50 protein-coding genes, 1 tRNA gene, 2 pseudogenes and 1 riboswitch are annotated in these 49,378 nt (G+C 64.8%); of the genes and pseudogenes, 12 read left to right on the forward strand and 41 right to left on the reverse strand.

Annotated features, from left to right (window positions below; translation table 11 throughout):
• The 27 genes and pseudogenes from ACFC3J_RS09250 to ACFC3J_RS09380 form a co-directional block, all read right to left on the reverse strand.
• A pseudogene (locus ACFC3J_RS09250) lies at positions 1-413 on the reverse strand (aminomethyl-transferring glycine dehydrogenase subunit GcvPB); the annotation flags it as partial.
• On the reverse strand, positions 410-1,768 hold the full coding sequence (gene gcvPA / locus ACFC3J_RS09255) for an aminomethyl-transferring glycine dehydrogenase subunit GcvPA (RefSeq protein ID WP_375195886.1): 1,359 nt from the start codon (positions 1,766-1,768) through the stop codon (positions 410-412). The gene gcvPA and the pseudogene ACFC3J_RS09250, both read right to left, overlap by 4 nt.
• A 53-nt stretch (positions 1,769-1,821) precedes the next feature.
• Complete coding sequence (gcvH, locus tag ACFC3J_RS09260) at positions 1,822-2,193, reverse strand: glycine cleavage system protein GcvH (RefSeq protein WP_192665830.1); 372 nt, start codon at positions 2,191-2,193, stop codon at positions 1,822-1,824.
• A gap of 32 nt (positions 2,194-2,225) precedes the next feature.
• The gene (gene gcvT / locus ACFC3J_RS09265; protein WP_375195887.1) at positions 2,226-3,377 is read right to left on the reverse strand and encodes a glycine cleavage system aminomethyltransferase GcvT; all 1,152 of its coding nucleotides are present in this window, start codon (positions 3,375-3,377) and stop codon (positions 2,226-2,228) included.
• Positions 3,378-3,552: 175 nt separating this feature from the next.
• A riboswitch (glycine riboswitch) is annotated at positions 3,553-3,652 on the reverse strand.
• Positions 3,653-3,720: 68 nt separating this feature from the next.
• The gene (locus ACFC3J_RS09270; protein WP_375195888.1) at positions 3,721-4,011 is read right to left on the reverse strand and encodes a hypothetical protein; all 291 of its coding nucleotides are present in this window, start codon (positions 4,009-4,011) and stop codon (positions 3,721-3,723) included.
• Complete coding sequence (locus ACFC3J_RS09275) at positions 4,011-5,168, reverse strand: deoxyguanosinetriphosphate triphosphohydrolase (protein ID WP_375195889.1); 1,158 nt, start codon at positions 5,166-5,168, stop codon at positions 4,011-4,013. The genes ACFC3J_RS09270 and ACFC3J_RS09275 overlap by 1 nt, the downstream gene beginning before the upstream one ends.
• Before the next feature lie 10 nt (positions 5,169-5,178).
• Positions 5,179-6,945, reverse strand: a complete 1,767-nt coding sequence (locus ACFC3J_RS09280) for a tetratricopeptide repeat protein (protein WP_375195930.1) — start codon at positions 6,943-6,945, stop codon at positions 5,179-5,181.
• Positions 6,946-7,068: 123 nt separating this feature from the next.
• Positions 7,069-8,526, reverse strand: coding sequence for a cell division protein FtsZ (gene ftsZ, locus ACFC3J_RS09285; RefSeq protein WP_375195890.1), 1,458 nt, complete (start codon positions 8,524-8,526; stop codon positions 7,069-7,071).
• A 110-nt stretch (positions 8,527-8,636) separates the two neighbouring features.
• A complete protein-coding gene (gene ftsA, locus ACFC3J_RS09290) occupies positions 8,637-9,923 on the reverse strand; it encodes a cell division protein FtsA (RefSeq protein ID WP_375195891.1) in 1,287 nt (428 codons plus the stop codon).
• A gap of 3 nt (positions 9,924-9,926) precedes the next feature.
• Complete coding sequence (locus ACFC3J_RS09295; protein ID WP_375195892.1) at positions 9,927-10,865, reverse strand: cell division protein FtsQ/DivIB; 939 nt, start codon at positions 10,863-10,865, stop codon at positions 9,927-9,929.
• Positions 10,858-11,799 carry a D-alanine--D-alanine ligase gene (locus tag ACFC3J_RS09300; RefSeq protein ID WP_375195893.1) on the reverse strand — a complete coding sequence of 314 codons (942 nt, stop codon included), beginning with the start codon at positions 11,797-11,799 and terminating at the stop codon, positions 10,858-10,860. The genes ACFC3J_RS09295 and ACFC3J_RS09300 overlap by 8 nt, the downstream gene beginning before the upstream one ends.
• Positions 11,796-12,737 (reverse strand): UDP-N-acetylmuramate dehydrogenase, encoded by a 942-nt coding sequence (gene murB, locus ACFC3J_RS09305; RefSeq protein WP_375195894.1) that lies wholly within the window; start codon positions 12,735-12,737, stop codon positions 11,796-11,798. Before murB ends, ACFC3J_RS09300 begins: the two co-directional genes overlap by 4 nt.
• The gene (locus tag ACFC3J_RS09310; RefSeq protein WP_375195895.1) at positions 12,734-12,931 is read right to left on the reverse strand and encodes a hypothetical protein; all 198 of its coding nucleotides are present in this window, start codon (positions 12,929-12,931) and stop codon (positions 12,734-12,736) included. Before ACFC3J_RS09310 ends, murB begins: the two co-directional genes overlap by 4 nt.
• Positions 12,931-14,352 (reverse strand): UDP-N-acetylmuramate--L-alanine ligase, encoded by a 1,422-nt coding sequence (gene murC, locus ACFC3J_RS09315; protein ID WP_375195896.1) that lies wholly within the window; start codon positions 14,350-14,352, stop codon positions 12,931-12,933. Before murC ends, ACFC3J_RS09310 begins: the two co-directional genes overlap by 1 nt.
• The gene (gene murG / locus ACFC3J_RS09320) at positions 14,349-15,515 is read right to left on the reverse strand and encodes an undecaprenyldiphospho-muramoylpentapeptide beta-N-acetylglucosaminyltransferase (RefSeq protein WP_375195897.1); all 1,167 of its coding nucleotides are present in this window, start codon (positions 15,513-15,515) and stop codon (positions 14,349-14,351) included. Before murG ends, murC begins: the two co-directional genes overlap by 4 nt.
• Positions 15,512-16,714, reverse strand: coding sequence for an FtsW/RodA/SpoVE family cell cycle protein (locus ACFC3J_RS09325; protein WP_375195898.1), 1,203 nt, complete (start codon positions 16,712-16,714; stop codon positions 15,512-15,514). The genes murG and ACFC3J_RS09325 overlap by 4 nt, the downstream gene beginning before the upstream one ends.
• A gap of 24 nt (positions 16,715-16,738) precedes the next feature.
• A complete protein-coding gene (gene murD, locus ACFC3J_RS09330) occupies positions 16,739-18,040 on the reverse strand; it encodes a UDP-N-acetylmuramoyl-L-alanine--D-glutamate ligase (RefSeq protein ID WP_375195899.1) in 1,302 nt (433 codons plus the stop codon).
• A gap of 2 nt (positions 18,041-18,042) precedes the next feature.
• Positions 18,043-19,116 carry a phospho-N-acetylmuramoyl-pentapeptide-transferase gene (gene mraY, locus ACFC3J_RS09335; RefSeq protein ID WP_375195900.1) on the reverse strand — a complete coding sequence of 358 codons (1,074 nt, stop codon included), beginning with the start codon at positions 19,114-19,116 and terminating at the stop codon, positions 18,043-18,045.
• On the reverse strand, positions 19,116-20,504 hold the full coding sequence (gene murF / locus ACFC3J_RS09340) for a UDP-N-acetylmuramoyl-tripeptide--D-alanyl-D-alanine ligase (protein WP_375195901.1): 1,389 nt from the start codon (positions 20,502-20,504) through the stop codon (positions 19,116-19,118). Before murF ends, mraY begins: the two co-directional genes overlap by 1 nt.
• Positions 20,501-21,958, reverse strand: a complete 1,458-nt coding sequence (locus tag ACFC3J_RS09345) for a UDP-N-acetylmuramoyl-L-alanyl-D-glutamate--2,6-diaminopimelate ligase (RefSeq protein ID WP_375195902.1) — start codon at positions 21,956-21,958, stop codon at positions 20,501-20,503. Before ACFC3J_RS09345 ends, murF begins: the two co-directional genes overlap by 4 nt.
• A complete protein-coding gene (locus tag ACFC3J_RS09350) occupies positions 21,958-23,658 on the reverse strand; it encodes a peptidoglycan D,D-transpeptidase FtsI family protein (RefSeq protein WP_375195903.1) in 1,701 nt (566 codons plus the stop codon). Before ACFC3J_RS09350 ends, ACFC3J_RS09345 begins: the two co-directional genes overlap by 1 nt.
• Positions 23,659-24,309, reverse strand: a complete 651-nt coding sequence (locus ACFC3J_RS09355) for a colicin transporter (RefSeq protein WP_375195904.1) — start codon at positions 24,307-24,309, stop codon at positions 23,659-23,661. It abuts the gene before it with no gap.
• Positions 24,306-25,268 (reverse strand): 16S rRNA (cytosine(1402)-N(4))-methyltransferase RsmH, encoded by a 963-nt coding sequence (gene rsmH / locus ACFC3J_RS09360; RefSeq protein ID WP_375195905.1) that lies wholly within the window; start codon positions 25,266-25,268, stop codon positions 24,306-24,308. Before rsmH ends, ACFC3J_RS09355 begins: the two co-directional genes overlap by 4 nt.
• A complete protein-coding gene (locus ACFC3J_RS09365; protein ID WP_375195906.1) occupies positions 25,265-25,762 on the reverse strand; it encodes a division/cell wall cluster transcriptional repressor MraZ in 498 nt (165 codons plus the stop codon). Before ACFC3J_RS09365 ends, rsmH begins: the two co-directional genes overlap by 4 nt.
• Before the next feature lie 186 nt (positions 25,763-25,948).
• Entirely contained in the window at positions 25,949-27,196 is a 1,248-nt protein-coding gene (locus ACFC3J_RS09370; protein ID WP_375195907.1) for a hypothetical protein, read from the reverse strand.
• A 15-nt stretch (positions 27,197-27,211) separates the two neighbouring features.
• Positions 27,212-27,517, reverse strand: a complete 306-nt coding sequence (locus tag ACFC3J_RS09375; protein ID WP_375195908.1) for a hypothetical protein — start codon at positions 27,515-27,517, stop codon at positions 27,212-27,214.
• A 42-nt stretch (positions 27,518-27,559) separates the two neighbouring features.
• The gene (locus tag ACFC3J_RS09380) at positions 27,560-28,555 is read right to left on the reverse strand and encodes a cysteine synthase A (protein WP_375195931.1); all 996 of its coding nucleotides are present in this window, start codon (positions 28,553-28,555) and stop codon (positions 27,560-27,562) included.
• Positions 28,556-28,742: 187 nt separating this feature from the next.
• Here ACFC3J_RS09380 and ACFC3J_RS09385 point away from each other — a divergent pair, with 187 nt between their 5' ends.
• The gene (locus ACFC3J_RS09385) at positions 28,743-29,672 is read left to right on the forward strand and encodes a cell wall hydrolase (protein ID WP_375195909.1); all 930 of its coding nucleotides are present in this window, start codon (positions 28,743-28,745) and stop codon (positions 29,670-29,672) included.
• 403 nt (positions 29,673-30,075) lie between these two features.
• Entirely contained in the window at positions 30,076-30,204 is a 129-nt protein-coding gene (locus ACFC3J_RS09390; protein WP_375195932.1) for an entericidin A/B family lipoprotein, read from the forward strand.
• 48 nt (positions 30,205-30,252) lie between these two features.
• On the opposite strand, the gene tatC is transcribed toward ACFC3J_RS09390, so the two are convergent.
• The 9 genes from tatC to ACFC3J_RS09435 all read right to left on the reverse strand — a co-directional run bounded on the left by tatC (position 30,253) and on the right by ACFC3J_RS09435 (position 37,374).
• A complete protein-coding gene (gene tatC / locus ACFC3J_RS09395; protein ID WP_375195910.1) occupies positions 30,253-31,038 on the reverse strand; it encodes a twin-arginine translocase subunit TatC in 786 nt (261 codons plus the stop codon).
• A complete protein-coding gene (gene tatB, locus ACFC3J_RS09400) occupies positions 31,035-31,457 on the reverse strand; it encodes a Sec-independent protein translocase protein TatB (RefSeq protein WP_375195911.1) in 423 nt (140 codons plus the stop codon). The genes tatC and tatB overlap by 4 nt, the downstream gene beginning before the upstream one ends.
• Before the next feature lie 29 nt (positions 31,458-31,486).
• Positions 31,487-31,732, reverse strand: coding sequence for a twin-arginine translocase TatA/TatE family subunit (locus tag ACFC3J_RS09405; RefSeq protein ID WP_375195912.1), 246 nt, complete (start codon positions 31,730-31,732; stop codon positions 31,487-31,489).
• A 29-nt stretch (positions 31,733-31,761) separates the two neighbouring features.
• Positions 31,762-32,355: an SMC-Scp complex subunit ScpB gene (scpB, locus tag ACFC3J_RS09410; protein WP_375195913.1), complete on the reverse strand. Its 594-nt coding sequence runs from the start codon at positions 32,353-32,355 to the stop codon at positions 31,762-31,764.
• Positions 32,352-33,134: a segregation and condensation protein A gene (locus tag ACFC3J_RS09415; RefSeq protein ID WP_375195914.1), complete on the reverse strand. Its 783-nt coding sequence runs from the start codon at positions 33,132-33,134 to the stop codon at positions 32,352-32,354. Before ACFC3J_RS09415 ends, scpB begins: the two co-directional genes overlap by 4 nt.
• A 2-nt stretch (positions 33,135-33,136) precedes the next feature.
• A complete protein-coding gene (gene nagZ / locus ACFC3J_RS09420) occupies positions 33,137-34,150 on the reverse strand; it encodes a beta-N-acetylhexosaminidase (protein WP_375195915.1) in 1,014 nt (337 codons plus the stop codon).
• 51 nt (positions 34,151-34,201) lie between these two features.
• Positions 34,202-34,918, reverse strand: a complete 717-nt coding sequence (locus ACFC3J_RS09425) for an SPOR domain-containing protein (protein WP_375195916.1) — start codon at positions 34,916-34,918, stop codon at positions 34,202-34,204.
• A 19-nt stretch (positions 34,919-34,937) separates the two neighbouring features.
• Positions 34,938-36,665, reverse strand: a complete 1,728-nt coding sequence (gene argS, locus ACFC3J_RS09430; RefSeq protein WP_375195917.1) for an arginine--tRNA ligase — start codon at positions 36,663-36,665, stop codon at positions 34,938-34,940.
• A gap of 100 nt (positions 36,666-36,765) precedes the next feature.
• Positions 36,766-37,374 carry a hypothetical protein gene (locus ACFC3J_RS09435; protein WP_375195933.1) on the reverse strand — a complete coding sequence of 203 codons (609 nt, stop codon included), beginning with the start codon at positions 37,372-37,374 and terminating at the stop codon, positions 36,766-36,768.
• A gap of 155 nt (positions 37,375-37,529) precedes the next feature.
• Here ACFC3J_RS09435 and ispH point away from each other — a divergent pair, with 155 nt between their 5' ends.
• From ispH to rnhA, 3 genes are read left to right on the forward strand one after another with little or no spacing between them, the layout of a single operon-like run.
• Entirely contained in the window at positions 37,530-38,477 is a 948-nt protein-coding gene (ispH, locus tag ACFC3J_RS09440) for a 4-hydroxy-3-methylbut-2-enyl diphosphate reductase (RefSeq protein WP_375195918.1), read from the forward strand.
• Between the two features lie 5 nt (positions 38,478-38,482).
• Entirely contained in the window at positions 38,483-39,475 is a 993-nt protein-coding gene (gene thrB, locus ACFC3J_RS09445) for a homoserine kinase (protein WP_375195919.1), read from the forward strand.
• Entirely contained in the window at positions 39,472-39,918 is a 447-nt protein-coding gene (rnhA, locus tag ACFC3J_RS09450) for a ribonuclease HI (RefSeq protein WP_375195920.1), read from the forward strand. Before thrB ends, rnhA begins: the two co-directional genes overlap by 4 nt.
• Positions 39,919-40,026: 108 nt before the next feature.
• On the opposite strand, the gene def is transcribed toward rnhA, so the two are convergent.
• On the reverse strand, positions 40,027-40,557 hold the full coding sequence (gene def / locus ACFC3J_RS09455) for a peptide deformylase (protein WP_375195921.1): 531 nt from the start codon (positions 40,555-40,557) through the stop codon (positions 40,027-40,029).
• A gap of 48 nt (positions 40,558-40,605) precedes the next feature.
• Positions 40,606-41,202 (reverse strand): recombination mediator RecR, encoded by a 597-nt coding sequence (recR, locus tag ACFC3J_RS09460; protein ID WP_375195922.1) that lies wholly within the window; start codon positions 41,200-41,202, stop codon positions 40,606-40,608.
• 54 nt (positions 41,203-41,256) lie between these two features.
• Here recR and fmt point away from each other — a divergent pair, with 54 nt between their 5' ends.
• Both fmt and truA read left to right on the forward strand, forming a co-directional pair.
• A complete protein-coding gene (fmt, locus tag ACFC3J_RS09465) occupies positions 41,257-42,162 on the forward strand; it encodes a methionyl-tRNA formyltransferase (protein ID WP_375195923.1) in 906 nt (301 codons plus the stop codon).
• A gap of 5 nt (positions 42,163-42,167) precedes the next feature.
• Positions 42,168-42,914: a tRNA pseudouridine(38-40) synthase TruA gene (gene truA / locus ACFC3J_RS09470; RefSeq protein WP_375195924.1), complete on the forward strand. Its 747-nt coding sequence runs from the start codon at positions 42,168-42,170 to the stop codon at positions 42,912-42,914.
• A gap of 6 nt (positions 42,915-42,920) precedes the next feature.
• Here truA and ACFC3J_RS09475 read toward each other — a convergent pair whose 3' ends face one another.
• Positions 42,921-43,640 carry a queuosine precursor transporter gene (locus ACFC3J_RS09475; RefSeq protein WP_375195925.1) on the reverse strand — a complete coding sequence of 240 codons (720 nt, stop codon included), beginning with the start codon at positions 43,638-43,640 and terminating at the stop codon, positions 42,921-42,923.
• A gap of 96 nt (positions 43,641-43,736) precedes the next feature.
• Between ACFC3J_RS09475 and ACFC3J_RS09480 the strand changes: the two genes are divergently transcribed.
• Positions 43,737-43,813 (forward strand) — tRNA-Arg (locus ACFC3J_RS09480).
• A gap of 196 nt (positions 43,814-44,009) precedes the next feature.
• Here ACFC3J_RS09480 and ACFC3J_RS09485 read toward each other — a convergent pair.
• Complete coding sequence (locus ACFC3J_RS09485) at positions 44,010-45,518, reverse strand: DUF4209 domain-containing protein (protein WP_375195926.1); 1,509 nt, start codon at positions 45,516-45,518, stop codon at positions 44,010-44,012.
• 156 nt (positions 45,519-45,674) lie between these two features.
• Between ACFC3J_RS09485 and ACFC3J_RS09490 the strand changes: the two genes are divergently transcribed.
• The 3 genes and pseudogenes from ACFC3J_RS09490 to wrbA form a co-directional block, all read left to right on the forward strand.
• Positions 45,675-45,965 carry an ArsR/SmtB family transcription factor gene (locus ACFC3J_RS09490; protein WP_375195927.1) on the forward strand — a complete coding sequence of 97 codons (291 nt, stop codon included), beginning with the start codon at positions 45,675-45,677 and terminating at the stop codon, positions 45,963-45,965.
• 361 nt (positions 45,966-46,326) lie between these two features.
• Entirely contained in the window at positions 46,327-46,740 is a 414-nt protein-coding gene (locus tag ACFC3J_RS09495; protein ID WP_375195934.1) for a hypothetical protein, read from the forward strand.
• A pseudogene (wrbA, locus tag ACFC3J_RS09500) lies at positions 46,622-46,975 on the forward strand (NAD(P)H:quinone oxidoreductase); the annotation flags it as partial. The gene ACFC3J_RS09495 and the pseudogene wrbA, both read left to right, overlap by 119 nt.
• A gap of 34 nt (positions 46,976-47,009) precedes the next feature.
• Here the strand turns inward: wrbA and ACFC3J_RS09505 are convergent.
• Positions 47,010-48,638 carry a TonB-dependent receptor gene (locus ACFC3J_RS09505; protein WP_375195928.1) on the reverse strand — a complete coding sequence of 543 codons (1,629 nt, stop codon included), beginning with the start codon at positions 48,636-48,638 and terminating at the stop codon, positions 47,010-47,012.
• A gap of 237 nt (positions 48,639-48,875) precedes the next feature.
• On the opposite strand from ACFC3J_RS09505, the gene ACFC3J_RS09510 reads away from it, so the two are divergent.
• On the forward strand, positions 48,876-49,378 hold a 503-nt coding region (locus ACFC3J_RS09510; protein ID WP_375195929.1), incomplete at its 3' end, for a transposase.

A 49,378-nucleotide genomic window follows, 5' to 3' on the forward strand; every position in this document is an offset into this window, starting at 1 on the left:
AGCGCGCCCTGCACCGTCGACTGCGGCTGAAGCGGATGGAGGTCAGCGAAACCCGGCATCCGCGCGACCTTCTCATTGAGGCGCGGATTATGCTTCATCGTGCAGGAGCCGAGCGGAAACAGGCCAAGGTCGATGGCATAGTTCTGACGGCTGAGGCGCGTATAATGACGCACCGTTTCCTGCTCCGACAGGCCCGGCAGGCCAATGCCGTCGGTGCGGGCGAGATTCCCGAGGCGGCTGACGACCTTCGGCGCTTCCGCGAAGTCGACGCCGGTGGTGTCGGCAGAGCCGATCTCGAAGATCAGCGCTTCTTCCAGCATCAGCGCGCGATTGCCCGTGGCGGTCGCTGGGACGTTGTCGGCTTCCAAGACGGCTTGCGGCGCGGTGGGACGGCCTTCCTTCAGCATGGTCATGCCAGTTCCTCCTCAAGCGCCTTGGCAAAGGCTTCGATATCCTCCGCGGTCACAGTCTCCGTGACGGCGACGACCAGACCGTGGCCGATCTCCGGCGCATCCGGGAACAGGCGGCCCAGCGACACGCCGCCCAGCACGCCCCTGTCGGCAAGGTTGCGGACGGTTTCGCGGGCATCTTTCGACAGGACCAGCGTGAACTCGTTGAAGAAGCTGTCGTTGAGCAGTTGCACACCCGGCACCTGGGCGAGACGATCGGCAGCCTGACAGGCCAGCGCATGGTTGAGCGCCGCCAGCTCGCGCAGGCCCTTTTCGCCCAGCAGGGTCATGTGGATGCTGAACGCCAGCGCGCACAGACCTGAATTGGTGCAGATGTTGGACGTCGCCTTTTCACGCCGGATATGCTGCTCGCGGGTGGAAAGCGTCAGCACGAAGCCGCGCTTGCCCGCCGCGTCCACCGTTTCGCCGCAAAGGCGGCCCGGCATCTGGCGGACATATTTCTGCTTGCAGGCGAACAGGCCGAGATAGGGACCGCCGAACTGGAGGCCGACGCCGATCGACTGGCCTTCCCCGACGACGATGTCCGCGCCCATGGCCCCGGGCGCCTTGATCGCGCCCAGCGCAACCGGCTCGGTGACGACCGCGACCAGCAGCGCGCCTGCCGCATGGGCGGCGTCAGCGAGCGGGGTGAGGTCCGCGATGCGGCCCAGAATATCGGGATATTGGACGACGACGCAGCTCGTGTCCCTGTCGATCCCGGCGATCAGCGCGTCGATATCGGTCGTGGCATCGAGCGTCGGAGCCTTGTGCACCAGCGCGTCGCCGGTGAACTTCGCCATGGTGTTGGCGACGGAGACATAATGGGGATGCAGGCCGGAGGACAGGATCGCCTTGCCGCGCTTGGTGATGCGGCGGGCCATGCCGATCGCTTCCCAGCAGGCGGTCGAGCCGTCATACATGGATGCATTGGCGACGTCACAGCCCAGCAGACGCGCCACCTGGGTCTGGAATTCGAACAGCACCTGCAACGTGCCCTGGGCGATTTCCGGCTGATAGGGCGTGTAGGCGGTCAGGAACTCGCCGCGCTGGATCAGATGGTCGACGCTGGCAGGGACATGATGTTTGTACGCGCCCGCGCCCAGGAAGAAGGGCGCCTCCCCTGCCGACAGATTTTGCCGCGCCAGAGCCGCCATATGGCGCTCAACCGCGAGTTCGCTGGCATGATCGGGCAGGCCGGCGATCTTCTCGGACAGGCGGGCTTGTGCGGGGACGTCCACGAACAGGTCGTCGATTGTCGACGCGCCGATGACGGACAGCATGTCCTGCCGGTCAGTGTCGGTAAGGGGTAGGTAGCGCATGATATATTCCTGCGGACGCCGTTCCCGCACAGGCGGGAACGGCGATGATAAGATCAGAGCGAGGCCACGAACTTCTTGTAGGCGGCTTCGTTCATCAGGCCTTCCAGCTCGCTGGCGTCAGTGACGCGCAGCTTGAAGAACCAGCCGTCTTCCTCGGCGTCGCTGTTCACGAGCGCCGGCTCGTCCTCCAGCGCGCCGTTGGTTTCAACGACCTCGCCCGAGATCGGCGCATAGACGTCCGAAGCGGCCTTGACGGACTCCACGACGGCGGCGTCGTCGCCCTTTTCGAAGCTGGTCCCTTCGGCGGGCAGTTCGACGAACACGATGTCGCCCAGCTGCTCCTGCGCATAATCGGTGATGCCCACGGTGGCGATTTCGCCCTCGACATCGATCCATTCATGTTCGTCGGTGAAATAACGGCTCATGGTGATACTCCCCTCGGAAAGATTGAGAAATTTCACGCCTTGCGGCGATAACGGTGCGGCACGAACGGCATCGGCGCAACGGTGGCGGCAATGCGCTTGCCACGCACCTCGATTTCGAGTGCCTCATCCAGCCCGGCATGCGGCAGGCTGACCCAGCCCATGGCGATCGGCGCGCCTACGGTCGGCGCAAAACCGCCGGATGTCACTTCACCCACCAGCACATCGCCTGCATAGATTGATGCCCCTTCGCGAGCGGGCAACCGCCCTTCGATCTTCAGTCCCACGCGCTTCGAACCCGGCCCGTCGGCCAGTTCCTTCATCACGCGGGCATGGCCGATGAAGCCGCCTTCCTCGCGGCGGCGCTTCTGGATGGCAAAGCCCAGATCGGCGCCAATGGTGCTGACGGCGGGCGTCAGGTCATGGCCATAGAGCGGCAGCCCCGCTTCCAGTCGCAGCGAGTCCCGCGCGCCAAGACCGATCGGCTTCACCTGCGGCAGTTCGCACAGCGCATCCGCCAGCAGCGTCGCATCCTCAGCGGGCACGCTGATCTCGAAGCCGTCCTCGCCGGTATAGCCCGACCGGCTGATCCACAACGGCACGCCGCGCCAGATGAAGGGACCGGACTGCATGAAAAGGAGGTCGGCGGTCTCGGGGATCAGGCTCGCCAGCGCCTCCCCCGCCTCCGGTCCCTGCAGGGCAAGAAGCGCCTGCTCGTCCATATGATTCATCACGACCTCATCGGGCAGATGCTCGATCATCCAGCCGATATCGTCATATTTGGTCGCGCCGTTGACGACCATATAGATGTCCGCGCCGTCAAAAGCGTCGCCGCCGAGCCGCGAGACCATCAGATCGTCAAGGATGCCGCCCTCTTCATCGAGCAGCATCGAATAGCGCTGACGGAAGGGTTTCAGCCCCTTGATATCGCTCGGCAGCAGATGCTCCAGCGCTTCGTCGACGCCTTCACCGGAAAAGGTAAGCTGGCCCATATGGCTGACGTCGAACAACCCGGCATGCTCACGCGTCCAGGCGTGCTCGGCCATGATGCCTTCATACTGGATCGGCATGTGATAGCCTGCAAAGCCGACCATGCGCGCACCCTTTGCGCGATGCCACGCGTCGAGCGGCAGCGCCTGCAACGGCAATTCTTCTTCGATATGGGCGATGTCGTCATTGCCTGACATGGGGGCGGCCTTTCCGTGCGGGTTACTGGCGACAAACGCTAAAGTCCGGAGTCGGACTCATCCCGTCTGCCACCCCCTCTGTCACGGAACCTGAGAGCTTTGACCACCAATCATTCGATCGGATGGCTTACCCCTTCGGTGGGACGGCCTGAACCGTCCGCTTTCCAGAGTGCCTGCCCATGATGCGGTCCTTTGGCCTGAGAGATTCCGGGGCGGTTGCTCCTTCGGCGATGGGGTGGCCTCAAAGGCTTCCCATGCTCTCCCGCATCAAGTCCGGGACCCGAATCCTCGAGGCCCAGCGACAATTTTTGCATTGCGTGAAACGAAGCGCGCCGTCAATCGCTCAATCGGTGCCTTCCTCTTTTGCCAGCCGCTGCGCAAGGATCCGGGCGGAGTGGCGCAGTTCGGCAAGGCGCTGATTGGCCGACGCATCGGTCAGCTCGAGCGCGGCCAGTCCCTCCTCGCCTTCGAACAGGCGCAGGAAACGTTCGACGCCCGCGAAATTGGAGTCGGCCACCAGATGCCGGATCAGGTCGATCCGCCCGGACCAAAGCCGGTCGTCATTCCTCCGCAGCAGGTTGGCGAGATCTTCGAGCTGAGCCGCGAGCGCGGCGATCTGGGGGTGCAAGGGCATCAGGCGATCTCCAGCCTGCCGAAAATCTCGGCATGGCATTTTTCTGCATAGCGGTCGGTCATGCCGGCGATGAAATCGCCGATATGGCGGCTGCGCTCAGGCTCGGACGACAGGCAATCGCCGCGCCATTCCCCCGGCATAAGCCCGGGGTCAGCCTGATAGGCGCGGAACAGGTCCGTCACGATCACCCGCGCGCGGTCGGCGGCCGCCAGTTGCGATGGGTGGTGGTAGAGCGTGGCATACATGAAGCGCTTGAGGTCGCGCTCCTGCGCAGCCAGTTCGGGCGAGAAGCCCACCAGCGTCCGCCCGATGCCGCGCACATCCTCGACGGTCTCGACGCCCGATTCCGCAATGTTGGCGCGCGTGGCGGCGATCAGGTCATTGGCCATCACGCCGATCTGCTCGCGCACCAGTTCCCGCAGCAGCCGGTCTTCGGGCACATCGGGATAACGGCCGCGAACCCGGTCCCAACAGCTTTTGACAAGCGGAACGGAGAGAAGCTGATCGAGCGTGAGCAAGCCCGCCCGCAGACCGTCATCGATATCATGATTGTCATAGGCGATATCATCGGCAATCGCCGCCAACTGCGCCTCCAGCGAAGCGTGGCTGGGCAGATCGAGCGGGAACAGCGCATCCACCTCGCGCATCGCCCAACCCGGATGGGTGATCGGCCCGTTATGCTTGGCCAGCCCCTCCAGCATTTCCCAGCTGAGGTTCAGTCCCCGAAAACGCGGATAAGGGCTTTCCAGCAGCATCAGCGTGCGCAGCGTATGCGCATTATGATCGAAGCCGCCATGCGCATCGAGCGCCGCTTCCAGCGCATCCTCGCCCGCATGGCCGAAGGGCGGATGGCCGATATCATGGGCGAGGCAGAGGGCTTCGGTCAGGTCCTCGTTCAGTCCCAGCGTCCGCGCCGTGGTGCGGCCGATCTGCGCGACCTCCAGACTGTGGGTCAGGCGCACGCGATAATGATCGCCGTCGGGCGAGACGAACACCTGCGTCTTGTGGCGCAGCCGCCGGAAGGCGATGCTGTGGATGATGCGGTCGCGGTCACGCTGGAACACGTCGCGGGGACCGCGCACCTCCCCGCACGGCTCCGCGTGCAGGCGGCCCCGGCTGTGATCGGGACAGGAGGCATAAGAGGCGAGCGTCGTCATGCGGCGCGTTCTACTGGGACGGCAGCCGTTCGACCACCTCTCCCGCATCGCTTTTCCACGCAAAGACATCTGCCCCTGCCGATTTCAGCTTGTCCTCCAGCGTCTTGGCGCGGGTAAAGCTGCTGAACGGCCCGACCAGCAGGCGATTGGTGCGCCCCCAGCCCGCGACCCAGGCATCCTGCGGCTCCAGCGTCGCATATTTCTTCCGCAACCCCTTCATGGTGAAGGCCAGCGCGCCTTTGTTGGCGCCCGTCCCGACCTGAAGCCAGTTGCGCGAGGGATTGGCGGCGAGGCGCGCCTTCTCCGCGGCGGCCTTCTTCTTTTCCTCGGCCAGTTGCCTGGCCTTGGCATCGGCTTCGGCCTTTGCCTTGGCGGCGGCGGCCTTCTTCGCCTTTTCCGCGGCGGCAGCGGCGGCGGATTCGCGCTCGGCCCGGCGGGCGGCCTGTATTTGCGCGACCTCCGCCAGATCCACGGCGACCACATTGGACTGGCGCTCGGACTCGGGCACGTCGATGGCGTGGATGATGTCGGCCAGACTGCGCGCGACCGCAGGATCTACCTGCGCCTGAGCCGCAGGCGCAGGCGGCGCAGCCTCTGCCGGAGCAGGCTGCGGAGTTTGGGGCGCTGCCTGCGACTGGGCGGCAGGCGCGGACGCCTGCGCCAGCGTGATCGCGTTGAGCTGGCTGGACGGCGACGGCTGGCTGGCGGCGGGCGGCGCGGTCTGCACCGATTCAAATCCGGGCGCGGGCGGACCCTGAACATTGGGTGATGGGGCGGCGGGCCCTGGCTGCGGAGGCGGGACCGTCCGTGCTGGCGCCGCGGGAACGGGCGCGGCGCGCGCGGGCGCCGTTTCCGCCTGCGCGAGCGTCGCCGTGCCCGTCCCGTTGCGGCGCGCCCGGCGATCATCCTTTGCCGACCGGGCCGGCTGGGGCGTTTGAACCGCGGGTGGCCTGGCCGCTGCCGCTGCTTCCGCCGGGGCGAAAGCCGGCGGCGTCGGCGTGATCGCCGCGATGGTCGTGCCGACGCGAGCCGGGAAATGCCCGAAATGCACGGCCGCGGCCTTTTGCGCGCCGGTCAGATAGGGCATTTTCTGCATATAGGGGATGATCGCGCTCGCCAGATGCGCGGGCATGGTCTGTTCCGCGATCTTGCGGGCATCCGCCTGACGATTATTCATCGCCAGAATGAAGGCCCGGTAACGCCAGGCGGCCCGGTCGCTCTTGTAAAGCAGCGGCTTCAGAACCCGTTCCGCCGCGTCCACCTGCCCCGATATGCCCAGCGAGGCGGCATAGCGGTGGGTCAGTTCGACATCATCGGGCTTGCGCTGGAGCGCGGTTTGATAATCGCGTTGCGCGCCCGCCTGATCGCCCGTCATGTCCTTGGCCAGACCGCGATCGGACAGCAGCGACGCTTCGGCATAGCCCATGCGGGTGGCCTGATCGAAGAGGCGCAGGGCTTCGGCCGGATTCTGGTTCTTGAGCATGACGCGGCCCAGCCCCGCCTTCACCTTGCCGTTATTCGGCTGGAGCGTGTCGGCCCGCGCAAAGAAGCCGGCCGCGGCCCGCGCATCATCCATGTCGAGCGCCGCTTCGCCTGCGCCGATCAGCGCATTCACATCGCGTGGATTGGACGCCAGCCGGGCCAGATTGCTGTTGAGATCTTCGGTGCTGGATGGGCGGATCGCCTGCACCTGGCCCGGTTGCGCCAGAACGGGTTGCGCCAGGGCGCTGCCCGCCAGAAGCAGCCCGCCCAATATCCGAATGTCATAACGTCTCACAGGCACCCTTTAACGGATTTTGGCGGGACAAGGGAATATGCCAAAAGAAAAAGCGCGCCCGGTTGCCCATGGCAGCCGATAGCGCGCTTATCCTTTGGCGGCAGGGAGGGAACCCGCGCCTGTTTACTGGTTGCTCTGGCGGTTCAGGAAGCGCGGAATATCCGGCGTCGCGGCGCCATCATCGCTGGCCGCTGCGCCCTTGTCCGCACCGCGCGTCAGGCCAGCCATGCGCTCGAACAGCGTGCCGCCCGTCGCCACGCGGGGCGCCGCCTGCGGCGCGGGCGCGGGAACGGGCTGCGCCGGGGCAGCAGCCTCTTCAGCGCCCAGCAGCAGTTCGTCCTGCGTCGGATCTTCGTCCGAGAAGACCGCCGCCGGACGCGGCGGCGAGAAGGGCGCGGGCGCCTTTTCCGCGACCGGCGGGGTCAGCGGCGCAGGCGCAGGCGCTGCGGGCACATCCAGTTCCAGCGTTTCGGGTTCCGGTTCCGGCGCCGCGACAGGCGGAGGGGCCGGAGCGGCGACCGGGGCGGGCTTGGGAGCGGCCGCCTGGGGAACCGCGACGGCCGGGCGGCTAGCGAAGCTGAACGGCTGGGTCAGCGGCGCGGCGTTGCCGGCGGCGTCGCTGTCGATGCCGGTGGCGACCACCGACACGCGGATCTTGCCGTTAAGGCCGTCATTGAAGGCCGAACCCCAGATGATGTTCGCGTCCGGATCGACCAGTTCGCGAATATGATTGGCGGCTTCGTCGACTTCCATCAGGCGCATGTCGTCGCCGCCCACGATGGAGACGATCACGCCCTTGGCGCCGCGCATGGACACGCCATCGAGCAGCGGATTGGCGATCGCCTTTTCGGCAGCCTGCAACGCGCGGCCGTCACCTTCGGCTTCGCCGGTGCCCATCATCGCCTTGCCCATCTCGCCCATGACCGAACGGACGTCGGCGAAGTCGAGGTTGATGAGGCCCGGCATGACCATGAGGTCGGTGATGCCGCGAACGCCCTGCTGCAACACCTCGTCAGCCATCTGGAAGGCTTCCTTGAAGGTGGTGTTGGGATTGGCGATCAGGAACAGGTTCTGGTTCGGGATGACGATGAGGGTATCGACATGCTTTTGCAGCTCTTCGATACCGCTTTCCGCCGACTTCATGCGGCGATTGCCCTCGAAGGTGAAAGGCTTGGTCACCACGCCGACCGTCAGGATGCCGCGATCCCGCGCCGCCTTGGCGATGACGGGCGCTGCGCCGGTGCCGGTGCCGCCGCCCATGCCTGCCGCGATAAAGCACATATGCGCGCCTTCCAGCGCCTGCTCGACCGAAGCGATCGTCTCTTCCGCCGCGGCCTTGCCGATTTCAGGGCGAGAACCCGCGCCAAGACCTTCGGTGATTTGCGGACCAAGCTGGATGCGTCGTTCCGCAGGCGAGGCGTTCAGCGCCTGCGCGTCGGTGTTGGCGACGATGAAATCCACGCCCTCGACCGAGGCGGCGATCATGTTCGCGATGGCGTTACCGCCCGCGCCGCCGACGCCGATCACCGCGATGCGTGGCTTCAACTCGTCCACATGCGGCGGGCTGATTTCAATGCTCATAAATTCTAGCTCCCTCCAGCTTCGGTGACGTGAGCGAAACTGTCATCGAAGGTTAATGCAACAGATAATGGCGTAATTCACCACTAAATTTCGTCTGACTTGAGTTTATTTCAATAGTTCGTCTTCATGGCTTTGACCATTCTCTGCCACCATGCGGGCGCACCGATACGATGGACCGTCTGAGGAGCGGGCGCTATCGTTCTAAGATCAACCGGGTTTGAAGCGCCGTAAAGCGCAAGGCCAGCGAGCGTCGCGAAGGCCGGACCGCTATGCGCTTCGGGCAGCGCAGCCAACCCGCGCGGTCGCCCGATCCGCACCGCGCGCCCTAAAGCACCCTGGGCATAGTCGGCAATGCCCTTCATCTCCGCCCCGCCGCCGGTCAGCACGACCTGCCGTCCGGTAGGGGTGTTGAAGCCCATGCCGGCCAGAGCAGCGTTCACCTCGACCATGATCTGGTTCAACCGCTCGCAGATCACGGCGACCAGCGCGGCGCGGGTGATCTTGCCGCCATCGGCGTTGGGGCCGGCGCTCTGCCCCGGAATGGCGACATCGCCGTGGGGTGCGGCAATCTCGATCATGTCGCGGAAGTCGCGACGATTCTGCATGGCGGAGCCGTAAAAGCATTTGATCCGCTCCGCCTGACTGCGACGGATGCCGAAGGCCGAGGCAATGTCATCGGTAATGTCCGACGCGCCGATGGGAATGGAATGCAGACCGACCAGCATACCGCCCGCATAAAGCGAGACATTGGTGACGCCAGCGCCCAGTTCGACCAGCGCGACGCCCAGATCCCTCTCCTCTTCGGACAGGCAGGCAAGGCCGGTTGCGATCGGGGAAGCGACGATCGAATTGACGTTGAGATAAGCCCCGCGCACGCAAAGATCGAGATTGGCCAGCGGCGCGCCATCGGCCAGCACGACATGGATATCGACGCCGAGCAGGTCCGCGTGCATCCCCAGCGGCTTCTTCACCGGAACCCGGCCGTTGATGGTGAAGCAGGTCGGCTGGGCATGCAACACCACACGGCCATCGGGATCGATCCCCTGCTGGCCGGTGGTCAGAAGATCGTCGATGTCGCCCTGCTCGACACGATAGCCGCCCATGTCGCGTTCGACCGTGACGACGTCGCTGACGAGCGAACCGCCCGAGAAGCTGACCCAGACATCCTCTATATTGGTGCCCGCGACGCGCTCGGCCTGTTCGACCGTCTCGCGCACCGCAAGTTCCGTGCGCTCCATATCCGCGATGAAGCCGCGCCGCACGCCCCGGCTCTCGCGCTGGCCGGTGCCCAAAATCGCCAGCTCACCATTTTCGGTGCGCCCCGCGATCAGCGCGGACACCTTCCACGATCCGATATCGATCGCAGTGACGAACTTTTCGACCTTGGGTTGGGCCATCGGTCAGCCTTCCTCGCCCTTGGCAGGTGCCTCGGCATCGGTCGCGGGCTTTTCACTCGTCTGCCCCTGCGGCAGACGCAGGATGAAGCGATCGGGGTCGCGCATGTCGAACTTGACGATCCCCCGGCCGAGCAGACGGTTCACGCCGTCCATCCGCGCGAAATTGACCAGCGCCGTGGCGGAGGGCTTGTCGCCTTCGGGCAGCGACAGCGTCTCACCCGACTGAAAGCGCAGATCCCAGCGCCGGTTCCCGACCCAGGTCGCGCCCGCCAGCATCGGCTTCAGCGCCGGGGCATTTTCCATCAGCTTGTTGAGACCTGCGGTCTGGAGATTGGCGTTCGGACCGACGACCAGCGGCAGATCGGGCATCGCGCCCGCCGACACCGATTGCAGCACCACCCCCTGCACGTCGATCAGCTGGAGCTGGCCGTCATGCTGCCACACTGCCACCGGATCGCGCTCGACGATATCGACCACCAGCGTATCAGGCAGCCGCCTGGAAATGCGGGCATCCTTGACCCAGCCGAGCTTCAGCATGTCGTCCCGCACCTTGGGCAGATCGAGCGCGAGCATCGAGCGGCTCACCTGACCCAGCGCGATATTGTAGATGGGCAGCTCGTCCATGCGCTCGACGCCGCGCACTTCGACCTTCTCGACCTCGAAGCCGGCCTTGGCGGCCAGTTCGGACGCTTTCTGTCCGGCCATGGCGGGAAGGCCCAGCAGCATCGATATGCCCACCACGCCTGCCAGCACGATGCCGACGATCGCCCAGCTCGCCATGCGCTGAAGCGTTTCTTCGCTCACCGGGAGCATGTCGAGCAGGCTGTCGATCCAGCTGCGGCGCCTGACCGGACGCCCTCTCGCTCCGCTGCGGCCGCGCGCGCCGGCCGCGCGCGTCGTCAGCCGCGCCGTCCCGCCACGCCGGATGCGTGCTTCAGCCATGCTTTGCCCCCTCTAGCGCCTGCTCGACAATACGCTCCACCAGCTCGGCATAGTCAATGCCCAGCTTCGCCGCCTGTTCGGGAACCAGGCTCAGGGGGGTCATGCCCGGCTGTGTGTTGACCTCCAGCAGGAACAGCCCCTCTACGCCCAAATTGTCGTCCCAGCGAAAATCGGAGCGTGACGCGCCCTTGCAGCCCAGCAGTTGATGAGCGCGCAGAGCGATCGCCTTGCAGGCCTCGGCGATTTCGTCCGGAATATCCGCGGGGCAGACATGCTCGGTCATGCCGTCGGTATATTTGGCGTCAAAATCATAGAAGCCGCTTTTCGGACGCAGTTCCGTCACCAGCAGCGCCTCGTCGCCCAGCACGGCGGTCGTCAGTTCCCGGCCGCGAATATAGGGTTCGGCCAGCAGCTCGTCGAAATGCAGCCACGGCCCCTCGACATCGCGGCCTATGGGCGAGCCGTAATTGCCGTCCTGCGTCACGATGGCGACGCCGACCGAACTGCCCTCATTGACCGGCTTCACCACATAGGGGCGCGGCAGCGGATCGGCTTCGAACAGGCTCTCGCTGCTCACGATATGGCCGCCGGGCATGGGGATGCCGTGGGGCACCAGCGCCTGCTTGGTCAGCTGCTTGTCGATCGCGATGACCGAGGTAGCGAGGCCCGAATGGGTGTAGGTGAGACCCATCAGGTCCATCATGCCCTGCACCGTGCCATCCTCGCCGGGAACGCCGTGAAGGGCGTTGAACACGACATCAGGTTTCGTTTCCGAGAGGCGCAGGGCGACATCGCGGTCCATGTCGATGCGCGTGACCTTGTGGCCGCGCGATTCCAGCGCCTTGGCGACGCCCTCGCCGCTTGACAGCGAAACGGGCCGCTCGGCGGACCAGCCGCCCATCAGGACGGCAACATGCCAGGGACCACGGCTCACTTCTTAACTCCCACAAGATTTTCAATCCTCGCGTCGGCGACAGACAGGCCGACGCGCTGAATTTCCCATTCCAGTTCGACGCCGCTCTTTTCCTTCACGCGGCGCCGCACTTCCTCGCCCAAGGCCTCGATGTCCGCGCTGGTCGCCTCGCCGAGGTTGAGGAGGAAATTGGTGTGCTTCTCCGAAACCTGCGCGCCGCCCAGTTGCAGCCCGCGGCAACCGGCTTCGTCCACCAGCTGCCAGGCCTTGTGCCCTTCGGGATTCTTGAAGGTCGAGCCGCCCGTCTTGCTACGGAGCGGCTGGCTTTCTTCGCGGGCGGCGGCGATGCGGTCCATTTCCGCCTGAATGGCGGCTGGTTCGCCCGGAGACCCCCGGAACACCGCGCTCACGACGACCGCGCCCTCCGGCAGACTGCTGTGGCGATAGGTGTAGCCCAGCGCATCGAGCGGCAGCGTCACCTGCTCGCCCGAGCGGAGCACGACGTCGCACTCCACCAATATGTTGCAGGTTTCGCGACCATAAGCGCCGCCATTCATCCTTACGAACCCGCCGACCGTGCCGGGGATCGAGCGCAGAAACTCCAGCCCGGCAATCCCGGCATCGCGCGCCGTCGAGGACACCAGAATCCCCGAAGCGCCCCCTCCGCAGCGCAAGCCGGTCGCATCCAGCTGCTCCACCTTCGCAAAAGGCTTGCCGAGGCGCACGACCACGCCGGGAACGCCGCCATCGCGAACGATCAGGTTGGAGCCAAGCCCCAGCGCCATCACCGGGATCGCCGGGTCCAGAGCCGCCAGAAAATCGGAAAGGTCTTCGGCATCCTTCGGCTCGAACAGCCATTCCGCAAGCCCCCCCGCCTTGAACCAGACGAGGGGACCAAGCGGCGCATCAGGCTTGAGCGAACCGCGAACCGGAGGAAGGGACGTCGTCGCCCGCGTCAATCGCGTATCCCCCAGAGCCGCATCCAGCCCTTCATCGCCCTCGCCCCCGCTTCGCCCGCCTGATTGGCGGCCATGCCGGCCTCCACGTTGCGCTGGGCTGCGTCGACCATCTGCTGCGCTGCCTCAAGGCCCTGCATCTGGACGTCGATCATGCGCTTCTGCATTTCGAGACCGACGTTGAACAGTTCGAACATCAGGCCGCTTCCTTCTGCGCCACGGCCGAGGCAAGCCCCGCCGCCCATTTGGTGATGTCGCCCGCGCCAAGGCAGATGATCATGTCGTCCGCATGAACATCGGCGGCGATCACACGGGCAAGGTCATCGGCGCCCTCGATCGTCGCGGCGTGACGATGCCCCCGCCGCTTGAGGCCCGCGACCAGTTCGCCGCTGTCCACGCCCTCGATCGGCTGCTCGCCTGCGGGATAGACCGGGGCGGCGTAGACGATGTCGGCATCGTTGAAGGCCTGCTGGAACTCGTCCATGAGGTCGCGCAGACGGGTAAAGCGGTGCGGCTGGACCACGGCGATGACGCGGCCTTTCGCTCCTTCGCGGGCGGCGGCCAGCACCGCCCTGATCTCGACCGGATGGTGACCATAATCATCGATCACCGTTGCGGTGCCGCCCTCGACGGCGATTTCCCCGACCTTCGTAAAGCGCCGCTTCACGCCACCGAATTTGGCAAAGCCGGTCTGGATGGTCGCGTCGTCGATCCCCATCTGCAACGCCACGCCGATCGCCGCCATGGCGTTCAGCACATTGTGACGGCCAGGCATCGGCATTTCGATGCCTTCAATGCGGCGGATCAAGCCGTCCCGCTCGCGGATCTGCACGTCGAAACGGTTGCCGCCGGGGATGGGCTGGACATTTTCGCCACGGATGTCGGCCTGCGCCGAAAAACCGTAGGTGACGATGCGCCGGTCCTGCACGCGCGGCAGGATCGCCTGCACCTCCGGATGGTCGAGGCAGAGCATCGCCGCGCCATAGAAGGGCACATTCTCGACGAACTCGACAAAGGCGTCCTTCACCCTGTCGAAGCTGCCATAATGGTCGAGATGCTCGGGATCGATATTGGTCACCACCGCCAGCGTGCCGTCGAGCCGCAGGAAGCTGCCGTCGCTTTCGTCGGCTTCGACCACCATCCAGTCGCTCTTGCCGAGGCGGGCGTTGGAGCCATAGCTGTTGATGATGCCGCCATTGATGACGGTCGGGTCCACCCCGCCCGCGTCCAGCAGCGCCGCGACCATGGAGGTGGTCGTGGTCTTGCCATGCGTGCCCGCGACCGCGACGGTCGACTTCAACCGCATCAGCTCCGCCAGCATTTCGGCGCGGCGAATGACGGGAACGCGCTTTTCCAGCGCCAGATCGACTTCCGGATTGCCCTTCTTGATGGCGGTGGAGGTCACGACCACAGCAGCATCGCCCAGATTTTCGGCCTTGTGGCCGATCATCACCGGGATGCCCTTCTTGCGCAGCCCCTCGACAACATAGCCTTCGGCGACGTCGGACCCCTGAACCCTGTAACCCAGATTATGCATCACCTCGGCGATGCCGGACATGCCGATGCCGCCAATGCCGATGAAATGGATCGTGCCGATGTCGGTGCCGACACCCTTCATGCGGGAACTCCCTGGAGATTGAGGCTGGTCGGCGTCGGGCCGACACGCAGCGGATCATTGACGATGGGCGCGGGGCCGATGCTTTCCAGCAAATCGGCCATGTCGCGCGCGGCATTGGGTCGGCCACAGGCGCGGGCGCGCTTGGCGGCGTTCTGGAGGGCGCCGGGTTCCAGCGCCATCTTCTGCATCTGCTTGGCGAGTTCGACAGCGGTGAAGCGCGCCTGCGGGATGGTGCGCGCACCGCCCGCCTCGGTCATTTCGCGGGCATTGACGGTCTGATGATCGTCCATGGCGCTCGGCAGGGGGATCAGGATCGCCGGACGGCCCGCGCAGGTCAGTTCCGCCAGCGTCGAAGCCCCCGCGCGGGCGATCACCAGATGCGACCAGCCCAGCTTTTCCGGCACATCGTTGAAATAGGTCGCCAGATCCGCCGGGATTTCGAGCTCGGCATAGAGCTTGCGCACCCGCTCGATATCCTCGGCGCGGCACTGTTGCGTCACCTGCAAACGGCGGCGCAGGCTCAAGGGCAACATGCCAAGGCCGTCGGGCACGACGCTGGAGAGGATCGTCGCCCCCTGGCTGCCGCCGATCACCAGCACGCGGAAGACGCTTTCGTCGGTCAGCGCGGGGAATTCCTCTTCGCGCAACTGCTTCACTTCCTCGCGCACCGGATTGCCGATCAGGTGGACCTTCCCTGCATATTTGTCCCGCAACCGCTCCACATCGGGATAGGCGGTCGCGATGGCATCGACCCGTCCGGCGAGATAGCGGTTCACCCGGCCGAGTACCGCATTCTGTTCATGGATCGCGGTCGGAATGCCATCGGCCAGCGCGCCCAGCAGCGCAGGCATGGCCGGATAGCCGCCGAAACCCACTACGGCAGTCGGACGGAAAGTCTCATTCAGCCGCCGCGCCATCGCCCGGCCCGCGAGGATCGCGTTCAGCGCGCCAGGCCAGCTTTTGGGATTCCTGGTCATCCGCCCGGCGGGCATGACATGCACCTGCGCCCGTTCGAAAACGCCCGGAATCTTCGCGCCGCGCTCATCCGTCACCAGCGCGACATGATGGCCGCGCAGCATCAGCTCTTCCGCCACGGCATGCGCGGGAATCATGTGACCACCCGTCCCGCCGGCGGCGAGGACGAAGTGTCGGGAAATGCTCATCGACCACTCCATTTGACGACCGTATGCCGGCCCATGAAGGGGTTGCGCCGCGTGAATGCGAGCAACAGGCCGACGCCGATACAAAGTGCCAGCATAGAGGAGCCACCGTAGCTGATAAAGGGCAGCGTCATGCCCTTGGACGGAAATATCTGGGCGTTGACGCCCATGTTGATGATCGCCTGCAGGCCGAACTGGGTCGTCAGGCCCGCCGCGGCGAGGATGGTGAAATTATCGTCCTCGTCCAGCATGCGCAGGAAAACCCGCACCACGATGGCCAGATAGACGCAGGCGATGCCGATGCAGGCGAGCAGTCCGAATTCCTCCCCGATCACGGAGAAGATATAGTCGGTATGCGCTTCGGGCAGGCGGAACTTGGCCTGACCGCCGCCCGGCCCGACGCCAAGGAACCCGCCATGGGTGATGGTGCGGAAAGCCAGCTCCGTCTGGTCCGGCCCCACATCCTGCGCGACACCGATGCCGAGGAAGTCGTTGATGCGCTGACGGCCATTCTCGTAGAACATGTACATCAGCACCAGCCCACCCAGCCCGGCGCCCGCCAGACCGCCAATGGCCCGCATCGAGACGCCGGAAAGCAGCAGCAGCCCACCCCAGCAGGCGAGGAAGATCACGGTCTGGCCAAAGTCCGGCTGCTTCATCAGGATCGCGGCGATCAAGGCCGTGGTCGCGCCGGTAAAGGGAATCACGGGCAAGGACATATCCTTGCCGCGCAGGGACAGCAGCCAGGCCATGGTCACGACATAGACGGGTTTCAGAAACTCGGAAGGCTGGAAGCGGAAGCCGGGCAGGTCGATCCAGCGCTTCGCTCCGTTCACCACGGAACCGAGCACCGGAACCAGCAGCAGCGCGAGGGCGAAGAAAATGCAGAGCCCGAAAGCCAGCCGCCGAGCCTGAGTGCGGGGCAGCATGGAGATCACCAGCATGATCGGCAGGCCAATGAATACCCACATCAGCTGGCGGTAGAAATAGATGAGGGGCGTCACCGACACCGTGCTGGTGGACCGGTCGATCGCCGCCACGGGCGAAGCGGCGGCGACCGCCACCAGCCCGATCGCCATCAGCGCGACGATCAGAGACAGCAGCACGCGGTCGATTTCCCAGAACCAGATGGCCAGCGCCGTGCGCTCACGCGGGACGGTGCGGTTCCTGAACTCCTTTACAAGATCGCCTGCCCTCGACATGCCCCCAAGCTCCTCCGATTCCCTCTATTCCAACGCAGCGACGGCAGCGGCGAAGGCATCGCCCCTCGCTTCGAAATCGCGAAACTGGTCGAAACTCGCGCAGGCGGGCGACAACAGCACCACATCCCCCGGCTGGGCCATCCTCGCCGCGCGGCGAACGGCGGCCGATAGCATTTCTGAATCGTCGACCGCCATATGCGGCTTCAACAGCTCAACGAACATAGGCCCCGCTTCACCGATGGTATAGGCCTGGGCCACATGGCCGAACCAGGGCGCGCACTCGTCCAGATTGTCGGTCTTGGCAAGGCCGCCGACGATCCAGTGCAGCCGCTTGCGCCCCTCGACCGGCGGATAGGCGGCCAGAGCGGGCGCGGTCGAGGCGGCGTTGGTCGCCTTGCTGTCGTTGACATAGAGGACGCCGTTCAGCTCCCGCACCCGCTGCATCCGGTGCGGCAGACTGGCATAGGTCGCCAGCGCCTGCTCGATGGTCGCCTCATCAATGCCCAGCGCGCGGGCGACGGCGATGGCGACGGCGGCGTTCTGGGCATTATGCGGCCCCTGCAAGGAAGGCCAGCCGGCCTGCGCGGCGGGATCGATGTCAGCAGCCCTCACCTCGACACGGCGCGCGCCCTGTTGGGCAGCAATGGAGCGGCTCGGCTGGTCTTCGGTTGCGATCACGGCGACATGATCGGGCGACTGCATGCCGAATAGCCGCGCCTTGGACGCCACATAGCCCTCAAAACCATTATAGCGGTCCAGATGGTCCGGCGTGATGTTGAGCAGCACCGCCACGTCGCAATCGAGGCTGCGGGTCAGGTCGATCTGATAGCTGGACAGTTCCAGCACATAGATGCCGCCTTCCGGCAACGGGTCCTGTCCCAGAATCGGCAGGCCGATATTGCCGCCCATCCGGGTCGGGATGCCCGCCGTCTCGATGATATGATGGATCAAGGCGGTCGTGGTCGACTTGCCGTTGGTGCCGGTGATCCCGACCACGCGATGTTTGGGCAGCGAGGGCCGGGCGAGCGCGAACAGCTCTATGTCGCCGATGATGGGCACCCCCGCCAGCTTGGCATGCATGGCAATGGGATGCTTGTTGAGCGGCACGCCGGGCGACACGACCACGCCGTCAAAGCCCTGAAGGTCGATTTCGGTGGGATCGGCCAGTTCCGCCTTGTCCGCTACGGTTTCGCGGGCTTCGTCGCGGCTGTCCCAGGCGACGACCCCTGCCCCGCTCGCCGCAAGACATTCGACCGTGGCGAGACCGGAACGAGCCAGCCCCAGCACCGCATATTTCCTGCCCGCAAAAGCGTCCGAAACGATCATCCCTACCTCAGCTTCAGCGTTGCAAGACCGGCCAGCGCCAGCACGAAGGAAATGATCCAGAAGCGGATCACGACGGTCGGTTCGGCCCAGCCCAGCTGCTCGAAATGATGATGGATCGGGGCCATCTTGAACACGCGCCTGCCGGTCCGCTTGTAAAAGAAAACCTGGATGATGACGGACATGGCCTCGACCACGAACAGGCCGCCGATCACGCCCAGCACGATCTCATGATGCGCGGTGACGGCGATCACGCCGATGGTGCCGCCCAGCGCCAGACTGCCGGTATCGCCCATGAACACGGCTGCGGGCGGCGCGTTGAACCAGAGGAAGGCCAGCCCCGCCCCGATGATCGCGCCGCACAGGATGGTGAGATTGCCCGCGCCCGGCACATGCGGAATGCCGAGATAGCCCGCAAAGTCGGCGCGCCCGACGAGATAGACGATCGCCATGAAGGCCATGCAGGCGATGATGACCGGCATCGTCGCAAGACCGTCCAGCCCGTCGGTCAGGTTCACCGCGTTGCCGAACGCCACGATCACGAAGGCCGCGAACAGGAAGTAGAACGGCCCCAGTTCAATCGCCGGACCGTTGTAGAAGGGCACATAAAGCGCTGTATTGCCGTGCTGGCTGACGATCAACCACGCCGCGAAACCGGCGATCAGAAACTCGAAGGCCAGCCGCATCTTGCCCGAAAGCCCCTTGTGGCTGGCCTTGGTCACCTTGTCATAATCGTCAAGAAAACCGATGGCGCCAAAGCCGAGCGTCACGAACAGGCAGGCCCACACATAGATGGACGACAGGTCCATCCACAGCAGCACCGACGACACCACCGAAGTCAGAATCATGAGGCCACCCATGGTCGGCGTGCCGCGCTTGGCGAGGTGAGTCTGCGGACCATCGTCGCGGATCGGCTGCCCCTTGCCCTGCCGCACCCGCAGCCATCCGATGAAGCGCGGACCGATGACGAGCCCGATGATCAGCGCCGTCGCGATCGCCGCGCCAGCCCGGAAGCTCAAATAACGGATGAGGTTGAACACACCCGCGAAATCCATGGTCTGGGCAAGCCAGTAGAGCATCAGTTCTTTGCTTCCTGTAGCGCGGCGACGAGGCGCGAGAGGCCGATGCCGTTCGAGCCTTTGACGAGGATCGCGTCCCCAGCGCGCATTTCGGTTTGAATGAGATCGGTCGCCCTTGCCGCGTCGGGCACATGGTCAAAGGCGATCGCGCCGGCCTGATTTTGGGCCAGCGCATCGGCCAGCGGCTGCATTTCCTCACCGACGAGGATCGCATAGTCGACATGGCTGCCCGTCAGCGGCTCGACAAGCCCCGCATGCAGCTCCCGGCTGCGGTCGCCCAGCTCGCGCATCCCGCCCAGCACGGCAATGCGGCGCCCGGCCTGCTCACGGCCCAATTGCTTGAGCGTTGCCGCCATGCTCAACGGATTGGCGTTATAGCTTTCATCGATCAGCAGCGCCTCGCCGCCCTTCACGGGCAGAACCCGCCGCTCGCCCCGGCCCGGCAGCCCCGGCATTTCCGCCAGAGCCAGCCCCGCCGCCGCCAGGTCGCCGCCCAGCGCCTCGACTGCCGCCAGCACGGCCAGCGCGTTGGACACCCAATGCTCGCCCGGCGCGCCGACGGTGAAGCACAGTTCAACGCCCGGCAGGGCCGCCGTGACCAGCGTGCCGCCGCCCGCCGCGGGCACCATATCGCGGGCATGGACATCGGCCTCGGGATCGAAACCAAAGGTCAGGATGCGCGCCGCATGCCGTTCCGCCCTGGCATAGAGGGTGGCGACATGCGGGCTGTCATAGGGGATGATCGCGGTGCCGCCCGGCTCCAGCCCTTCGAAAATCTCGGCCTTGGCCTCCGCGATCTTCTCCTCGGTGCCGAAAAACTCGATGTGGGCGGGCGCAATGGCGGTGACGATGGCAACATGCGGCCGCACCTGCTGCGTCAGGGCAGAAAGCTCGCCCGCATGGTTCATGCCCATTTCAAACACGCCAAAGGCCGAGTCCCGCGGCATCCGGGACAGGCTCAAGGGCACGCCGACATGGTTGTTGTAGCTTTTGACCGAGCGATGCACCTGACCGCGGCAAACGCGATCGAGCGCCTGGAAAAGCGCTTCCTTGGTTCCGGTCTTGCCGACCGATCCGGTGACGCCCACCACCTTGCCCTGCATCCGGGCGCGCGAGGCCCGACCCAAAGCCTCCAGCGCCGCCGCGCTATCGGGCACCAATATATGCGGCTGGGCGATCGGTTCGCTGACGATGGCGCCCGCTGCGCCCTGACCAAAGGCCTTATCGACAAAGCGATGGCCATCGGTAGCCTCCCCTTTCATCGCGACGAACAGGTCGCCGCCGGTCACTTCGCGGCTGTCGAACGCCACGCCAGAAACGGCGAAGGGCGCCGAAGCGACGCCCCCTGTGGCCTGCGCAATCTCATCGGAGGTCCACAGTGCGCTCATCCGGCGCATTCCCGCGCCACGGTCACATCATCAAAGGGCAATACCCGATCGCCGATAATCTGCCCCTGCTCGTGCCCCTTGCCCGCGAGCAGCACGATATCATCCGCCCCGGCCTGCGCAATGGCGGCGGCGATGGCGGCGCGGCGCCCGCCGATCTCCTCCGCCCCCGGCGCACCCGCCATGACGGCAGCGCGGATTGCCGAAGGCTCCTCCGAGCGCGGATTATCGTCGGTCACGATGACATGGTCGGCGAGGTCCGCCGCCACCTCGCCCATTTGCGGTCGCTTGCCCGCGTCACGATCCCCGCCGGCACCGAACAGCGCGATCAGGCGCCCGCGCGTATGCGGCCGCAACGCCTCGATCGCGGCGCGCAGACCGTCGGGCGTGTGCGCGTAATCGACATAGACCGGTGCGCCTGCGCGGGTGATGACGGCCCGCTCCAGCCGCCCACGCACGGGCTGCACCCGGCCGAGCAGTTCCAGCACCTTGGCCACATCCTCGCCGCCGGCGATCACCAGCCCGGCGGCTGTCAGCGCATTGGCCGCCTGATAGGCGCCGATCAGCGGCAGATTGACCTTGTAGGACTTGCCCTCCGCCTCGATGTCCAGTGTCTGGCCCAACTGGGTCGGGGTGCGGTTGGCAAGGCGCAATGCCTGCCCCTGCACCCCGACGCTCAGCACACGAAGCCCCCGCTTCGCAGCCCGCTGGATAACCTTGTCCGACCATTCGTCATCGGCCCATATGACCGCCGTGCCGTCCGGCGCGACCACCTCGTCGAACAGCCGCATCTTGGCATCGAAATAGCTGTCCATGTCGCCATGATAATCGAGATGGTCGCGCGACAGGTTGGTAAAGGCGGCCGCGGAAACCGGCAGCCCCTCGGTGCGATATTGCGCAAGACCGTGGCTCGACGCCTCGAAAGCGGCATGGGTGACGCCCTCGCGCTTCAGGCCCGACATGTTCGAGAGGAAGGTCACGATATCGGGCGTGGTCAGACCCGTCGATACCTGATCCACAGAGGTGGTGACACCCAACGTCCCGATCGAGGCCGAATGATGCCCCAGCATCCGCCACAGCTGGCGCGCCAGCTCGACCGTGGAGGTCTTGCCGTTGGTTCCGGTGACGGCAACGGTGACATCGGGGAACGGCGCGAAATAGCGGGCGGCGAGCTGCGCAAACAGTCGGCGCGGATTGGCATGAGCGATATGAATTGCGCCATCGACCCTGGCTTCGGGTCGGGCGACGACCGCCACAGCCCCGGCCTGCACCGCGGCGGGGATAAAGTCCTCACCATTCACCCGCGCGCCCTGAAAGGCCCCGAACACCGTGCCCGGCGCGACCTTCCGGTTATCGATTGCGAAGCCCGACACCGATTGTTCGAAATTTGACGCATCTGATGACGCGCTGGTGTCGAGCTTCGCATCCAGCCCCTCGATTAGCGACCCGAGGCGCATTATTCTTTCTCCTTGTCGCCGTGCAGCAGCGGCATGAGGTCGGAAATGTCGACATCGCGATGCTCGTCGGGCAACACGCCCAGCATCGGCCCGGTGCGCTCCACCACCCGCTTCACCACCGGTGCAGCGGTCCAGGCCGCCGTGCGCAGGCCATATTGGCCCGTCGCCTCGTCCATCGTGACGAGGACCACGTAGCGCGGATTGTCCATCGGGAAAGCAGAAGCGAAAGTCGTCACCAGCGAAGTCTTGTTATACCGGCCTTCTTGGGGCTTTTCGGCGGAACCTGTCTTGCCGCCCACCCGGTATCCCTTGGCGTCGGCGCTGCGACCTGTACCCGCCGCGACGATCATCCGCAACAGCTGGCGCATCCGCGCGCTGGTGGCGGCGGAAAAGACCCGGCGCCCCTCCGGCACTTCATCCGCCTTCAATTTGCGCAGCGTAGCAGGCCGCCAGAGGCCACCATTGACCAGCGCCGCATAAGCCGAAGCGAGGTGCAAAGGCGTTACAGCGATGCCATGGCCATAGGAAACGGTAAGCGTGGTGATCCGCCCCCAATTGGCGGGCCACAGCGTCCCGGCGCGCTCATTCAGTTCGATCGGCGCGCGATCGTTGAAGTGCAACTCGCGGAAAAGATGCTGCAAAGGCTCGGCGCCCATCTGGTCCGCGATGCGCGCCGTGCCGATGTTGGAACTGTGGACCAGGATTTCCGGCACGTTGATCCAGCGACCCAATGCGTGGTCGTCCTTGATCCGGAACCCGCCGACCGCGAGCGGCGCGGTCGCATCATAGGTCTTTGCCATGGAGGTGACGACGCCCCGGTCCATCGCCGCGCCGATCGACAGCGGCTTGAATGCGGACCCCAGCTCATAGCGCGCCTGCACCATCTGGTTGCAAAGCGGCGATTCGCTGCACGATTTGCCTGCGTAATTTTCCAGCTTGTTGGGATCGAAGACGGGAATCGATGCCATGGCGACGACTTCGCCGGTGTTCGCGTCCAGGATCACGCCGCCCGCGCCCTTGGCATGGGTCTGGACGAGCTGCGCATAAAGCTCGCTCTCCAGCGCGCCCTGCACCCGGCTGTCGATCGACATGGCGAAGGGCTGCCCGCGCAGCGCCGGATCGGTCAGCCGGTCGTTGAACGCCGCCTCCACCCCCATGCCGCCCTTCCCGTCCGCATTGGGCGCAAAACCCAATATGTGCGCCGCCAGCGTGCGCTGCGGATAGAGCCGCTCCTTCTCTCGCGGAAATTCGATACCGATCTCGCCCAGCGCGTTCACCGCCGCCACCTCCTCGGGCAGCGCGCGGCGGCGCAGATAGGCCCAGCCCCGGCCGGTCAGCTTTTTATAAAAGGCCAGTTCCGGCTCGTCGGGAAAAATCTCGTGCAGCTTGCGGGCGAGTTCGTTCGGATCGCCGATCAGCTTGGATGGCCGCACGGCGATCGAGTAGGCATCCATGGTGCGCGCCAGCGGCACGCCGTTGCGGTCGACGATATCGGCCCGAGCAGGCGCGCCCGCCGCCACATCGCCGCCGCGCCCGTTGCCGGAAAAAATTCCCACCCAGGTCAGCCGCAGGATCACCACGCCGGTAATCAGCATGAACAGGATCAACAGCAGCATCAGCCGGTTATGCGCGATCGCGGTCAGGTCGACCCGTTGCTTCCCTGCCCTCGCTCCGCCCGGCTGGACGATGATCGTCGCCATTTAACGATCCCCCTTCCCGCGCTCGCGCTTCGCCTTGGCGCTGATGTCGCCCATGGTGCTGTCATCCAGCAGCTTCGCGTCCAGCATCGCCATCCGCTCGGCGCGGCGGGCGACGGGGTTGGGCTTCGACGTGTCGGCGTCGTCCTTCGCCTTTTCCCTGGACATTTTGGCGGGCGCCTTGGCGATCGCGTCGACATTGTCGGCAGCATGCGCCTCGCGGATCACGGCGATGTCGCTGCGGATCTGCGTCGCGGCCGGACTGGCAGGCGCGGCCTGCGGCGCGGAAGGCAGGTCGGCGGGAGTCTGCACCATCGCCACCATCACGGGCGGCGCGACATAATCCGGTCCGTTGGGCTGCACGCCGTCCAGATGCGCCAGAGCGCGCTCGCCCGCCAGATATTGCTGGGCCGTGGGGGTCGCATACATGAAATCATCCTGATTCCAGCGCTCCAGCTGGCGCATGTTCGCCCGCGCGCTGAATTCGGTTTCCAGATAGCGAATGTCCGCCTTCGCCCGCGCTATCTGCACGCGCACCTTCATCAACTCATTGCGCTCCGTCGCCACTTTGAGCGACACCATATAGGCCCCCAGCGCCCCCAGCGCGACGAGAAGAATCCAGATCAGGCTCTGCAATCTCTTGACCGCGATCATGAGCGGGGATTCCTGTCTTGGGTTGGGCGGGTGGCAACAGGGGCGGACGTACGAATGGCGCTGCGCAAAGTGGCGGATCGGGATCGGGGGTTGCGGGCCAGTTCCGCCTCTCCGGGCCGCACCGCCTTGGCGGGCTTTTCGAAAGTCGGCGCGGGGCCGGCCTTTTTCTGGGGCAGATGGCGCGATCCGCTCGCCTCACTGCCGCTGCGGTTGCGCAGGAACTGTTTGACGATGCGGTCCTCAAGCGAATGGAAGGTCACGACCGCCAGCCGCCCACCTTCCTCAAGAATCGCCTCAGCCGCCTCCAGTCCGCGCTCAAGTTCCTCCAGTTCGCGGTTCACATGGATGCGGATCGCCTGGAAGGTCCGGGTAGCCGGGTCCTTCTTGTCATGCGGCTTGTAGCCGAGCGCCTTGCGCACGACGCTCGCCAGCTGACCCGTGCGCTCCAGCGGACGCGCCTCGACGATCGCCTTCGCCACCCGGCGCGAACGCGGCTCCTCGCCATAGCGATAGAGGACGTTGGCGATTTCCTCTTCCGGGGCGGTGTTCAGGAAATCGGCGGCGCTCATCCCGCTCTGGCTCATAGTCATGTCGAGCGGCCCATCCCCCTGAAAGGAAAAGCCGCGCTCCGGCCGGTCGAGCTGCATCGAGGACACGCCGATATCCAGCGTGACGCCCGAAACCGAGGCCACGCCCCTTTCGGCCAGCAACTCCTTCATCCGGGAAAACTCGCCGGAGATAAGGGTAATGCCCTTCTCGTCGGCAAAGGCCTGCCCCTCGCGGATCGCATCGGGATCACGGTCGAACGCGAAGACCTTCGCGCCCCTGCCCGCCATCGCGCCCGAATAGCCGCCTGCGCCGAACGTGCCGTCGACATGCACCTCGCCGGGGTTGATGGCGAGCGCGTCGAGCACCTCGTTGATAAGCACCGGAACATGGCGGTCGCCGGCGCCGCTCACTTGACGCCTCCTGCCGCGCGCTGGTCCAGCCAGCGGCGAACCTTGTTGCGGATCAGTTCGGGCCGATCCTTGCTGTCAACCAGCGTCTCGGGCTTCCAGATCTGGATGTAGCGGCCCACGCCATAGAAGAAGACGGCGTCAGTGATGCCATATTCCTCCTTGATGTCGGGATGCATGGCGAAGCGTCCGCCTTCGTCGAAATTCACCTCTTCGATGGTTCCGAGACGACGTTCCAGCTCCAGATCGGCATTATAGTCGCGCCCGGCGGCACGCGCCTCGCGAGCCAGCTCCTCGACTTCGGTGAAAAGATGGCGACGGTGCGACTCTCCAAAGCCGGTGGCGCAGGGGTTGCCGCCATGGACCGAGAGAAAAAGTCGCGTTTCGTTGCCGCTCGACAGCTTGACCTGTCGACGCATCTCCAGGGGCAGCACGAAACGGCCCTTGCCGTCCGCGACGCTGAACGCGTTGCCCGTATAGAGAATGACTTCCGACACTTTTGGACTGCTGCCCCATCTGTTTTCAAGGGCGCAGACCATCGCCGTCCGGATGCGCCATTCGCGACCCGGGCAACAGGACTAGCAAAGCCTGACAAACCCCTATGGCGATTAAATACCAAGCCACGGGGTTCAAGAAAAGGGATATTTTGGGAAATGCCGGGAAATCCTGTTTTGTTCTGGTTTTTAATCTCCATTTCCCGGTTTCAGGAGGGCAGAACGTGGCATGGAACGGCCAAGGCGAGGGCGATTTCGCCGCCGGAACAGCACCGCGCCCAGAGCTGCCCAGAAAATCCCGGCCAGCACCGCCCAGCGGACAGCATTGACCAGCGCGTCGCCCGACCTGACCCAACGACGCCCCGAAGGCAGCTCCCCGCCCAAGGCCTGCACAATGAATTGCGGCGTGTCCGCGGTCCACTCATCGGGGCTAAGCGGCGCGGCAGGATCGGCCAGCCAGAGCCGGTCGTCGATCAGATCGGCGTCGGCCACGATCGTCACCACCCCTTTCCCCACCGCGCAGCGCGCCACCAGCCCGCGGGCCAGGATGCGACAATCCGGCCCGGCGCCCTCGAAGCCGGAGGCTGCATAGACAGTCAACATGCGCCCATCGCCAAGGAAATGGCGCTCCTCGCCCGCTCCAACAACGGGCGGCATCAGCTTTACGCCCCAGACCTGGATCATCGCGGAGAGCAAGGTGACGGCGGGAGGTCTGCGCCGGTCGCCCAACGGCAGGTCCAGCGGCCAGCGCAACTGCGGATCGGCCAGAAGCAGCGCGGTGCCGCCCCGGCTGAGCCATGCATCCAGCGCCACCAGCTCGTCCATCGACAAGGCGCGCGGCTGGGCAAGCAGAAGTGCTGTGGCGCGACCCTTTTCCAGCGTGAGCGGGCTGTCGACGGGCATGACCGTGAACCGCTGACGCAACAGGGTCACGATGGGCGCGTCAACCCTGGCCGCAAGACCCTTTTCGCCCTCCCGCCAAAAGAGCGGCAGGCCGCTGATGACCGCCAGTTCCGGGGAATTCTTAAAAAGCTCGACGCGAGGCTCTCGACCGAACCACCACATCGCCAACGCCAGTAAAACCAGCCCCGCCCCGACGAATTGCCGAGCACCTTTCCCGCCAAGGGCAAGGCCAGCCAAAATCGCCGGCACCATTCCACCCAGCAACCACGCAACCGGCACCCCATCGGGCACCCGCCAACTTGCCAGAAACGCACAGGACAGCACCGCCCCAACCGTTCCCAGCCCGGCCCACCAGGCCGCGCCCTCGCCCCGCCAGCGTTTCAGCAAAGCCGCCGCCGGAACCAGCAGCAACGCAGGCAGCATCCAGCCACGCGGGTCGACCTGCCCCGTCCGGAGCAGGGCCGGCAAACCGCCAAGCAGAACCAGCAAACCCGGCAAGCCCAGCATCGCCCAGGTTCGGATCAGAAATTTCAAGCGGTCAGGCCGAAATCAGGGCGTTGCAGGCTGAGTCTCGCGATCCATGGGTTTCTTGAGGTTGGGATCGGGCTGCAGGTCAGGCACGATCGGCGCCTGTTCGGGCGCAGGCTGCACGCCCAGTTCCGCCAGCGGTTCCTTGGGCGAAACGGCATTGACGTCCAGCGTCGGCACGGTCGGGGGCGGAACGGTCGGATCATCGATCCGCGCCTTGTCGATCACGATATTCGCCAGACCCACGAGCAACACCACGCCCGCCAGCCCGGTGAGGCCAATCTGGACACGCTGCAACCCTTCCTGTTGTCGGGGTGTTTCAGCCATGAAGCGCTCTTTTTTCTTTGCCGCCGCGACCCGTGTCGGCTGTCAATGATTGTGCGCCAGCCAGGGGAAGACGGTCAAGCCCTTCGCTTCCAGCCATTCACGATTGTAAAGTGTTGAAAGATAACGGAAACCCGTATCGCACAGGATGGTGACGATCCGCTTGCCCGGCCCAAGCTGCTTTGCCAGCGCGACCGCGCCCGCCACGTTGATGCCCGACGACAGGCCCAGGCACAGCCCTTCCTCCGCCAGCAGGCGGCGCACCCACAGCAGCCCTTCCTCGTCGGAAATGCGGAATTGGGTATCGATCGGCGCGCCCTCCAGATTGGCGGTGATCCGACCCTGACCGATGCCCTCGGCTACCGAAGACCCCTCCGCCTTCAGCTCGCCATGAGCGTAATAATTATAAAGCGCAGCGCCATAGGGATCGCTCAAGGCAATGGTAATGTTCTCGTCATGGGCCTTCAGGCCCAGCCCCACGCCCGCAATCGTGCCGCCGGTCCCAGCCGCGCAGGTAAAGCCGTCGATCTGCCCGTCCATCTGGGTCCAGATTTCCTCGGCAGTGCCGACGATATGCGCCTTGCGATTGGCGATATTGTCGAATTGGTTGGCCCAGACCGCTCCTTCCGTTTCCTCCGCCAGACGGCGCGACGTGTGGACGAAATGCCCCGGATTGGAATAAGGCGCCGCCGGAACCGTCACCAGTTCCGCTCCCAAAGCCCGAAGCGTGTCCATCTTCTCCCGGCTCTGCGTCTCGGGCATGACGATGATCGACTTATACCCCTTGGCATTGGCCACCAGCGCCAGACCGATGCCGGTATTGCCCGCCGTGCCTTCGACGATCGTGCCGCCGGGCTTCAGCAGCCCCCTCTCCTCGGCATCGTTGACGATGAACAGCGCGGCGCGATCCTTCACCGAGGCGCCGGGGTTGGCGAATTCGCACTTGGCGTAAATGTCGCAGCCCGTCTCTTCGGAAGGGCCGGTGAGGCGCACCAGCGGCGTATTGCCAATCAGGGCGAGGCTATCTTTCTGAACCAGCATGGCTCCCGCATAGCGGACCAGACGCGCGCTTGCCAAGCAACACATTGCTGCGGGGCTGAAAGGGACGATTGTTAACCTGCCGTCCCTGCATCGTCCCAAGCCGGGACAGGGCGAAATCCGAAGAGGAAGTGACGGGACTTTTCCTTTATGGCGATGGAAGGTCAGGGATTTTCAGGGAAAACCAGCTTTGGCGGCAAGGGCAGCATCGATCGGGCATGGCGCAATTGCGGCGCTGGCGCTGTTCGCGCTCGCCGCGCCGCACCTCATCACCGCCGCGCCGCTGGACCTGTTCGCTACCCCGGCCGCGCAGGACGATCCTGTTGAAATACCGGGCGAGAATTTCCCCGGATCAGCCTTTTTCTTCGCGCAAGGCGCTTTCGATCCCGCGCCCGGCACGGCCACGATCCAGAGCGAACATGTGCTGGGCCTCGACGCGGTGCAGGTCGCGCCCGCCATGGCGTTCCGGGGGCTGACCGCGCTCGACAGCTATCGGGCGCTCAATTGCCTTACCTCCGCCATTTATTATGAGGCCGGAAGCGAGCCGGAGGACGGCCAGCGCGCCGTGGCGCAAGTCGTGCTTAACCGGGTCCGGAATCCGGCCTGGCCCAAGAGCGTCTGCGGCGTGATCTATCAAGGGTCGGAACGCACCGATGCGCGCTGCCAGTTCAGCTTCAGCTGCGACGGGTCGATGGCCCGCATGGCCAGCACGCAAGGCTGGACCCGCGCCCGCCTGATCGCCAGTGAGGCGCTTGCTGGACGGGCCTATAAGCCGGTCGGCCTTGCCACCTTCTACCACACATTGGCGGTGCGTCCCGATTGGGCGGCGGCCATGCGTCCGGTTGCCGTGATCGGCGCGCATATCTTCTACCGTGCGCCGGGCGCGACCGGCGCACCCGCGGCCTTCCACGCCACCTATCTTGGGCGAGAGACGCAATCAGGACCGGCTCGCCCGGCATGGGCGATCCGCCCGTCCCCTGTCGGCCCAGCGATAGCCCTGCCAACATCCAGCCCTGCCGAAAGCCCGGCCAGACCCGACACTGAGGGCGGGATCGCGCCAAGCCTGCCGCAGTCGACCGTTCGCCCCGAATTTCGCAACAGCGGCCGCCCTCTGATCTGATCCGCCCCATTTTTTTCGGGCTAGCGACCGTATTTTTACGGCTAACCTATCGTTTACAATTCAAGTCATTGAAAAATAACAAAATTAAAATGGGGCATTTTTGGAAATCGAGGGAACCGATCGGGCTCATCGCGTGTTCTGCATATCGGATAGCAAATCTTTTGCCCCCCGCTCTTGCTATCCAAAAAAACATGAGCCCGGAACGCATCTCCCCCCCCCGACGCGTTCCGGGCTCAGAATTTTTGGGCATATCCCGCAGAAATCAGAGATATTTTCGGACTCGGAACGCTTTCCGGGCCGACGGGTTGTCCTTCCGTCACCGGCATGGCTCGTCCATCCGGATGAAGCATCACCCAGAACAGGGCGATGCGCGAGAATCGATCAAAGTTTCAAGGAGACGATGATGACCAGGAATATCCTAGCCGCCCTGCTGCTGACCGGTTCCCTGATGGTCGCTGCATGCAATACCGTGGAAGGCGCGGGCAAAGACGTCCAAAGCGCGGGTCAGGCCGTGGAAGACGCGGCTGACTGACCGGCAACGAAAAAGGCCCGTCTCACCCGAGGGGGCCTTTTTTTGCTTTCAGTTTGCGGCGTCGGCCGTTTCCGCGACCGAAACATCCTTTGCCTGCTTGCGGTCAGTGAACCAGATGGCGATGATCGTAATTTCGTAGAGCAGCAGCAACGGCACGGCCAGCATCAGTTGCGACACCACATCCGGCGGCGTCAGCACCGCCGCCAGAATGAAGGCGGCGACGATCATGTAGCGGCGCAGCCCAATCAACTGCGCCCGGCTGACGAACCCCGCGCGATTGAGCAGCATCAGCAGCACCGGCATCAGGAAACTGATGCCGAAGGCGAGGATGAACTGCATCACCAGCCCAAGATAGGCGTCGGCGCTCGGCAAGGCCTCCACCTGCAAGCCGCTGCTGTTCCCCTGAAACTCCAGGAAGAAATGGAAGGCCGTCGGCATCACCACGAAATAGGCCAGCGACGCACCCATGGCGAAGAGGAACGGTGTGGCGATGATGAAGGGCAGCAGCGCCTTCTTTTCCTTCGCATACAGCCCCGGCGCGACAAAGGCCCAGAGCTGGTTCGCGATGATCGGAAAGGACAGGCAGAAAGCGCCGAAAACCGCAATCTTCACCTGCACGAAAAAGGCTTCGTAGAGCTTGGTGTAAACCAGCCGCCCGCCGGCGTCGCCAAAGGCTTCCTTCAGCGGATGGACGAGGATCGCGAACAGTTGCTCGGAAAAATAGAAGCAGATCGCTCCGGTAATGAACAGCGCGTAGACGCATTTGAGCAGCCGTCCGCGCAGCTCGATCAGGTGGTCGAGCAGGGGCGCCTTGCTATCGTCGATGTCCTTCATGCGGCTGCGCCACCCTTTTGCGCCGGTTCCTGCGCCAGATAGGGCGGCGCGTCGCTCGCCGAAGGCGTCACGGGAGCCGATGTCACCGGCGCAGATTCCGCCACGAAAGGCGGGTTATCGTCCACTGCAACCTCTTCAACTGCCGTTTCAGCTCCGGGCGCGGGAAGCGATTCCGTCGTTTCGGGCGGATGCTCTTCCATGATCCGCTTGTTCTGCGCGGCCCATTTCTTTTCCAGCTCTTCCAGCTCGACTTCGCGCACCATGGCGTCAATGCCGGTGCGGAAATGCCGGGCCATGCCCTGTGCCTTGCCGACGATCTGCCCCACCTTGTAAAGCGCGCGGGGCAGGTCCTTGGGGCCGATGACGATCACCGCAATGATGACGATCACCAGCAATTCGGACGAATCGATGCCAAACATGCGTGCCTACCGCCCCGGCCTGAGGAAAATCAGGCCTTGGTCTTTTCGTCTGCCGCATTTGGCGTGGCGCTGGGCGCGTCCTGTTCCGGAACGCGATGGCCCTCGATGCGCGTGGCGGGCTTGGCCGGGACGTCGTCATCGTCCTCCATGCCCTTCTTGAAGCTCTTGATGCCCTTGGCGACGTCACCCATCAGCCCGGATATCCGGCCGCCGCCGAACAGCAGCATGACCACCAGGAGAACGATGACCCAATGCATCAACGAAAAGGAACCCATTTTAACTTTCTCCTGAAACTCCCGCCTATCTAGGCGTCTTCCTCGTCATTTTCCACAACGGATTGGGCGCCCAGACCCTCAAGCGCCAAATCCACCGGATCGAGCAATCCGGCGGCCCGCAGATCGTCGATACCCGGCAGGTCGCGGCGGCTGCTAAGGCCGAAATGTGACAGGAATTCGTGCGTCGTGGCGTAAATCAGTGGACGCCCCGGCACTTCCCGCCGTCCCGCGGGCCGAACCCAGCCTGCCTCCATCAGCACGTCCAGCGTCCCCTTCGCCACCTGAACGCCGCGAATGGCCTCGATCTCGGCGCGGCTCACCGGCTCATGATAGGCGATAATGGCCAGGGTTTCCATGGCGGCGCGGGACAGTTTGCGGGTCTCGTCCTTTTCTCGGCGCAGGATGTGGGCGAGGTCGGCGGCGGTCTGGAAATGCCAGCGCCCGCCCCGCTCGACCAGATTGATGCCGCGCCCGGCATAATGGTCGCGCAGGGCGTCGAGCGCGCCGGCAATATCCCCCGCCTCCCCCACATGCAGCCTGATTTCGCCGATCGTCAGCGGCTGTTCCGACACGAACAGCACGGCCTCCACCGCGCGCCGCAAATCATCCTGTTCCTCGATCACAACAGGCGCCCCGCAATCTGTTCCGGCATGGCGGCGCGCAGGAATATGGGTTCGAAAATCCCTTCCTGCTGGATTTCCAGCCGCCCCTGCCGCGCCAGTTCCAGCGCGGCGACGAAACTGCTGGCCAGCGCCGATCTTGCCATCGGTCCATCCTGCCCGGTCGGCAGGAAGGCTTCAAGCGCGGTCCAGTCGATCGCCGCGCCCACCAATGTACTGACCCTCTGGATCGCTTCGTCCAGAGTCATCACCGGCCGCACCGCGACCATATGGACGACCGGCTGGGTCCGGGCGCGGATCTGGCCGTAGGACTGGATCAGGTCGAACAGGCTGGCGGCCCATTTCGCCTTGCGCACCAGACGCAGACCTTCGGGCTTTTCCCGCACGAAAACGTCCCGGCCGATGCGGTCGCGCGCCATCAGCCGCGCGCCGGCCTCCCGCATCGCATAAAGCCGCTGGAGCCGCAGTTGCAGCCGCAGCGCCAATTCCTCGGGATTGGGTTCGGGCTGGGCTTCCTTGGGAAGCAGCAACGCGGATTTGAGGTAAGCGAGCCAGGCCGCCATCACCAGATAATCGGCCGCCAGTTCCAGCTTCAGCTTCCGGGCACCGTCGATATAGCTGAGATATTGTTCGACCAGCGCCAGAATGGAGATTTCGCGAAGGTCCACCTTCTGCGTCCGCGCCAGCGCCAGCAGCAGGTCGAGCGGCCCCTCCCAGCTTTCAAAGCTGACGGTAAGCGTTTCAGGCCGTGGGACAGCGGGAGGCGTGAAGAGATCGTCCATCCTCAGACCAGAACAGGCGCCAGCAGAGCGTCGCGGGTCGCCAGCAGTTCCTCCAGCGGCGGCGCGTCGGGCAATCGATGCGTCGACGCCATGGCGCGATCGAGCCGGGCCTTCGCCGACGCCGTAATCTCGGGCAGCAGTTCAGCGATGCCGACCATGTCGTCCATCCGTCCCCAGCAATTGAGCGCCAGATCGCAACCCGCCGCGACCGTGGCGGCCGCCAGTTCCGGGATGCTTCCTTTCAGCGCCTTCATGTCGAGATCGTCCGACATCAGCAATCCGTCGAAACCAATCCGCCCGCGAATGATCGTCTCGATCACCGATGGCGAGAGGCTGGCAGGCAGATCGGGGTCCCAGGCGGTATAGACGACATGCGCCGTCATCCCCATGGGCGCGTCTTTCAGCGCCTGAAACGGCGCCAGATCTATCGCGAGCGCATCCTCGTCAGCGGTGACGATCGGCAATTCATGATGGCTGTCCACCATCGCCCGGCCATGGCCCGGAATATGCTTGACGATGCCGACCACGCCTCCGTCGGCCAGCCCTTCGATCACAGCCCGGCCCAGCGCGGCCACGCGCATCGGCTCGGCGCCCAGCGTCCGGTCGCCCATGATGTCGCTCGCCCCCTCCTGCCGCACGTCCAGCAGCGGCAGCGCGTCGACGGTGATGCCCGCCTCCCATAGGGTGGCGGCAATGGCACGGGCGTTGGTCCGCGCCGCGGCAATGGCGCTGGAGGGCGCGATTTCATAGAGGCTGTCGAAGACCGCGCCGGGTGGAAAGCTGGGCCAGACCGGCGCCTGCATCCGCGCGACCCGGCCGCCTTCCTGATCGATCATGACCAGCAGATCGTCGCGACCGTGCAGCGCCCGCAGATCGTCGGTCAGCGCCCGAAGCTGCGCCTTGTCCGCTATGTTGCGCCGGAAGAGGATATAGCCCGCAGGCTGCGCCTCACCAAAGAAGGCGCGCTCGTCCGCAGTCAGGGTTTCGCCGGAAAGGCCGAAGATAACGGGTTTCATGGGGCAGATGGTAGCCGCTCGAAAGCCCGCTGTCGAAGGGGTTTGGTCCCTTTAATTGACCACCATGCAGCTCTCGCCCGCGACCTTGAGCTTGCCGCACAGCGTGCTGGCCTGCCCGCCCGCGGCCGCGCGCAGCCGGTAGACGGTACTGCCGCCCACCTCCGCCTCCTCGATCGACATGGGCAACGGCTCCAGATAGGTGAACCGCTTGGACAGGCGCTTCCACGCGTCCCTGGCGAAAGCCTGATTGCCATAGGCGCCAAGCTGGATGGTTCCGCCGCCAGCCGAACGGGCCGCCGTCGCGACGGGTCTGGCCCGGGTTTCGTCGGCCACCTTTGCCGTCACGCTCTGCGCGGGCTTGCCGGGCACGGGAGTCTTGGCCGCACCCGCTGCACCCGTTGGCGTGATCGGCGCTTCGGGCACCCGAGTCGGATCGATTCGCCCGTCACGCGCCACGCCTTCGCTCGCGGCGTAGCTGGCGTCGCCTTCGCCATCGAATTTCCTGGCGTCGGCTTCCCTGGCCGGAACCTTGTAGTCGCCGGCGGGCGCGGCGATCAGCTTGCCTTCGCCGCCCGCCCCGCCCGAACGATTCTGGATCAGCCACACGCCCGCGACGACCGCGCCGATCAGCGCCAGCCCGAACAGGATGAAACCCAGCAGGCGCAGCGGTGAAAGCCCCTGCTCCTCCTCATCCTCGATGGCGGGTTCGAGCCAGGGCAGACGCTCATCGTCGTCCAGGTCCAGCCGTCCCCGCACATAATCGCCCATCAGTCCAAAACTCCGCCGGTCATTGCATTTCGGTCAAGGCTGCCACGCCCATCAGCGCGAGGCCATTGCGGATGATTTGCCCGATTCCACGGCTCAAGAAAAGCCGCGCAGAGGTGGTGGCCGGATCATCCGTCAGGATGACGCGGGCCTTCGGATTGTCGTTGCCGAGATTCCACCAGCTATGGAAAGCCGAAGCCAAGTCATTGAGATAGAAGGCAATGCGGTGCGGCTCGCGGGCCGAAGCGGCCCCCTCCACCACCCGCGGGAACTGGGCGGCGAGCTTCACCAGCCCCAGCTCGTCCGTCCCAAGGCGGGACAGATCTGGCGCGGGCAGGGCGATCCCCGCCTCCTCGGCGCGGCGACCGAGCGAGGAAATCCGGGCGTGGGCATATTGCACATAGAAAACCGGATTGTCCTTCGACGCCTCCACCACCTTGGCGAAGTCGAAGTCCATCTGCGCATCGGCCTTGCGCGTCAGCATGGTGAAGCGCACCACATCCTTGCCGACTTCGCGCACCACATCGGCCAGCGTCACGAAATTGCCCGCACGCTTGGACATTTTCACCGGCTCGCCGTCACGCAGCAGGCGGACCATCTGGATCAGCTTGACGTCGAAGCGCGCCTTGCCCTCGGTCAGCGCGGCGACGGCGGCCTGGATACGCTTCACCGTGCCGCCATGGTCGGCGCCCCAGATGTCGATCAGCTGATCGGCCGTCTGCGCCTTCTGATAATGATAGGCCATGTCGGCGCCGAAATAGGTCCAACTGCCGTTGGACTTCCTGATCGGCCTGTCCTGATCGTCGCCGAACTTCGTCGAGCGGAACAGCGGCAGCTCGACCGGCTCCCAATCCTCCGGCGTCTCACCCTTGGGCGCTTCCAGTACGCCGTCATAGACCAGATCATGGTCGCGCAGCCATTTCTCGGCCGCGTCGGGCTTGCCCGCCGCCTGCAACTCGGCCTCGGACGCGAAGATGTCGTGATGGATGCCCAGCAGCGCGAGGTCGCTGCGGATCATGTCCATCATCGCCGCGACCGCCCTGGTGCGAAAAGGAACCAGCCATTCGCTCTCCGGCGCGCCGACGAAGCGATCACCATATTCGGCGGCCAGCGCCTGCCCCACCGGCACCAGATAGTCGCCGGGATAGAGGCCTTCGGGAATTTCGCCCACGGCCTCGCCCAGTGCCTCGCGGTAGCGGACATGCGCCGAGCGGGCGAGCACGTCCACCTGACCGCCCGCATCGTTGATATAATATTCGCGGATCACCTTATGCCCGATATGCTCGAGCAGGGTCGCCAGCGCATCGCCGACCACGGCGCCCCGGCAATGGCCCATATGCATGGGGCCGGTCGGGTTGGCGGAGACATATTCGACATTGACCGTCACGCCCTCGCCCGAGGTGGAACGGCCATAATCCGCCGCCTCGGCGTGGATGGCGGCCAGTTCGGCGCGCCAGGTGGCATCGGTCAGGCGCAAGTTGATGAAGCCGGGGCCGGCGATGGACGCGCCCTCGACCTCGTCCAGCTTCTCAAGACCCGCGACGATCTTTTCCGCCAGAGCGCGGGGATTGGTGCCCGCCGGCTTGGCCAGCACCATCGCCGCGTTGGTGGCCAGATCGCCATGGCTGGGATCGCGGGGCGGCTCTACCGTCACGGGCTTGCGGTTGAGACCGGCGGGCAGCGTGCCGTCAGCCTCCAGCGCGTCGAGCACGGCGTCGAGATGGGCGGTGAAGCGGTTGTAAAGAGACAAGGGACGAACTTTCTTACAAAGCGCGTTCGTCCTGAGCCTGCCTCATTTCGAAAAAGCCAGGGGCTTCGGCAAGCTCAGCCCGAACGGTAGATAACGGGCTTTAACGGGTAGCGTTGTAACGGAGCTGATCCTGGGTCAGATTGAACCCCACGAGCAGCTCGAAGCTGGTTCGCTGCAACGCCGCCTTGACGTCCGGCTGCGCGAAGGGATCGATCGCGGCATCGGCATCGCCCGCCTTGCGTTTCTGCGTGATCTTGCGCTGAATGTCTTCCGGCAGGGTCGCGGCGGCCTTGCTCACATAGGAACCGGCCTTGGCAGCGGCGCTTGCGCGATATTGCCCTGCGGGAAAATCAAGCGTCACCTGACCCACGCGCTTGGCAACGACCGCATTTCCGCTGCGCACCACGGCCGAAAAATAAGGCAGCGTCACCTGCCGCGCGGCGCTCGCGTCGCTGCGGCGCGCATTCACCGTAAAGGTCGCTTCGGTGTAAAGCTGATCGCCATCGGCGCAGGTGGATCGCAGATCGGTGATGTTCGCCACCACGTCGATCGCCCTTGCGTCAGTGCTGCCCGCCGGATTGAACAGGGTAATGTCGCCGGTCTGGGCCGGGATCGCCGCGACCGGACAGGCCGAACGGACGGCCACGATACCGCCGGTCGGGTCGATTTCGCCCCTTTGCGAGCAGCCAGCAAGGGCCAGAGCGATCATTCCGGTCAGCGCAATTCGAGTAAAGGTCACAGGCAATCCCTTGGGAACAGGCGTTGGGCTTCTTATCCGTAGCCTGTCCCCCACGCAACCGAAACCAATCTCGACATAAAGGAAGCGGCTTTCATCCTCCGCGCCTTTCGCCTAAGCGCCAAGGAATGACATCGCGCCCGCCCATCAAGCTGCTCATCGCCGCCCCGCGCGGCTTTTGCGCCGGAGTCGACCGTGCCATCATTATCGTCGAGAGGGCGATCGAGAAATATGGCACCCCGGTCTATGTCCGCCATGAGATCGTCCACAACAAGTTCGTCGTCGACAGCCTGAAGGCCAAGGGCGCGATCTTCGTCGAGGAACTGGATCAGGTGCCCGACGGCGTGCCGGTGGTGTTTTCGGCGCACGGCGTGCCCAAGGCGGTCCCGGCCAAGGCGGAGGAGCGCGGCCTCGACTATCTGGATGCGACCTGCCCGCTGGTGAGCAAGGTCCACCGCCAGGCCGAACGGCAGGTGGAGGCCGGCCGCCACATCCTCTTCATCGGTCACAGAGGCCACCCGGAGGTCATCGGCACCTTCGGACAGGTCGACGCGGGCCATATGACCCTCATCGAGACGGAGGAGGATGCGGAAACCTTCGCCCCCGCCGACCCCGACAATCTCGCCTTTCTGACGCAGACGACGCTTTCGGTCGATGACACCGCCTCCATCGTCGCGACGCTTCAGCGCCGCTTCCCGACGATCCACGCGCCCAAGGGCGAGGACATCTGCTACGCCACCTCCAACCGGCAGGCGGCGGTCAAGGCGATCGCGGCCCGGTGCGACGCCGTCTATGTGATCGGCGCGCCCAACAGCTCCAACTCTCTGCGGCTGGTCGAAGTGGCGGAGCGCGAAGGCACCCCCGCCCGCCTGATCCAGCGCGCCGACGACATTGATTTCGTCTGGCTGGAGAGCGTGCGGACGCTCGGCCTGACCGCAGGGGCATCTGCCCCGGAAGTGCTGGTGCGCGAAGTCGTCGGCCGGATCGGCGAACGCTTTGCCGTGACCGAGGAGCAGGTCGAAACCGCCCGCGAAAGCATCTCCTTCAAACTTCCCCGCGGTCTGGAGGCCGCCTGAGTCCGATGGCCGTTTATACCCAGGTTCCCGCCGAAGAGATCGACGCTTTCCTCAGCCGCTATGACGCGGGCCGCCTGGTGTCCGCCAAGGGCATCGCGGAAGGGGTCGAGAACAGCAATTATCTGCTCGAAACCACCGGTCATGACGGCGCTTCTGCTTCTGGGGGGGGCCACCGTTATATCCTGACCCTCTATGAAAAGCGGGTGGATGAGGCCGACCTGCCTTTCTTCATGGATCTGCTCGATCATCTGAGCGCACGCGGATGCCTCGTCCCTCGGTTCATCCCGGACCGGGAAGGAAAGCGCCTCCAGCAGCTCGCCGGACGCCCGGCCTGCCTGATCGAGTTCCTGACCGGCATTTCGGTCACTGAACCGACCGTGGGTCAGAGCCGGGCGGCGGGCGCGGCGCTGGGCGCGATGCACAGCGCAGTGGAAGGCTTCACCGGCGAGCGCCGCAATGCGCTCGACCTGCCCGGCTGGCATGATCTCGCGGCCCGATGCGGCGAGGATTTCGACCAGATCGCGCCCGGCCTTGGCGCCCGCGTGGCGGACGAGCTGGCCTTCCTCGACGCGCATTGGCCCAGCGATCTGCCGCGCGCGGTAATCCATGCCGATCTTTTCCCCGACAATGTGCTGATGCTGGGCGACGAGGTGACGGGCCTCATAGACTTTTATTTCAGCTGCACCGACATCCGCGCCTATGATCTGGCGGTGACGCACAGCGCCTGGTGCTTCAGCAATGACGGCGCAACATGGTTCAGGGAACGCGCCATGGCGTTGGGCGCCGGCTATGACGCCACCCACGGCCTCTCCGAAGCCGAGCGTTCCGCCTTCCCGATCCTCTGCCGGGGCGCGGCGCTGCGTTTCCTGCTGACGCGGGCCTATGACTGGATCAATACGCCTGCGGATGCTCTTGTGACGCGCAAGGATCCCCTCGCCTATCTGCGGCGGCTGGATTTCTACGCCGGCGCCAATCCGGCGGATCTGCTCGGCGCATGAGCGATCTGCCGCAGGTCGAGATCTTCACCGACGGCGCATGCAAGGGCAATCCTGGCCCCGGTGGCTGGGGCGCGGTGCTGCGCTTTGGCGACAAGGAGCGGGAAATTTCTGGCGGCGAGGCGCAGACCACCAACAACCGCATGGAAATGATGGCAGCGGTGCAGGCGCTGGAGACATTGAAGCGCCCGTGCAGGGTTACGCTCTACACCGACAGCAAATATGTGATGGACGGCATCACCAAATGGGTTTTCGGCTGGCAGAAGAATGGCTGGAAGACGGCGGACAAAAAGCCGGTCAAGAATGCCGAAATCTGGCAGGAGCTGGTGAAAGCCGCCGCGCGCCACAAGGTGACATGGCAATGGGTGAAGGGCCATGCCGGCCACCCGGAAAATGAGCGCGCCGACCAACTCGCCTGCGCCGCGGCGGAGGGTTTCCGGAAATAGGGTTTGGCGGCCTTGCAAACGGCCAAAACCAGCCTGCCCGCCCGCGCCCACGATAAAAGCGCCCCGGCTTTGCCTGCCGAAGCGCCTTATTCCAGGCGATCGCCCATTTCAGGCGGCTTTGCGCGCCTTGTTCAGCTTCTTCAGCAGCATGTCCCGCTTCAGGCGCGAGAGGTGGTCGATGAACAGCACGCCCTGCAAATGATCCATCTCATGCTGAAGACAGGTGGCCAGCAGCCCTTCCAGCTGTTCCTCGTGAATCCGGCCATCCCGATCCATCCAGCTGGCGCGTATCGATGCGGGCCGCTCTACCTCGGCAAACTGGTCCGGAACCGACAGGCAGCCTTCGTTGTAAACGGAAAGATCATCCGACCCTTCCAGTATCTCGGGATTGATGAACACCATCGGCCTTTTGACCGGCGGCGCCCCTTCCTCGTCGGATTCAGGTTCCTGAAGGTCAATGACCAGCACCCGCTTGGGCACGCCGACCTGAATCGCGGCCAGACCGATGCCGGGCGCATCATACATGGTCTCGAACATGTCATCGATCAGACGCTGCAAATCATCATCGATCGCCTCCACCGGAGACGAGATGGTACGCAGGCGCGGATCGGGCGCCTCCAGGATAGGTAGAATGGCCATGGCCGTAAAATAATCCGACGGCGGCGAAAATTCAAGCGACCGGCAAATTCAGGAAATCGGACGCCGCGCCCTGAGCGCCTGCGCCAGCGTGCCTTCGTCCAGATAATCCAGTTCCCCGCCCACCGGCACGCCATGGGCCAACTGGGTCAGCCGCACGGGAAAGCCCTCCAGCCGCTCGGCCAGATAATGGGCGGTGGTCTGCCCCTCCAACGTGGCATTCATCGCCAGCACCACCTCGTCGATGCCGCCGGCTTCCACGCGCGCCACCAGCGCGTCGATCGACAGATCTTCGGGCCGCACCCCCTCCAGAGCGGAAAGCCGTCCGCCCAGCACATGGAAGCGCCCCGGAAAAAGGCGGGATTTATCGAGCGCCCAAAGGTCCGACACATCCTCCACCACGCAAAGCGCCCGCGCATCGCGGCGCGGATCGGCGCAGATGCCGCAGGGATCGATGGTATCGACATTGCCGCACAGACCGCACGTCACCAGCCGGTCGTTCACCGCATCCAATGCGCGCAGCAGCGGCTCCAGCGCGGATTCGCGCTTCTTGAGCAGGTGCAGGACAGCGCGCCGCGCAGAACGCGGGCCAAGGCCGGGCAGACGGGAGAGCGCCTGCGTCAGCGCTTCGATCTCGGGAGAAGCCATGGAACCGGAATAAGGGCTTGCAAGTCATGGGCACAAGGGGTTTGAGGTGCCGTCATGCGTATCGTTTACATGGGAACCCCCGATTTCGCCGTTCCGGCCCTTATTGCATTGACCAGGGCCGGCCACGAAGTCGTCGCGGCATATAGTCAGCCCCCTCGCCCTGCGGGTCGGGGCAAGGCGCTGCGTCCCTCCCCCGTCCATGCCAAGGCACAGGAGATGGGTATCGAGGTGCGCACGCCGGTTTCGCTCAAAGACGCAGAGGTGCAGGCCGCCTTCGCCGCGTTGAAGGCCGATGTCGCGGTGGTGGCCGCCTATGGGCTGATCCTGCCAAAAGCCATATTGGAGGCACCGCGCTTCGGCTGCATGAACATCCATGCCTCGCTACTCCCCCGCTGGCGGGGCGCAGCGCCCATCCAACGCGCCGTCCTGTCGGGCGACAACGTCACCGGCGTCACCATCATGGACATGGAGGCGGGCTTGGACACCGGGCCGATGCGCGCCAAGCACGTGACCCCGATCGAAAGCAAGACGGCAGGCGAACTCACGCGGGAACTGGCCGAGGCGGGTGCCGAATTGATGATCGAGGTGCTGGACGATCTTGCCCTCCACCCGCCCATCCCCCAGCCGGAAGAGGGCGTCACCTATGCGTCCAAGATCGAAAAGGCGGAGTCGCGGATCGATTTCAGCCGCGACGCGCATCAGGTCGAGCGCCAGGTCCGCGCCTTCAACCCCTTCCCCGGCGCCTTCTTCGAATATCGTGGCGAACGGTTCCGCATCCTCGCCGCCCATGTCGAGGAGCATGAAGGCCCCTCAGGGGAATTGCTCGACAACAGCCTGCTGATCGGCTGCGGCCACGGCGCGATCCGTCCCACGCTGATCCAGCGCGCGGGCAAGGGCGCCATGTCGGCGGGCGAACTGCTGCGCGGCTATGACATGCCTGCGGGCAGCCGGATCGACTGACAGCGATGACGCGGTTCGCCTTCACCGTCGAATTTGACGGCCGCCCCTTCATGGGCTGGCAGCGGCAGGCCCATGGCCCCAGCGTGCAGCAGGCCATAGAGGACGCCATCCATGCCGTGACCGGCGAAGATGCAGTGGTTCACGCCGCAGGGCGCACCGACGCGGGCGTCCATGGCCTCGCGATGCGCGCCCATACGGACATCAACAAGGAGATGACGCCCTTCCGCCTGATGGAAGCGCTCAACGCCCGGCTGCGGCCAGATCCGGTTGCGATCCTCGCCTGCGACACGGTGCCTGACGACTGGCATGCCCGCTTTTCCTGCCTTGGCCGTTCCTACGTCTATCGCATCGCCAATCGCCGGGCCCCGCTGACATGGGAAAGCGGCCTCGTCTGGCGCGTGATCCAGCCGCTTGATGCCGGAGCGATGCACGAAGCGGCCCAGCTTCTGGTCGGGCTGCATGACTTCACGACTTTCCGTTCGGCCCATTGCCAGGCGGAAAGCCCGGTCAAGACGCTGGACCGGCTGGATGTGGAGCGGAACGGAGACCGCATTGCCATCCATGCAGAGGCCCGGTCTTTTCTGCATCATCAGGTGCGATCCATGGTCGGTTGTCTGGCCATGGTCGGCATGGGCCGCTGGTCGATCGGCGATCTGGAGGCGGCCCGCGACGCGAAGGACCGCGCCGCGCTCGGCCTCAACGCGCCGCCCGACGGCCTCTACTTCGTGCGCGCCCGCTACCCGGGCGAATGAACGGGGTCAGAGACTGGCGCGGAAAGGCGTGAAATTGGTGCCCTCGTCATAGACGTCCAGCCCCTCGGCCCGCTTGAGACCGCCGACCACTGCATAGGTCACCGGCGTCAGCACCGCTTCCCAGGCCACCTTCATCGCCCAGTTGGTGACCATCACGGTCAGCACCTGTCCATTGGTCCAGACCCCGTAGAAAGCCAGCGGATAGAAGAAGATGCTGTCCACGCCCTGACCGACGACGGTCGAGCCGATGGTCCGGGTCCACAGATATCTGCCCTGCGTCAGCAGCTTCATCTTGGCAAGGACGAAGCTGTTGGCGAATTCGCCCGCCCAAAAGGCGGTGAGCGAGGCGAAGACGATCCGCCATGTGCTGCCGAACACGGACTCATAGGCCTTCTGATCGGGCCAGCCCTCCGCCGGGGGCAGCTTCACCACCACCCAGCTCATCAGCGCCATGAACAGCATCGCGCCGAAGCCCGCCCAGACGCAGCGCCGCGCCCGCGCATAGCCATAGACTTCAGTGAGGACGTCGCCCAGCACATAGCCGAGCGGAAAGAAAAGGATGCCCGCGCCGAAGGTGAAGCCGCCGACCGTGGACAGCTTGGCCGCGCCGATCAGATTGGAGAGCAGCAATATGGCGACGAAGGCCGCCATGCAGAAATCGAAATAACGCAGGGGACGCGCGCCCAGCGCATCTGCCTCGATTTTTCTTACCCCCGGATCGGTCATGGGCCATCTGCATAAATGGCCTCCCTGCAAAAGCAATGACATGATTGCGCCCCATCATTGCACAGACGCCCAAGCATCGCTATCGAACGCGCCGACGGCCCCGTAGCTCAGCTGGATAGAGCATTCGCCTTCTAAGCGAATGGTCACAGGTTCGAATCCTGTCGGGGTCGCCAATCCTTCTGTGCTGTTGCATCAGCGAGGCACCGGAGACGCACAAAGCGTCACCTCTTTTACGTGAGGACGGGCGGGCCAGAAAGTGGCCTCTCCAACGATTTCTAGGCGATCGCCACGTCACCGCCAAGTGCAATGTTCAGCGCCGGCGTCCCACAACGAATCACTTGTCGAAATCAACGCCAGCGACCGATCGTATCAGATGGCCTTCTCGATCAGCGGAGCGACCTCGTCACGCCAGTATCGGCGAAGCGGGAGCACGACGAGCCACAGGATAAACCAGCATCCGTAGATCGCGTAGGGCGAATGGAACGCCCCCCACCCGAGCTTGCCGTGGGCGAGCTCGTTCCGCAGCGAAGGACCAGGGCGGAAGTTGAAGACGATGTCGATCAGGTGGACTGCGTCCTCACCGAGGATCTCGGTCAGCCGGGGCCGGTCGACATCGAGCAGTGCACCAAGCGACCGGTCTCCCTGCAGCAGGTCCGACTCGATCTTCGACGGATCCTCACCGTGCGTGATGAGGATGTGCCGGAGGATGTTCTCGAGCTGTGGGAACAGCAGATGGCAGGCGGTCAGGTAATCGCCCTGGATCATGCGGACGAGGCCGACGGCCATGATCTCGATCCGGCCCGCGGGGATGAAGGGGCTGTTGACGACGATCGGAGCGACGTGGCGTTCGGCGATGGCAAATCTGGTCAGCAGCGTCCGGCGGGCGGGTTCGATCCGGCCGTTGACATGCTCGACGAGGACAAACTCCATGTGCTTCACGGCCTCGGCACGATACCAGACGTCATCAGGCTCGGCGTCCAGGTTCAGCGCGTCGACGCGGGCGACCTCCCGCCCCTGCCCGTCCATATGGACGCTGGCGAACAGATTGCAGAGCGGATGCTTCTTCGCCTGATCCAGAACGATCTTGCGAAGCTCGGCCTCGCTGGGCGGTGCGGCCATCTCTATCAGCAGCGCCAAGGCCTTCCCCAACGGCGCCTCCTGGAACAGTTCGGCAGTGGCGGCCTGCATTTCGCCGAGATCCATCGACCACTTGTGCGAGACGATTTCGGCCTGGGCGGCGCCCTGCAACTGGCGCAATTCGTCGCCGAGAGCGCGGACGCGGTCGACGCTGCCACTGACTTGGCGCATCTCGCCGATTGCCGCCATCGTCCAGTGCGCCTTCGCCGAGGCCTGGCCGCAGTCGTCGCGCATGCGCAGCGTCGCCTCCGCCCGCTCCATCAGGCAGCGCATCTCCTCGGGCTCATCGCCGACCATCGCATGGCACCGCGCGGCCAACGCCCAAAGGCGGCGGAGCATCTCGGCATAGGTGTCAACGGGCGCCGCGACGGCCAGCCGCTCGGCCACCTGCGCCACATCCGTAGGCTCGATGAGGCGGTAGCCGAGGCCGAGTTCGGAGAATTCGACGAAGCGGAACAGATCGGTCCGGTCGACCGTGGCCGCATGGCAGACGTCGAAAGCGCCGCGGACGCTCTCGGCAATCTGCCCCTTCTTCTCGGTCCTGCTGATGAGCGCCAGAGCGCGCGTCATCATCTCGAGCGCCTCGTGCACGGTCCGGTCGAGATCGGGGAACTGCTGTTCGATCTGGCCCGCGACATGCCGCCGGGCAAGAAGGCAATAGGCCTCCATCGCGGCACGTGCGGCGCGGCCCTGTCGACGGTCGTTGTGGAACGCGACGTCGCCCAGCCGGGCGCGGAGCATCTACATCTTTCCGCGGCCCCGTCGGTTCTGCCGCGCCGTTCCAAACTATATAGTCCAGAGTTGTTCAAGGTTCAATGACTGTTGAATATTTGTTGTTTCGTCTCCGATCGGGATTGAGTTCTAGCTCTCCGTTCAAGGTTCAATTATGTTTGAAGAATGTCTCGACCAAACCTCCCGATCTTCACCGCACTCGGCCAGCAGACACGCTGGAGGGCCTTCGAGGTCCTTCTTGAACATGGCGAACAGGGACTGCTCCAACGCGAGATCGCGGCGGCGCTCGGCATCGAGAAGAACCTCATGTCGGTGCACTTGCGGATCCTGAAGGAAGCGGACTTGGTTTCCGCCGAAAAGAACGGCCGAGAGGTCACCTACCGCGTGACGCCCGCCGCCGCGCGCGAGGCGGCCGAGACCCTTCTGCGGACCATCGACGGCGGCAAGGCCGCCTGACAGGTTCGAGCCGAATGACGGTCGCCGACAATGACCGCTTCCGCGCGCTCATGACATCCCGTTGTGCCGTTCCCTGCGTCCAGCGCTGGCCTCACCTCGACGCCCCGAACGCCAGCCATGGACGCCGAATGGCACCTGAATTCGGACGTGCCTTGGTATAGCGAGTTCGCTGGCTCTCGCATCTACCTGCGCCAGCATCCCCCATGTCACACTAATGGGTGGGACCGATGCAGACCCCCGGAGAGGCCCGCGACCTCTTCCTGCCCGGATGGCATCCGCGACGGAGCTGCGCAGGCGCATCACCCTGGTGGCGTCCGCCCTTCCCCGTCGATCGACCCGATCCCTGACAGGAGGATAGAACATGAAGCCCAAGAAGTTCCAACGCCACGCCGATCCCGCCACCGAGGAGATGGTCTCGTCGCGCTATGCGCCGAAGATCGGCGACAAAGAGGTCCTCATCGTAAGCCACGGCGTGCTGCCGCTACCGACCACGACGCTGGCTCACAACGCCGATCCGATGACCCGCGTCGGCTGGTTCAAAGAGATGTTCCTGCCGTCCGATGCGCTCGACTGGCCGCTGAACGTCGCCGTCGTCCGCACCGGCGATCAGGTCATCCTGGTCGACGCAGGCCTCGGCGGCCAGTTCCCCGGTTTCCATGTCCAGCCAGATGGCATCCTTCCTCGATCAGGCCGGCGGCCTCTGGATGCGGGGCGCACTCAACGGCAAGGTCGGCGGCGCGTTCACCTCCTCCGCTACACAGCACGGCGGCAATGAGATGACGCTCTTCTCGATCATGACCAACCTCATGCACTTCGGCATGACCATCGTCGGTCTCCCCTACAGCCATCCCGGTCAGGGCACGATCGACGAGATCATCGGGGGTGCCCCTTACGGCGCGACCACGATCGCGGGCAGCGATGGCTCGCGGCAACCCTCCGAGATCGAACTCGCCGGCGCTCGCCACCAGGGCATGCTGGTGGCGACCACTGCGGCCAAGCTGTTCGACTGATCGCCCGGTGCCTTCGGATCTTCGACCGTAGTGGTCAGAACGTCTTCGTGACCCTGGCCTCGAAGGTTCGCGGCGCTCCGAGGAATCCGCTGTAGGATCCGGCTTGCAGCGGGGTCGCGAGCACCTGCTCGACATAGGTCACGTCGAGCAGGTTGCGCACGCCGACCTCCAGATTGAGGCGAGCGGAAGGGAACCCGACCCCCGCCTTGATGTCGAGGATGTCGACGGGACCCTGCCGATAGGTGCCCGCCGTGTCGACGAACTGGCTGCTCGTGTAACGGTATTGAACCCGACCAGTGACCGACATGGTCCGGGACACAGGCGCGTCGATGCTGGCGGCCAGGTTGGCGCTCACCCGTGGTGCGAAGCGGAAGCGTGCCCCCGCGAGCGCCGGATCGATCCCGCCAGCAGCGTCGTATCGGGCGCGCGGTATCCATGTCAGATTCGCGTCGAGCGCCAGGTGTCTGGTGAGGCGAAACCTGTTTTCGATCTCGACACCATAGTCCTCTGCCCCCTGCGCGTTGATGACGGTCGTGCGGATGCCGACAAACTGTGCGATCTGGAGGCTGCTGATGTCGTAGTGGAATAGCGCCACGTTCGTCCGCGCTGCACCGCCGAGATACGAAACCTTCGCGCCCACCTCAAACGCGTCGATCGTCTCCGGCCGGTATTCGGGATTGAGCGGCCTTCCTCCCAGAACCTCGGCAGGATTGTTCTCTCGCGTGCCAGCACCGTTGGCGTCGATGTTCACCCCGCCGGATTTGAAGCCGTGGTTGTAGGTGGCGTAGAGGAGCGTCGACGAGGAGGGCTGGAACTCGATCCCGAACGTGCCGGTGATCGCGTCGTCGTGGTGCTTGGCGTCATATGCGGGGCCCGGCTGGATCCCCAGCAGGCGGAACGGCTCTGCCGCCGCCGCCCGATAGTAGCGATAGGCGAACCTGCCGGTCTTGTCCTCAATCGAGTAGCGAATGCCTCCGGCGATGCTCAGCCGGCTCGTCAGGCGCGTCTCCGCGTGCGCGAATACCGAATAGGTCCGGGCGGTGCCTCCCATGTCCTCATCCGCAATAAGGCCCGGAGGCGCGTCCGCGATCCCAGGCGGCAGGCCGAGACCGGAGAGCAGCGCGTCCCACACCGGTTGAGCCTGCGCGCCCCATGGTAGCTTGCGTCCCATCACAAGTCGCTCGTCGGATAGGAACGCTCCGAGAAGAAGCGTCCCGTTCAGTCGCTCGACGGGCAACGAAAAGGTGACCTCCTGCGACAGGAAGCGGCTTCTGAAGCTCTCGTCGTAGCGGAAGATGTCCGCGCCTGAGAAATCCGGATCCATGTCGATCTGATCGACTGAATAGTGCCGGTAGCCAGTGATCGACTTGAGCGCTCCACCAAATGCGGCGGCCTCGATGATCATCGCCGCGCCGTAGTCCTCCAAAGTCTCTCGGCCATCCCCGTTCAGGCTTTGCTGCCGATCCCGGGGGCGCTTCGAGGGAACTACGCCGCCCGCGGCGACGATCAGCGAGTCGATGAAAGGTTGGAGCGGACCGCCGACGACCGGGGACGTCGCGTAGCAGCAGTTGCCGGTTCCTCTGGAGTAGTCGCCTATCAACTGCACAGTCGTGCCGCCGGCCAGCTCCACCAGCAGGTCGGCCTTCGCGCCCTTGGTGGTCAAACTGTTCAGCGATCGGTTTCGCGTGACGTCGGAGTAGAACCCGTCCGTATGGGAAATGGTCGTCGCAATGCGGAGTGCGGCATGATCCGAGAGCGGAACGTTCGTCGATGCCCGCAGGAGCAGAGTGTCGTAGGAGCCATAAGTGACCTCCCCCTCTCCCGAGATGGCGTCGAACCTGGGGGGACTGTCAGGATTTCCGTGTGTGGCCGGGCATAATGGGCAACAAGGAGTCCCACTATGTCACGACGCAAAGAACCTGCCATACCGAATGAGCTTCTCGATCAGCTTTTGGCGGGCGGCGCTGCCAGTGCCGCCTTCGAGCAGGGCGGTCTGCTCGATTCGCTGAAGAAGGCGCTGACAGAGCGTGCCCTGAATGCGGAGATGGATCACCACCTCGCTGGCGAAGACGGCGCCGGCAACATGCGCAACGGCTACGGTCGGAAGACGGTAATGACCGACACCGGCAAGTTGGCGATCGACGTGCCGCGCGATCGCCAGTCGAGCTTCGACCCGCAGTTGATCGCCAAGTATCAACGCCGCTTTCCCGGCTTCGACGACAAGATCGTGTCGATGTACGCGCGCGGCATGAGCACCCGCGAGATCACCAGGCACCTGCACGATCTATACGGCATCGACGTCTCACCCGATTTGATTAGCACGGTGACCGACGCCGTGCTCGATGAGGTCGCCAGCGCGCCTTCACCGAGGCCCGAAATATTCTCGCGCACCAGCGAGCCGAG

It is taken from the genome of Sphingobium sp., assembly GCF_041987595.1.
GTDB lineage: Bacteria > Pseudomonadota > Alphaproteobacteria > Sphingomonadales > Sphingomonadaceae > Sphingobium.

What these genes read in the sequence shown, in the direction of transcription:
- ispH (WP_375195918.1), top strand. Translation starts at nt 37,530, where the DNA reads ATGACATCGCGCCCGCCCATCAAGCTGCTCATCGCCGCCCCGCGCGGC.
- murF (WP_375195901.1), bottom strand. Translation starts at nt 20,504, where the DNA reads ATGAGCGCACTGTGGACCTCCGATGAGATTGCGCAGGCCACAGGGGGC.
- murG (WP_375195897.1), bottom strand. Translation starts at nt 15,515, where the DNA reads ATGAGCATTTCCCGACACTTCGTCCTCGCCGCCGGCGGGACGGGTGGT.
- ACFC3J_RS09390 (WP_375195932.1), top strand. Translation starts at nt 30,076, where the DNA reads ATGACCAGGAATATCCTAGCCGCCCTGCTGCTGACCGGTTCCCTGATG.
- gcvPA (WP_375195886.1), bottom strand. Translation starts at nt 1,768, where the DNA reads ATGCGCTACCTACCCCTTACCGACACTGACCGGCAGGACATGCTGTCC.
- ACFC3J_RS09475 (WP_375195925.1), bottom strand. Translation starts at nt 43,640, where the DNA reads ATGACCGATCCGGGGGTAAGAAAAATCGAGGCAGATGCGCTGGGCGCG.
- thrB (WP_375195919.1), top strand. Translation starts at nt 38,483, where the DNA reads ATGGCCGTTTATACCCAGGTTCCCGCCGAAGAGATCGACGCTTTCCTC.
- mraY (WP_375195900.1), bottom strand. Translation starts at nt 19,116, where the DNA reads ATGCTCTACTGGCTTGCCCAGACCATGGATTTCGCGGGTGTGTTCAAC.
- ACFC3J_RS09345 (WP_375195902.1), bottom strand. Translation starts at nt 21,958, where the DNA reads ATGCGCCTCGGGTCGCTAATCGAGGGGCTGGATGCGAAGCTCGACACC.
- gcvH (WP_192665830.1), bottom strand. Translation starts at nt 2,193, where the DNA reads ATGAGCCGTTATTTCACCGACGAACATGAATGGATCGATGTCGAGGGC.
- ACFC3J_RS09355 (WP_375195904.1), bottom strand. Translation starts at nt 24,309, where the DNA reads ATGATCGCGGTCAAGAGATTGCAGAGCCTGATCTGGATTCTTCTCGTC.
- ACFC3J_RS09270 (WP_375195888.1), bottom strand. Translation starts at nt 4,011, where the DNA reads ATGCCCTTGCACCCCCAGATCGCCGCGCTCGCGGCTCAGCTCGAAGAT.
- recR (WP_375195922.1), bottom strand. Translation starts at nt 41,202, where the DNA reads ATGGCTTCTCCCGAGATCGAAGCGCTGACGCAGGCGCTCTCCCGTCTG.
- ACFC3J_RS09350 (WP_375195903.1), bottom strand. Translation starts at nt 23,658, where the DNA reads ATGGCGACGATCATCGTCCAGCCGGGCGGAGCGAGGGCAGGGAAGCAA.
- truA (WP_375195924.1), top strand. Translation starts at nt 42,168, where the DNA reads ATGACGCGGTTCGCCTTCACCGTCGAATTTGACGGCCGCCCCTTCATG.
- murC (WP_375195896.1), bottom strand. Translation starts at nt 14,352, where the DNA reads ATGAAGGGTGTCGGCACCGACATCGGCACGATCCATTTCATCGGCATT.
- ACFC3J_RS09310 (WP_375195895.1), bottom strand. Translation starts at nt 12,931, where the DNA reads ATGTTCGAACTGTTCAACGTCGGTCTCGAAATGCAGAAGCGCATGATC.
- ACFC3J_RS09325 (WP_375195898.1), bottom strand. Translation starts at nt 16,714, where the DNA reads ATGTCGAGGGCAGGCGATCTTGTAAAGGAGTTCAGGAACCGCACCGTC.
- ACFC3J_RS09405 (WP_375195912.1), bottom strand. Translation starts at nt 31,732, where the DNA reads ATGGGTTCCTTTTCGTTGATGCATTGGGTCATCGTTCTCCTGGTGGTC.
- ftsZ (WP_375195890.1), bottom strand. Translation starts at nt 8,526, where the DNA reads ATGAGCATTGAAATCAGCCCGCCGCATGTGGACGAGTTGAAGCCACGC.
- ACFC3J_RS09275 (WP_375195889.1), bottom strand. Translation starts at nt 5,168, where the DNA reads ATGACGACGCTCGCCTCTTATGCCTCCTGTCCCGATCACAGCCGGGGC.
- fmt (WP_375195923.1), top strand. Translation starts at nt 41,257, where the DNA reads ATGCGTATCGTTTACATGGGAACCCCCGATTTCGCCGTTCCGGCCCTT.
- gcvT (WP_375195887.1), bottom strand. Translation starts at nt 3,377, where the DNA reads ATGTCAGGCAATGACGACATCGCCCATATCGAAGAAGAATTGCCGTTG.
- ACFC3J_RS09415 (WP_375195914.1), bottom strand. Translation starts at nt 33,134, where the DNA reads ATGGACGATCTCTTCACGCCTCCCGCTGTCCCACGGCCTGAAACGCTT.
- ACFC3J_RS09425 (WP_375195916.1), bottom strand. Translation starts at nt 34,918, where the DNA reads ATGGGCGATTATGTGCGGGGACGGCTGGACCTGGACGACGATGAGCGT.
- ACFC3J_RS09380 (WP_375195931.1), bottom strand. Translation starts at nt 28,555, where the DNA reads ATGCTGGTTCAGAAAGATAGCCTCGCCCTGATTGGCAATACGCCGCTG.
- ACFC3J_RS09485 (WP_375195926.1), bottom strand. Translation starts at nt 45,518, where the DNA reads ATGCTCCGCGCCCGGCTGGGCGACGTCGCGTTCCACAACGACCGTCGA.
- ACFC3J_RS09295 (WP_375195892.1), bottom strand. Translation starts at nt 10,865, where the DNA reads ATGGCTGAAGCACGCATCCGGCGTGGCGGGACGGCGCGGCTGACGACG.
- ftsA (WP_375195891.1), bottom strand. Translation starts at nt 9,923, where the DNA reads ATGGCCCAACCCAAGGTCGAAAAGTTCGTCACTGCGATCGATATCGGA.
- ACFC3J_RS09495 (WP_375195934.1), top strand. Translation starts at nt 46,327, where the DNA reads ATGAAGCCCAAGAAGTTCCAACGCCACGCCGATCCCGCCACCGAGGAG.
- tatB (WP_375195911.1), bottom strand. Translation starts at nt 31,457, where the DNA reads ATGTTTGGCATCGATTCGTCCGAATTGCTGGTGATCGTCATCATTGCG.
- tatC (WP_375195910.1), bottom strand. Translation starts at nt 31,038, where the DNA reads ATGAAGGACATCGACGATAGCAAGGCGCCCCTGCTCGACCACCTGATC.
- murD (WP_375195899.1), bottom strand. Translation starts at nt 18,040, where the DNA reads ATGATCGTTTCGGACGCTTTTGCGGGCAGGAAATATGCGGTGCTGGGG.
- def (WP_375195921.1), bottom strand. Translation starts at nt 40,557, where the DNA reads ATGGCCATTCTACCTATCCTGGAGGCGCCCGATCCGCGCCTGCGTACC.
- ACFC3J_RS09375 (WP_375195908.1), bottom strand. Translation starts at nt 27,517, where the DNA reads ATGGCTGAAACACCCCGACAACAGGAAGGGTTGCAGCGTGTCCAGATT.
- ACFC3J_RS09435 (WP_375195933.1), bottom strand. Translation starts at nt 37,374, where the DNA reads ATGATCGCTCTGGCCCTTGCTGGCTGCTCGCAAAGGGGCGAAATCGAC.
- rnhA (WP_375195920.1), top strand. Translation starts at nt 39,472, where the DNA reads ATGAGCGATCTGCCGCAGGTCGAGATCTTCACCGACGGCGCATGCAAG.
- ACFC3J_RS09490 (WP_375195927.1), top strand. Translation starts at nt 45,675, where the DNA reads ATGTCTCGACCAAACCTCCCGATCTTCACCGCACTCGGCCAGCAGACA.
- nagZ (WP_375195915.1), bottom strand. Translation starts at nt 34,150, where the DNA reads ATGAAACCCGTTATCTTCGGCCTTTCCGGCGAAACCCTGACTGCGGAC.